Origin of the sequence: Clostridium aromativorans, from assembly GCF_020908015.1 — a bacterium.
In the GTDB taxonomy this organism is placed as follows: Bacteria; Bacillota; Clostridia; order Clostridiales; family Clostridiaceae; genus Clostridium_B; species Clostridium_B aromativorans.
Genome location: NZ_JAJJPB010000009.1, coordinates 1 through 57,671 on the forward strand (window position 1 = coordinate 1; position 57,671 = coordinate 57,671).

At 30.5% G+C, this 57,671-nt stretch carries 53 protein-coding genes, 2 pseudogenes and 3 CRISPR repeat arrays (1 of these 58 running past the window's edge); of the genes and pseudogenes, 50 read left to right on the forward strand and 5 right to left on the reverse strand.

Going from position 1 to position 57,671, the window contains the following annotated elements; translation table 11 throughout:
• The 11 genes from LN736_RS08640 to LN736_RS08690 all read left to right on the forward strand — a co-directional run.
• A partial coding sequence (locus LN736_RS08640) for an integrase core domain-containing protein (RefSeq protein ID WP_229981352.1) occupies positions 1–373 on the forward strand: 373 nt, incomplete at its 5' end.
• An 84-nt stretch (positions 374–457) separates the two neighbouring features.
• Entirely contained in the window at positions 458–2,221 is a 1,764-nt protein-coding gene (locus tag LN736_RS08645) for a hypothetical protein (RefSeq protein WP_229981353.1), read from the forward strand.
• A gap of 22 nt (positions 2,222–2,243) precedes the next feature.
• Positions 2,244–3,518, forward strand: a complete 1,275-nt coding sequence (locus LN736_RS08650) for a hypothetical protein (protein ID WP_229981354.1) — start codon at positions 2,244–2,246, stop codon at positions 3,516–3,518.
• On the forward strand, positions 3,508–4,428 hold the full coding sequence (locus LN736_RS08655) for a hypothetical protein (protein ID WP_229981355.1): 921 nt from the start codon (positions 3,508–3,510) through the stop codon (positions 4,426–4,428). The genes LN736_RS08650 and LN736_RS08655 overlap by 11 nt, the downstream gene beginning before the upstream one ends.
• A complete protein-coding gene (locus LN736_RS08660) occupies positions 4,425–5,939 on the forward strand; it encodes a Cas10/Cmr2 second palm domain-containing protein (RefSeq protein ID WP_229981356.1) in 1,515 nt (504 codons plus the stop codon). The genes LN736_RS08655 and LN736_RS08660 overlap by 4 nt, the downstream gene beginning before the upstream one ends.
• A gap of 12 nt (positions 5,940–5,951) precedes the next feature.
• On the forward strand, positions 5,952–6,596 hold the full coding sequence (locus tag LN736_RS08665; RefSeq protein WP_229981357.1) for an RAMP superfamily CRISPR-associated protein: 645 nt from the start codon (positions 5,952–5,954) through the stop codon (positions 6,594–6,596).
• A gap of 2 nt (positions 6,597–6,598) precedes the next feature.
• Positions 6,599–8,197, forward strand: a complete 1,599-nt coding sequence (locus LN736_RS08670) for an RAMP superfamily CRISPR-associated protein (protein ID WP_229981358.1) — start codon at positions 6,599–6,601, stop codon at positions 8,195–8,197.
• Positions 8,197–9,483, forward strand: a complete 1,287-nt coding sequence (locus tag LN736_RS08675) for an RAMP superfamily CRISPR-associated protein (RefSeq protein ID WP_229981359.1) — start codon at positions 8,197–8,199, stop codon at positions 9,481–9,483. Before LN736_RS08670 ends, LN736_RS08675 begins: the two co-directional genes overlap by 1 nt.
• 3 nt (positions 9,484–9,486) lie before the next feature.
• Positions 9,487–9,951 (forward strand): hypothetical protein, encoded by a 465-nt coding sequence (locus LN736_RS08680; protein ID WP_229981360.1) that lies wholly within the window; start codon positions 9,487–9,489, stop codon positions 9,949–9,951.
• A 2-nt stretch (positions 9,952–9,953) separates the two neighbouring features.
• Positions 9,954–11,966: a TIGR03986 family type III CRISPR-associated RAMP protein gene (locus LN736_RS08685; protein ID WP_229981361.1), complete on the forward strand. Its 2,013-nt coding sequence runs from the start codon at positions 9,954–9,956 to the stop codon at positions 11,964–11,966.
• A gap of 632 nt (positions 11,967–12,598) precedes the next feature.
• Positions 12,599–14,496: a CRISPR direct-repeat array (repeat unit 30 nt; unit sequence GATTTTAGATTACCTATAAGGAATTGAAAC).
• A gap of 317 nt (positions 14,497–14,813) precedes the next feature.
• The gene (locus LN736_RS08690; protein WP_229981362.1) at positions 14,814–15,179 is read left to right on the forward strand and encodes a DUF4180 domain-containing protein; all 366 of its coding nucleotides are present in this window, start codon (positions 14,814–14,816) and stop codon (positions 15,177–15,179) included.
• Positions 15,180–15,682: 503 nt separating this feature from the next.
• Here the strand turns inward: LN736_RS08690 and LN736_RS08695 are convergent.
• Complete coding sequence (locus LN736_RS08695; protein ID WP_229981363.1) at positions 15,683–15,874, reverse strand: hypothetical protein; 192 nt, start codon at positions 15,872–15,874, stop codon at positions 15,683–15,685.
• Between the two features lie 463 nt (positions 15,875–16,337).
• Here LN736_RS08695 and LN736_RS08700 point away from each other — a divergent pair, with 463 nt between their 5' ends.
• From LN736_RS08700 to LN736_RS08840, 29 genes are all read left to right on the forward strand, one after another.
• On the forward strand, positions 16,338–17,207 hold the full coding sequence (locus LN736_RS08700) for a radical SAM protein (protein WP_229981364.1): 870 nt from the start codon (positions 16,338–16,340) through the stop codon (positions 17,205–17,207).
• A 137-nt stretch (positions 17,208–17,344) separates the two neighbouring features.
• Positions 17,345–17,773, forward strand: coding sequence for a type VII toxin-antitoxin system HepT family RNase toxin (gene hepT, locus LN736_RS08705; protein WP_150358998.1), 429 nt, complete (start codon positions 17,345–17,347; stop codon positions 17,771–17,773).
• A gap of 40 nt (positions 17,774–17,813) precedes the next feature.
• Positions 17,814–18,212 (forward strand): type VII toxin-antitoxin system MntA family adenylyltransferase antitoxin, encoded by a 399-nt coding sequence (gene mntA / locus LN736_RS08710; RefSeq protein ID WP_229981365.1) that lies wholly within the window; start codon positions 17,814–17,816, stop codon positions 18,210–18,212.
• 16 nt (positions 18,213–18,228) lie between these two features.
• A complete protein-coding gene (locus LN736_RS08715) occupies positions 18,229–18,621 on the forward strand; it encodes a transporter (protein WP_229981366.1) in 393 nt (130 codons plus the stop codon).
• A 213-nt stretch (positions 18,622–18,834) separates the two neighbouring features.
• The gene (locus LN736_RS08720) at positions 18,835–20,862 is read left to right on the forward strand and encodes a TM1802 family CRISPR-associated protein (protein ID WP_229981367.1); all 2,028 of its coding nucleotides are present in this window, start codon (positions 18,835–18,837) and stop codon (positions 20,860–20,862) included.
• 2 nt (positions 20,863–20,864) lie between these two features.
• Positions 20,865–21,926 (forward strand): CRISPR-associated protein, encoded by a 1,062-nt coding sequence (locus LN736_RS08725; protein ID WP_229981368.1) that lies wholly within the window; start codon positions 20,865–20,867, stop codon positions 21,924–21,926.
• 4 nt (positions 21,927–21,930) lie between these two features.
• The gene (gene cas5 / locus LN736_RS08730) at positions 21,931–22,689 is read left to right on the forward strand and encodes a CRISPR-associated protein Cas5 (RefSeq protein WP_229981369.1); all 759 of its coding nucleotides are present in this window, start codon (positions 21,931–21,933) and stop codon (positions 22,687–22,689) included.
• Complete coding sequence (cas3, locus tag LN736_RS08735) at positions 22,677–25,193, forward strand: CRISPR-associated helicase Cas3' (RefSeq protein WP_229981370.1); 2,517 nt, start codon at positions 22,677–22,679, stop codon at positions 25,191–25,193. The genes cas5 and cas3 (LN736_RS08735) overlap by 13 nt, the downstream gene beginning before the upstream one ends.
• A 30-nt stretch (positions 25,194–25,223) precedes the next feature.
• Complete coding sequence (cas4, locus tag LN736_RS08740; RefSeq protein ID WP_407647131.1) at positions 25,224–25,697, forward strand: CRISPR-associated protein Cas4; 474 nt, start codon at positions 25,224–25,226, stop codon at positions 25,695–25,697.
• Between the two features lie 9 nt (positions 25,698–25,706).
• Positions 25,707–26,699 (forward strand): type I-B CRISPR-associated endonuclease Cas1b, encoded by a 993-nt coding sequence (gene cas1b, locus LN736_RS08745; protein WP_229981372.1) that lies wholly within the window; start codon positions 25,707–25,709, stop codon positions 26,697–26,699.
• A 3-nt stretch (positions 26,700–26,702) separates the two neighbouring features.
• On the forward strand, positions 26,703–26,966 hold the full coding sequence (gene cas2, locus LN736_RS08750; RefSeq protein ID WP_106010409.1) for a CRISPR-associated endonuclease Cas2: 264 nt from the start codon (positions 26,703–26,705) through the stop codon (positions 26,964–26,966).
• A 203-nt stretch (positions 26,967–27,169) separates the two neighbouring features.
• A CRISPR array of direct repeats spans positions 27,170–28,912; the repeat unit is 30 nt; unit sequence GATTTTAGATTACCTATGAGGAATTGAAAC.
• 274 nt (positions 28,913–29,186) lie between these two features.
• Positions 29,187–30,353: an RNA-binding domain-containing protein gene (locus tag LN736_RS08755; RefSeq protein ID WP_229981373.1), complete on the forward strand. Its 1,167-nt coding sequence runs from the start codon at positions 29,187–29,189 to the stop codon at positions 30,351–30,353.
• Between the two features lie 19 nt (positions 30,354–30,372).
• Entirely contained in the window at positions 30,373–31,215 is an 843-nt protein-coding gene (gene modD / locus LN736_RS08760; protein ID WP_229981374.1) for a ModD protein, read from the forward strand.
• A gap of 121 nt (positions 31,216–31,336) precedes the next feature.
• Positions 31,337–31,636 (forward strand): nucleotidyltransferase domain-containing protein, encoded by a 300-nt coding sequence (locus LN736_RS08765; protein ID WP_229981375.1) that lies wholly within the window; start codon positions 31,337–31,339, stop codon positions 31,634–31,636.
• Positions 31,623–32,027: a nucleotidyltransferase substrate binding protein gene (locus tag LN736_RS08770; protein WP_229981376.1), complete on the forward strand. Its 405-nt coding sequence runs from the start codon at positions 31,623–31,625 to the stop codon at positions 32,025–32,027. Before LN736_RS08765 ends, LN736_RS08770 begins: the two co-directional genes overlap by 14 nt.
• Before the next feature lie 130 nt (positions 32,028–32,157).
• Positions 32,158–32,334 carry a hypothetical protein gene (locus tag LN736_RS08775; protein WP_229981377.1) on the forward strand — a complete coding sequence of 59 codons (177 nt, stop codon included), beginning with the start codon at positions 32,158–32,160 and terminating at the stop codon, positions 32,332–32,334.
• Between the two features lie 58 nt (positions 32,335–32,392).
• Positions 32,393–32,632, forward strand: a complete 240-nt coding sequence (locus LN736_RS08780; protein WP_229981378.1) for a Dna2/Cas4 domain-containing protein — start codon at positions 32,393–32,395, stop codon at positions 32,630–32,632.
• Between the two features lie 26 nt (positions 32,633–32,658).
• On the forward strand, positions 32,659–32,934 hold the full coding sequence (locus LN736_RS08785; RefSeq protein ID WP_229981379.1) for a CRISPR-associated endonuclease Cas1: 276 nt from the start codon (positions 32,659–32,661) through the stop codon (positions 32,932–32,934).
• 283 nt (positions 32,935–33,217) lie between these two features.
• On the forward strand, positions 33,218–33,913 hold the full coding sequence (locus LN736_RS08790) for a CRISPR-associated endoribonuclease Cas6 (protein WP_229981419.1): 696 nt from the start codon (positions 33,218–33,220) through the stop codon (positions 33,911–33,913).
• A 15-nt stretch (positions 33,914–33,928) separates the two neighbouring features.
• Positions 33,929–35,773: a hypothetical protein gene (locus LN736_RS08795; protein ID WP_229981380.1), complete on the forward strand. Its 1,845-nt coding sequence runs from the start codon at positions 33,929–33,931 to the stop codon at positions 35,771–35,773.
• Between the two features lie 34 nt (positions 35,774–35,807).
• Positions 35,808–36,761 (forward strand): type I CRISPR-associated protein Cas7, encoded by a 954-nt coding sequence (locus LN736_RS08800; RefSeq protein WP_326839077.1) that lies wholly within the window; start codon positions 35,808–35,810, stop codon positions 36,759–36,761.
• A 40-nt stretch (positions 36,762–36,801) separates the two neighbouring features.
• Complete coding sequence (gene cas5b, locus LN736_RS08805; RefSeq protein WP_229981381.1) at positions 36,802–37,539, forward strand: type I-B CRISPR-associated protein Cas5b; 738 nt, start codon at positions 36,802–36,804, stop codon at positions 37,537–37,539.
• Positions 37,540–37,704: 165 nt separating this feature from the next.
• Complete coding sequence (cas3, locus tag LN736_RS08810; RefSeq protein WP_229981382.1) at positions 37,705–40,311, forward strand: CRISPR-associated helicase Cas3'; 2,607 nt, start codon at positions 37,705–37,707, stop codon at positions 40,309–40,311.
• Positions 40,308–40,802: a CRISPR-associated protein Cas4 gene (gene cas4 / locus LN736_RS08815; protein ID WP_229981383.1), complete on the forward strand. Its 495-nt coding sequence runs from the start codon at positions 40,308–40,310 to the stop codon at positions 40,800–40,802. Before cas3 (LN736_RS08810) ends, cas4 (LN736_RS08815) begins: the two co-directional genes overlap by 4 nt.
• Positions 40,803–40,828: 26 nt before the next feature.
• Positions 40,829–41,833, forward strand: coding sequence for a type I-B CRISPR-associated endonuclease Cas1b (gene cas1b / locus LN736_RS08820; RefSeq protein ID WP_229981384.1), 1,005 nt, complete (start codon positions 40,829–40,831; stop codon positions 41,831–41,833).
• A 19-nt stretch (positions 41,834–41,852) separates the two neighbouring features.
• Complete coding sequence (gene cas2, locus LN736_RS08825) at positions 41,853–42,137, forward strand: CRISPR-associated endonuclease Cas2 (RefSeq protein ID WP_106010966.1); 285 nt, start codon at positions 41,853–41,855, stop codon at positions 42,135–42,137.
• A 177-nt stretch (positions 42,138–42,314) separates the two neighbouring features.
• Positions 42,315–44,115: a CRISPR direct-repeat array (repeat unit 30 nt; unit sequence GCTGAACCTTAACATGAGATGTATTTAAAT).
• A gap of 414 nt (positions 44,116–44,529) precedes the next feature.
• Entirely contained in the window at positions 44,530–44,859 is a 330-nt protein-coding gene (locus LN736_RS08830; RefSeq protein ID WP_229981385.1) for a hypothetical protein, read from the forward strand.
• An 87-nt stretch (positions 44,860–44,946) separates the two neighbouring features.
• Entirely contained in the window at positions 44,947–46,677 is a 1,731-nt protein-coding gene (locus tag LN736_RS08835; RefSeq protein WP_229981386.1) for a cell wall-binding repeat-containing protein, read from the forward strand.
• Positions 46,678–46,895: 218 nt separating this feature from the next.
• Positions 46,896–47,384, forward strand: a complete 489-nt coding sequence (locus tag LN736_RS08840) for a DDE-type integrase/transposase/recombinase (protein ID WP_268253818.1) — start codon at positions 46,896–46,898, stop codon at positions 47,382–47,384.
• A gap of 239 nt (positions 47,385–47,623) precedes the next feature.
• On the opposite strand, the gene LN736_RS08845 is transcribed toward LN736_RS08840, so the two are convergent.
• Positions 47,624–47,983, reverse strand: coding sequence for a cupin domain-containing protein (locus LN736_RS08845; protein WP_150357942.1), 360 nt, complete (start codon positions 47,981–47,983; stop codon positions 47,624–47,626).
• A gap of 153 nt (positions 47,984–48,136) precedes the next feature.
• Between LN736_RS08845 and LN736_RS08850 the strand changes: the two genes are divergently transcribed.
• A complete protein-coding gene (locus tag LN736_RS08850; RefSeq protein ID WP_150357943.1) occupies positions 48,137–48,490 on the forward strand; it encodes a winged helix-turn-helix transcriptional regulator in 354 nt (117 codons plus the stop codon).
• Positions 48,491–48,687: 197 nt separating this feature from the next.
• Here the strand turns inward: LN736_RS08850 and LN736_RS08855 are convergent, their stop codons facing one another.
• The gene (locus LN736_RS08855) at positions 48,688–48,936 is read right to left on the reverse strand and encodes a hypothetical protein (protein WP_229981388.1); all 249 of its coding nucleotides are present in this window, start codon (positions 48,934–48,936) and stop codon (positions 48,688–48,690) included.
• Positions 48,937–49,420: 484 nt separating this feature from the next.
• Here LN736_RS08855 and LN736_RS08860 point away from each other — a divergent pair, with 484 nt between their 5' ends.
• The 4 genes and pseudogenes from LN736_RS08860 to LN736_RS08870 all read left to right on the forward strand — a co-directional run bounded on the left by LN736_RS08860 (position 49,421) and on the right by LN736_RS08870 (position 50,918).
• On the forward strand, positions 49,421–49,744 hold the full coding sequence (locus tag LN736_RS08860; RefSeq protein WP_150357128.1) for a hypothetical protein: 324 nt from the start codon (positions 49,421–49,423) through the stop codon (positions 49,742–49,744).
• Between the two features lie 23 nt (positions 49,745–49,767).
• Entirely contained in the window at positions 49,768–50,112 is a 345-nt protein-coding gene (locus tag LN736_RS08865) for an SdpI family protein (RefSeq protein WP_179978572.1), read from the forward strand.
• 238 nt (positions 50,113–50,350) lie between these two features.
• Positions 50,351–50,652: pseudogene (locus tag LN736_RS19190) on the forward strand (DUF3021 domain-containing protein).
• Positions 50,653–50,762: 110 nt separating this feature from the next.
• The gene (locus tag LN736_RS08870) at positions 50,763–50,918 is read left to right on the forward strand and encodes a hypothetical protein (protein WP_179978571.1); all 156 of its coding nucleotides are present in this window, start codon (positions 50,763–50,765) and stop codon (positions 50,916–50,918) included.
• 152 nt (positions 50,919–51,070) lie between these two features.
• Here LN736_RS08870 and LN736_RS08875 read toward each other — a convergent pair whose 3' ends face one another.
• Together LN736_RS08875 and LN736_RS08880 are read right to left on the reverse strand one after the other, a co-directional pair.
• On the reverse strand, positions 51,071–51,379 hold the full coding sequence (locus LN736_RS08875) for a hypothetical protein (protein ID WP_150357125.1): 309 nt from the start codon (positions 51,377–51,379) through the stop codon (positions 51,071–51,073).
• A gap of 343 nt (positions 51,380–51,722) precedes the next feature.
• Positions 51,723–53,065 (reverse strand): annotated as a pseudogene (locus LN736_RS08880) (amidohydrolase family protein).
• 322 nt (positions 53,066–53,387) lie between these two features.
• On the opposite strand from LN736_RS08880, the gene larA reads away from it, so the two are divergent.
• From larA to deoC, 5 genes are all read left to right on the forward strand, one after another.
• Positions 53,388–54,662 (forward strand): nickel-dependent lactate racemase, encoded by a 1,275-nt coding sequence (gene larA, locus LN736_RS08885; protein WP_229981389.1) that lies wholly within the window; start codon positions 53,388–53,390, stop codon positions 54,660–54,662.
• 148 nt (positions 54,663–54,810) lie between these two features.
• The gene (locus LN736_RS08890; RefSeq protein ID WP_229981390.1) at positions 54,811–56,097 is read left to right on the forward strand and encodes a putative DNA modification/repair radical SAM protein; all 1,287 of its coding nucleotides are present in this window, start codon (positions 54,811–54,813) and stop codon (positions 56,095–56,097) included.
• Between the two features lie 11 nt (positions 56,098–56,108).
• On the forward strand, positions 56,109–56,870 hold the full coding sequence (locus LN736_RS08895) for a TIGR03915 family putative DNA repair protein (RefSeq protein WP_150357121.1): 762 nt from the start codon (positions 56,109–56,111) through the stop codon (positions 56,868–56,870).
• Positions 56,871–56,938: 68 nt separating this feature from the next.
• On the forward strand, positions 56,939–57,334 hold the full coding sequence (locus LN736_RS08900; protein WP_150357129.1) for a cytidine deaminase: 396 nt from the start codon (positions 56,939–56,941) through the stop codon (positions 57,332–57,334).
• A gap of 142 nt (positions 57,335–57,476) precedes the next feature.
• On the forward strand, positions 57,477–57,671 hold the start of the coding sequence (deoC, locus tag LN736_RS08905) for a deoxyribose-phosphate aldolase (RefSeq protein ID WP_150357120.1). It continues 450 nt past the right edge of the window; the window shows 195 of its 645 coding nt (coding positions 1–195); it begins with the start codon at positions 57,477–57,479; its stop codon lies off the right edge, out of view.

Consider the following 57,671-nt stretch of genomic DNA (forward strand, 5'->3'; position numbering starts at 1 on the left):
TGTTGTGGATTGGGAAATAGATGACAATCTTGAAATTTACTTTGTACTTGAAGCATGCAAAAATGCTTTGAAAAAGTCAGCACCCGAAATTATAAATAGTGACCAGGGGAGTCATTTTACAAGCCCAAAATACACAAATTTGTTTCTTGAATCAGATTCAAGGATCAGCATGGACCATCGAGGGCGTGCCTATGACAATATTTTTATTGAAAGATTGTGGCGCAGTGTTAAATATGAAAATATTTATCTGCAGGATTACCAGAATCCACGGGAGGCACGCATTGGAATCAACGGCTACTTGAAATATTATAATTATAAAAGGCCGCATCAAAGTCTTAGCTATAAGACTCCCGCTGAAATATACAACAAATAATTTATTTGCTTTCCTGAGAAAAATTATACCTGCAGATGGAAATTACGTCAAGGATGCTGACGCACCATCTGCGATGGCATGTCCTTGACAGGTGAAGTGTATTTAAGGGAAAGCATTATGATACTGTTTATCAACCTAACTATAAATCTACTAAAAAATTGTCTTGACAAAGGGGTGCACTTTATATTACCGGTAAAAAAACTTTCAGATCGGGAAATAAAAGCTTTTAAGGAACTTTCATATGATATTGTAAATGGTAAAGTGGTTCTTAATTTATCTTCTAATCTTCTTTCCACGTTAAGCTGTGAGATCTCAAGCTGTAGTTTCTTGAAAAATAAGATTTATGTGAAAATAAATGAAAAAAGAATAGATTATGATGGTAAATGTAAAAGGGAAGATGATCTCAATATTTTTTATCAGCTTTCAGATTTTGTGTGCAATAATGCTTATCTTAAAGTTATGAATGATTTAAATGAAATTGTATTTGCATATGATGATATTGATGAGAGCTATAGAAAAATAATGCAATATTACAATGGAAAAAAACTTTATGAATATATAGATCAAAAAGAGAGGTATGATATTGAATTTAAAAATTCTAAATATAAAAGAATATATGATTCCCATATAAAAAATTTAGATAAAAAAAAGCTATATAGTAATGTGTCTATAAAAGATTTTATAATGAAAGAAAGGGAAGAAATAAAATCAAGAGAGTATAATAGGATATTTGTCAAAAGAAAGCTTGATAAGGTTGATAAGTATATAACTTCTTCCACTGTTAAAAATGATTTAAAAACAGCTGCTGAATATTATATATTTAAAATGAGAACATACAACCATCTTGGAGATTTTAAAGATAACAGTAATACATATAAAAATGTTATGAAATTGACTTATAATATAAATTCTATGGACATTATAAGGTTAAGAATGGAAGCTATAAATTTATATGCAGTTACATTGTCGAATAGTTTTATTTTTAAAGAATCGATTACGTATATTGATAAGCTTATTTGGTATCAAAATTTTGTGGAAGATATGTATAAAGAAATAGCTTGTGATATAGATAAAAAGGAAATTGATAAAAATTATGTCGATATAAATATGGGAAAATATTTAAGCTCAAAGGGTCAATATATGTCATTTATTAATAATAAATCTGCAAGAAAATATTTTTTGAAAGCATTGGAATGTTTTAAATATAATGATAAGCAAAAAAATCAAACAATATCTTACCTGATTCACTATTACTCATATTTTGAAATTGTTCCAGAAGATAATATAAAACAGATTATAGATAAATATTTTGGATTTGATAGCTTTCAGGATGGAATAAATTATTTTACAAAGATTAAATATGAAAATTTGCTTTCTCCGAGTGAATCCTTCAAGCTTTTTGCATTTATCAAATATTGGGCTATTTATGAAAAAATGGGACAAGACATTGGTCTAGATCAAATTAAAAAACTTGGTAATAAGCTTGCTAATTTATGCTCATATGTGGAAGAACATTCAAAGTTTTTTGAGCATCCCTATGAGCTTGTATTTTATAATATGGCCCAGAAATTGGAGAATAGTTCTTTAAAAAAAGAATTTAATGACAAGGCCATAAGCATATGTAAAAATCCAAACAGTGAATTTACATTGAGGGCTATTGGGTTCATGATAAAACTCAATTGTTATAAAAATAAGAAAGATTTGAAAAAGTTCATAAATTTTTTGAATGAAAAAGATATTTTAGATGATACGAGAAAATATTTTGAAGTGGATGCTTTATCCAGAGAGGATGATATAAATAGAGCTTTGAATATTATAAATTCTAAATTTACATATATGTACAGATAGAAACAAAGGAGGTATTGAATTTATGCAGACAGTAGAGAAAAAAGCTGATTTTCTAATAACTCTTGTGGGGACAAGTGCTATGCCCAATCTCATAGGTATAGTTACGAGAATAAATCAATGTGGAAAGGTATTTTTGATTCATACCTGTGAGACGAAAGATATTTCAGATAGTCTTGAGAATTTTATAGAACAAAAAAATAAAGCTGATATAGCAGGAAATCTTCATGTAAAAAGTGAATCGGTTAAGCTTGGAAACTATGATAATCCACAAGAAGTGTATAGGGAACTGCTTCCCAAATTTAAATCAATATGTAGAGAAATTAAGAATTCGGGAATAGACAAACCTGTAATTGAGCTCAATTATACAGGAGGTACTAAGGTTATTTCAAGTTTATCATGTAAAATTTTTGACAATGTATTTGAAAATTTTGACGGCAGTCTATATTTCACATATCTTGATGGGGAAAAAAGTGAAATCCATATTTTTAAATCAAGTTTGAATAGAGAAAGCATAGTTGATTATTCAAGCAAAAATGGGACTATCCCTATTACTGTTGGAGATGTTGCTGCTGTGCATATGAAGTCAGTTTTAAATTACAAGGACAGTTCAGATACTTTTAGGCAGAGCAAATTCAGCAAAGATATGTATGATTTCATAGTAAATAATTTGGATAAAAGAAAGGAAATTATCTCATATTTAGAAGGTTTATTTAATGGTCTAACGGTTATAAAAAAAGCAACTCAGATTACAGATTTTTTGAATGCTTTTTCGGATAAAAACAAGCTATTATATGGTTATGACAATTCCAATGATTTTTTAGAAGCATTTTATACAAAAAGTATAAAGAAAGTAAGTGAAAAACTTCGCGGAAAATGGTTTGAAGAAGTGATTCATCAAATATTGATTGAGCTTAAAAGGGAAAATGTAATAGATGATTTTGCAAATAATCTTTCAAGCACAAAGAGCATCAATACAAATTTTGAATCGGATTTTATAGCTATGAAGGATTACAAATTATATTATTTCTCGGTGAGCACTGTTGATACTGAAGAAATGACTAGATTGAAATTATATGAGGCTAAGCAGAGAGTAAAAATTATTTCTGACGCGGAATCAGCAGCGGCAGCTGTTACTTTTGTGGAGGATAAGAATGAAATTCTTAAAGGATATAAGAATATATGGCAGGAAAATCCTAAAAATGTGCTTATAACGACGTGGAATGAACTTCCCAAATTAAAAGAAATAATTAGAAATTGGATAATGAAAAAGGGAGCGGTTGATGAAAATGAGTACTAAAGCAGATTATATAATAACTTTAATAGGTAAAAATCCTTCTCCTAACTACTATACTATTTTAAATTACAGTAAAAGTGGAACAAAAGTGTATGCTTTTTATACGTTGAATGATAGTGAATCGGTGAGTAGTGAAAATGTTTTGAAAAATATAATCCGTTCTGTGAATGAAAAAGATGATTCAATTGTTATAAAATCTGTTCCCTGTGACAAAAGCAGGAAAAAAAGTATTGAAAAATGTGTAAAAAGTGAATTTAGTAATATCATAAAAAACTGCGATTATGATAATCTTGGCAGCAGGACAGTAAATATTATTGTGGATTATACGGGCTCTACAAAATCCATGTCGGCATTTTTCTATTCATTTTATAACAAAATAGTTGAAAAAGATGAATATAGCAAGCTGAATATACACTCTTCTTATGTTTCTTCTGACAAGGGAGAAATCTATGAGTGCAAATTTGAACCGGTGAAAATTGAATCCATATATGAAATTGAAAATGTATTTGAACAATTTGGCATAACAATGGAAAATCTAATAGCACTTCACGGTTATAAACTAGTTGATGGGAATCAAATCAGTGATATTTACCACAATCATAATTTTAATTATAAATTTGATCATATTGATATAAAAAAAGGAAATTTGAGATTTTGTATTACTGTAAAATGTGAAAAAATAAAAGATCTTGTGCACAAGTATTTTGAAATATCAGATGAGGTTGAAAAAGCAGGGGGAAGTGAGGCGTATATTGATTTTCATGTTAAAGGCTATAAATTTAAAGACAAATGTCTAAATTATGGGGATACAAGAAGTAAATTTTATGATTCCCTAAGCAATGTATATTCTCGAGACTTAAAAGAAAAAGTAACTGTTACATTTGAAGAAGAGAACAAGGAGGAAAATGAATGAAGAGTTTGGTATTATGGGAGTTTTCAAGAAAACAAAATTATGTATTTAGAAGCAGCAGACTTAAAGAATGTATCGGGGCATCTATGATCATAAGAAGGCTATCTGAGAACTTCAGAGAATATGATCTTGAAGATAAAAATTTCATAGTGAAGGGTGGTGGAAAAAGCTTATATCTATTCGATGATGAAAAATGTGCAGATAAGTTCATAAAAGATTTCAGTATAAGAGTACTTAAGAATTATCCTGGCCTTGAATTTTTTATAGTTAGGGAAGCGGTTGACATTTCAAAGGATGATATAAAAGTTTCAATTAAAAATATATATAAGAAATTAGAAATAAAAAAAAGCAGTAGAAAAAATTCAGGGAATCAGATTGGCTTTGGAATAGAAAGGGAATGTGATTCTACAGGATATCCTGCTGTTTCTTTTTATTATGATGAAGGGAAAAAATATATTTCAAGTGAGATAAAAGCAAAACGTGAGGAAGAAAAGAGCGCTGTCAAGGAGTATTTTGATGATCTCATTCCGGAAAATTATAAATATAGTAAAGAAATTGATGATTTGGTAAATGAAAAAGGAAAAAGTTATATAGCTGTAGTACATATTGACGGGAATGAAATGGGTAAAAAATTGAGAAATTTGGGAAATAAAGTAGTTAAGAGAAATAACGAGACCATGGAGTTTTATAACAACAGGTATATAAATATACTTAAAAATTTCAGTGAAAAAATAGATGAAAGTTATAAGCGTGCATTTAAAAATATGATAGTGAATATAGTTAACAGCAGAGAAAATCTAGAAGATATTTCGAAAATAGATGATAAAATTATTCCGCTGAGACCGCTTATATTTGCAGGGGACGACGTGACTTATTTGAGTAATGCATATATTGGAATTGAAACTGCGAGATCTCTTCTCCAGGAACTTGATAAAAATTATGTTGATATTGAAGGCGTGAATCTTGGAAAACTTCATGCATGTGCTGGAATTGCAATAATAAAAAAAGGATATCCATTTATAAAAGGATATGATGCTGCACAGCAGCTTTGCGAAAATTCGAAGAAAACTATTCTTGAAAAAAAATATGAAGATACATCAATGCTGGATTTCCATACTTTTCAGGGAGATATAGATAAGTCCATATATGATATAAGAAGAGAAGAGTATACGTTTAATGGTAAAGATGTGAAACTCACAATGAAACCATTGTTAATTGATTCTTCAAAGAGCTGGAAAAATTATCAAAACTTTATAGAAGCATTAGACAATATAAATACAGCTATAAGTAAGAAAAAAATAGGAAGGAGTAAGGTTAAAACTTTAAGGGAAGTGCTTAAAAAAGGTGAACAAGAAACGAAATATTTCTTTAAGTTTTATAATATAAAACCAGGTAGGTATTTTAGAGATCTTCATGGTGCAAGAGGAGACTACTGTTTTAATGAAAGTGATGGCGTATGTATGTATTTCGATGCTATAGAATCCATGGATATGTTTAAAAAACTTGAAAAGTGAGGTGGAATTAAAATGACATATTTTAAAATAAAAATAAAACTGCTTTCTGAAAGTATTTTTGGGAATGGGGAATCAGAATCGAGTGGGGTTGATGTTGACATATTAAAGGATGACATAGGTGTTCCTTATTTTAGAGGGAAGACATTTAAGGGAAAACTAAGAGCAGAAATTTCTGCACTTGGGGAGTATATGTCCTGTTTCAGTAAAAATAAATATGACAAAATTATTGAAGGACTCCTTGGAAGAGAGGGAAGGTTTGACAGCAATACTTTAAAGTTTTCGGATTGTGTTATATCAGAGTGCGTGCATGATGATCTCAAATATGGTATTGAAAATGGTAAGTTTGACAAAAAAGATATACTTAATTCTCTTACAGAAGTCAGGACCTTTACAAGGATTGATGAGAATGGAGTTCCGGAAAAGGGTTCTTTAAGGCAGGCCAGGGTGATAAAAAAAGGTTTGATTTTATACTGCAATGTAGAATGTCAAAGAAATTTAGATGATGTTGAAAAAGGCATACTTTCAGCAGGAGTGGCAGCTTTAAGGAATCTCGGTGCAATGGAGAGCAGGGGAAAAGGGAATGTAAAATGCTCATTTATAGAAAAAGGTGAAGATGTGACAGCTAAATATATTGATGTACTGGAAAAGGAGTCTTGAATATGGCTAAGTATGTTATATTTGATATAGGAAACGTAGAACCTATAAAAATTTCATCTACAGTTATGCAGTCCGATAATGAATATTCCAGAAGTTATATACCGGGAGCGGCTATAAGAGGTGCATATATATCAAACTACATTAATGTAAATGATATAAAAAATCTTAATTCTGGAATACATAGAGAAAAACTGTTAAGAGGTGGAATAAAATTTTTAAATGCCTATCCGGTAATTAATGAAGTAAGGTCACTGCCGTTTCCAAGATGTTTTTATGCTCTGAAAGATGATATAAAAAAATATAGTGTAAGTAAAAAGATGAGGATATCAATGTTTTATGAAGATACCGATAGGGATATTGATAAAGTAAAAGGATTTGAATTTGCAAATTTTAATTTTAGTAAAGAGGCATTGGAAACTCGAGGGATAGATAAAATAAATAATTTGCATATAAAGAAGGAAGCAAAGAATAAGATCTTTAGGTATGAAGCTATAGATTCAGGAGAAAAATTCAGGGGAATAATTAAATGTGAAAATGATGATTATATTGAAGAAATCGAACAAATACTGAAGAAAGGATTATTTTACATAGGTGGTTCAAAAGGTTCTGGATACGGAAAGTGTAAAATAGATAATATAAATGTAAGTGAGAAGAACCCTGAAATTAGGATTTTTGGGGATGAAGTAAATGATTTTGAAGATAGTGAGTCTTTTTCGATTTATGCGTCATCCGATATATTATATAGGGATAAATTTGGAATTTATAAATCCTATATAGATGAAGAATATTTGAGAGAAAAGCTCGGCCTTGAGGAAATTAAATTTGAAAACAGTTTTGTAGATATGGAATATTTTACAGGGTTTAATAACAAGTGGAGATGCAGACTTCCCATAGTAAATGGAATAAAATCAGGCAGCATACTTATTTATAAATTTAAGGGCAATTTGAATCCCGATAATATTAGGAATTTCGAAGAAGAGGGGATAGGAGAAAGAAAGCAGGATGGTTTTGGAAGATTTATAATTTTACCTGACATTGACCAGACTCTTTCTTTTGACCAGGTTATCCTTTCAGATAGCCATAATGAGAAAACTGAGGAAATTGAAGTTAAAGACGAAGAAGATAAAAATCAGCTTGGTATGATCCTTGATAGAATTTATCTCAATAAGATCAATAAAAAACTCTCTGAAAATGTATTGGGAATGGACTCCCAGATGAATTTGAGTTTAAATAAAAATCAATTTGGAAAACTTACAGAGTTAATGGACATTCTTCTTAGAATGAAATATGAAGATGGAATAATAAGACTTAAGGATTATTTTCAGCATGTTATTTCAGATAAAAAAATAAATAGAGAACTTGCAAATAAAATTGAAATGCCTTTTATGGATGGAAAACCATTAAAAGACTATATGTTAAGTGAACTTGAAAACAATGATAAATTTGATTTTGAAAATAAGTATGGACAACCTTTTAAAATAGGAGGAGTTGAGTCAAAATTCCATAATAAAGCTCAAGCCATGTATAATTACAAATTAAGGATTTTCAAAGAGCTTTTTAGAATGCAGCTTAAAGACAATTCAGAGGGAGGGGAAAATTAATGCCACTTAAAAACGGAAAATATCTGAAAAGAATAGAATCTGAAATTGAAAATATTTCTCCTTTGAATATAGGCGGAAACGATGGAGAACTTTTAGTAGATATTGAAGAAAATAGTGTGTATTTGCACGGAACAATGCTTGCAGGGGCAATTAGAAGTTACCTCTCTTCGATTGGTGCTGAAGATGTAGAAGATATGTTTGGAAAGAGTAAAGAATCAGGTGATAATAGTCTGAGTAAAATATTTATCTATGATTCCTGTGCAAATTTATTGGGCATAGAAGTGAGATCAGGTGTATGTATTGATAGATTTTCAGGTGCATCAAAAAATAAGGCAAAATTTGAAAGAGAATATATATGTGAGGGCCATAAATTCAAATTGTGTATGGAAATCTATGGCGACAACAAGGATCAAGCTGAAAGATATGGCAAAAATATATATATTGCACTGTCGGCAATAAATAAGGGATATATAGCATTGGGCTCTTATAAAACAGGTGGATCCGGGATATTTAAAATAAATTTTGTAAAAGAAGTTAATTATGATTTTACAAATAAAGAAGATCTATTTATGTATCTTAAAAATTCTAAGGAATATGTATCGGCTGATATTGGAAAACTGCCTTCTGAAAATTTGAAGAGCAGCGTATTTGTAAAATATGAACTTGAAGGAGAAATTGAAACTCCCCTGCTTGTAAAGGAAAATTCGTCACTTGACTATACTAGGCCGGATGATGAACAATTTAAAAATAAAAAAGGGGAATGTGTTATTCCAGGGACTTCACTTAAGGGAATCATAAGAAGTCAGGGTGAAAAAATATTGAAATTTTATGGAAAAGAAAATGATATAGAAAAGATATTTGGTTCTGAAGGTGGCTCAGAAAAAAAACTTCCATCGAGATTTACAGCTTATGATTCTAAAATAGAGGATGTAAAAAAATCAACTTATAGCAAGATAAAAATGGACAGATTTACTGGAGGAGTCCTTAAGGGATCAAAGATGAGTGAGGAGCCTGTAATGGGGAAAGTGAGAATTTCTGGAAAACTAAAACTTGATAAGAAATGTGAAAAAGATGAGGCAGTTGGGCTTATTGCCCTCGTGTTTAGAGATATTGCCAGGGGAGAATTAGGTATTGGAAGCGGCCAAAGCACAGGTAGAGGTAGAATTAAAGGCCAGCAGCTTAATATATTTAATGAAAATAATCTGCTGTTTAAATGGAATATGAAAGATAAGAAAGCAGAGATAAATAAAATTGATGACTATATATCTGTACTTGGGGAGGAGTAAAAAATGGAAGCCAATGTAACTTTAAAAGAGCTCACGAGAGAGAACATTAAAAAATTTGTAACTATAAATAATAAAAATTACAATGCAGATGCAGGAATTGAAGCTGTTTTATCCGATAAGAAATTTTATAATATTCTTGAGATTAAATATGGAATAATATATAATTTTGATTCCGTAAAATATGATACTGTTGATAAATTAAATATTGATTTTGACAATATTATTGAGGCAAGATTTTTTAACAAAAATACTGAGGTTGATGTAAGAATGATGGATAATAAAATTAGCGGGAATATATTTATTGATAATGGAGAAAAAGAACTTTTTATTGATGAAAATTTTTACTTAAGACAAAATATAGAAAATAATTACAATAAGTTAAAAGTTAAAAAATATATTAATTTTGATGAAGATGGACAAGCTTATGTTTTCTACTTAAAGCCATGTGAATTATTGAAGGAGGCGTAATTATGGGGAATAGAAATTATAGCATTATAAGAGATCATAGTGTAGCTCCATATAATTTTGTATCACTTCCTAATAAGTGTGTGTTTCCTTATAAAACTTATAAAGATCTACCAGGTCATGATATTTTAAATGAGTCTTACTTAAATGGTTATATAGAATATGAAATAGTTAATGAAACTCCATTGATTGTGGGTTCCAGTGAAAGAAATCAAGGAAAAGTCATAACTCCCTTCAAGAATCCTCAGAACAAATATGTAATACCTGGAAATACAATCAGAGGAATATTGAGGAACAATACTGCATTTTTGAGCTTGAGCAGCCTTGAAGATTTTATAGAAAATGACAGGTTTTATTTCAGATCTTTTGGAAAGGGAAAAGACAGAGAAAATTATAAAAATAGACTTTCTATAGGTGCAAAAGTAGTTAATGGAGAAAGCACGTCTATGCCTAGAAAAATAAATGGTGGATATATCTATAAAGATTCAAGAGACAAATATGTGCTTGTACCATCCAAAAAAGTAGGCAATAATGATCTTTCCTATTTTGTAATAAGCGAACAGTATTTGAGAAGTATACATCCTGATGTGGGTGAAGACTATATGTATAATTCTGAAATTCTCGATCTTATAAGAAACAAGGCCAAATATAAATCTCAGGGATATAGACCCAACCAAAATAAAAAACAGCTTTTGAAAAATAGAAATGATGAATATAAACCTTATTATGTGAAAATATCTTTTGAAATAAAAGGTGTCCGCACTGTATCTAAGATAGGTAAACCGGGGGAATATAAAAATCAAGGCTATTTGATGAGTTCAGAGTTTATCCAGGGGAAACTGGCCCACTATGTAATTCCTGAGCCTGATTTTGATAGCCCGGATAAGATTGGAATATCCAGAGATAATGGGGGGTTTAAATTTATAGATTTTTATAAAAATGATTTACTGAGAACTAAAAAGCAGAGAGATCCCGGTAAAATAGACAAGAAAAAAGATAAAACATATTTCTTTTTACCTGATAAAGAAGGCAGAAATTCAGGTAAACCAATATTTTATTATGGAAAATTTAATAAAGATAATAATAAATTTGATAAATTATATTTTGGATTCAGTCCCTATCTTAGAATACCTTATGATTATTCGATAAAGGATTTAATGCCTGAAGGGTATAAAGATAAAAGCGGTTTTAGCTATGTAGATGCACTTTTTGGTTTTACTGAAAGGGGCAAAGAGAAACGTAATTACAAAGGAAGGTTGAGCTTTGAAGATGTAGTTTGCGCGAGTGAATCACCTAAACTTTGTGGAGAATATAGACTTGTTGCAGGTGAGCCCCATGCAAGTTCTTATCCATCATATTTGAAACAGGATATTATAAGCGGGAAAGAACCTATGAAAATTAAAAATTACAATGATTCCGATTCGCAGATACGTGGAATAAAAGAATATTTAAATAGAGATAATGATACTATCGATGATACTGTTGCGAATGCAAATGAAAATGTAAATGGGAAGGTTAGTGAAAATGTTTCTGTATACATTAGACCTCTTTCTCCCAAAACGGTATTTAAAGGAAAAATATATTTTAACAACCTTACCAGAGAAGAGCTGGGACTTATCTCATGGGCACTCAAAGTTAAAGGTGGTGCGTATGAAACTATAGGCTATGGAAAACCCTATGGATTTGGAAGGGTAAAAGTTGAAAATATAAATATAAAAACGGAAGATATACATAAAAAATATTCCTCAATGACTGCTGACTATTATAGAAAAGAGAATAGAGAAGTTCTTATAGATGAATATAAGAAAAGTTTTAAAGAAAGATTTAATATTGATATAGATTTGCAGGCAGCAGTTAAAGACTTTATAATTTTAAAGACTCTGGTTGTAGATAAAAATCATGAAAATGAAGCCAGATATATGAAGATTAAATTTTATCCTGATAGATCTAAAAGTAATGAATTCAATATGCTTAAACCCCTTCCAGATCCTGAAAAACTTCGAGATATACTGAAATAGTAAATTTACTCCAAATAAAAATATTGGTTTGGATAGAGTTGATGTAGATCATGATAGAAAAATTCAATGGGATAATGAGAAGAAACATATATGTAACAAAAATAATAATCTTGAACATCATGATAGAAATAAGTTTGATAGTAGTTCATGCTTGAATAATTCTTTAGAAGATCAATTAAAAAAATAGAAGAATAAAAATAGCAAAAAAGGTATATAAATATGAAAAATAAGTTCATAATTATTTTATGAACAAGCAAATATAATAAGTGCATACATGAGTTTCAAGGTGATCTGGTTGAAATACGATTTATTTAAGAAGCCATTATAAATATTGTATGCAGGTTTTGAAACTGGAATAGAGATATTTGCAAGTGCATTTATCATAAAAAAGCTGAGGGTGCAAATTGGTTTAATGCAGATGTGTTTTACATTTTTAAGATATCCGTGGAGTGATTTAGTGATTTATTATTTGATACTTTAATGTCGACCCTGAATAGAGCAAAAATTACCGGGGGTCGACAATTTTTATGTTCCCAGTTAATTGGCGGTCTGAGATTGGATTTTGAAATTCCTCCAGAGATTTTGCTGTATATTGCAATTTTGGATAAGCTGATGTATTCTATACTCGATGGGATTTTAGATTACCTATAAGGAATTGAAACGTGAATAAGATGATGAAGGATTAATTCGCAAAACAAAGATTTTAGATTACCTATAAGGAATTGAAACTAGAGAATTTAGTATGCCTAGTTGCTGGGCAGATGGATTTTAGATTACCTATAAGGAATTGAAACTACGGAAAAAGAAATCCAGGAAAAACTTAATATTTCGATTTTAGATTACCTATAAGGAATTGAAACCTTTCCATTGTATTTCTATAGGAAAATCATCCCTGCGATTTTAGATTACCTATAAGGAATTGAAACTGAAGATGGCACAGGGCTTCCAAGGACTTGCGAATAGATTTTAGATTACCTATAAGGAATTGAAACATTTTTGACGTATTTTTGCCGTCAAAAAATACTGGCAGATTTTAGATTACCTATAAGGAATTGAAACTTTTCTATATAAAATCTCATATTCCTTCTTAAATATTCGATTTTAGATTACCTATAAGGAATTGAAACATGCCTTGGCTAGTTAAGAAGTCCTCTACGCCTTTTGATTTTAGATTACCTATAAGGAATTGAAACTAACAAAGGCATGTTACAAAAAGATATCGGTAATTTATGATTTTAGATTACCTATAAGGAATTGAAACAATTATGGCAGCTAATATATATGAAACTGTAGAGGGTGATTTTAGATTACCTATAAGGAATTGAAACCCCCTTGTTCTATTAGGAAGCTCCTTACCATTTTATTGATTTTAGATTACCTATAAGGAATTGAAACTAAGAAATGCACTATACATATCTCTCTGTATATCGATTTTAGATTACCTATAAGGAATTGAAACCGGTATCTGTCACGGTAAGCGACTAAAAAAGGAGATGATTTTAGATTACCTATAAGGAATTGAAACTACAATGGCAATGCCAGATGGTACGATTAAAAATGGAGATTTTAGATTACCTATAAGGAATTGAAACTTTTTTTACATATCTCTGTATGATATTAAGTTGATTTGATTTTAGATTACCTATAAGGAATTGAAACAGGGTATTAACTAAATTTTTTATTTGCTCACATAGATGATTTTAGATTACCTATAAGGAATTGAAACCTTTATTGTGCCCCAAACCATTTTTTAAAGATCTGGGATTTTAGATTACCTATAAGGAATTGAAACCCCATCTCCAACGGTACTTGTCTTCTTTGGAATTGCAGATTTTAGATTACCTATAAGGAATTGAAACCTACAGGTAATATAGTTTTAGTTGCCTTCTGGCAAGAAGATTTTAGATTACCTATAAGGAATTGAAACAATATAGGGATGTATTCTAGGAGGTGGTAATTTGAAGATTTTAGATTACCTATAAGGAATTGAAACCATAGAATAAAGCCTGCAAAACATTATCTGTAATTGTGATTTTAGATTACCTATAAGGAATTGAAACCAGAGATGCCAGTAACCATACCCGGTATAACATCTGTGATTTTAGATTACCTATAAGGAATTGAAACTACATTTGTCTGGCAATTTCAAATCTCTTATATAATAGATTTTAGATTACCTATAAGGAATTGAAACTTGTTAGAGGGCTTTCAGATGTTACGATACCAATTGTGATTTTAGATTACCTATAAGGAATTGAAACCAGGAAATGTTCCTACAGGTTCTCAATCAAAGACACAGATTTTAGATTACCTATAAGGAATTGAAACATACTGTGTAAAGTAGAGGAGCTGTAAAAATGGGACTAGATTTTAGATTACCTATAAGGAATTGAAACTAAAATAGACTTTAAAAGTTTCATTAATGTATATATAGATTTTAGATTACCTATAAGGAATTGAAATTAGATGATGTTTACAGCAATGGGAGTAAAGCAGATGGGATTTTAGATTACCTATGAGGAATTGAAATTAAGCAAGTAAATGGTTGACTTGGTATTCCAGTTTTTATAGCCTTTCAAATGTTTTAGAGCCTGGAAAAACGAATGATAATAGCCCAGCAAGCATAAATGAATTTATTACTACTACGTTATCTAGAACTTTTTATATAAATAAAAATCCAATTAGTCCTAATACGAATTATAATTACAGATATGCGAAGATGATAAATTTGAGATTGGGATGATGGTACTAAAGAATTAGAGATAGTTTTTTTATTTTGCCTTTATTTTATTGTACTGATATGTTAATATGTTTTCCAAAAGGTACTATTGAAAGGTAGATGAAGTTATGGATACTAAAATAGTTCAGAAAAATGGTAAATCAATTGCAATTATTCATAGTAATGATATATTAATAAAAGATATTCAATCAACTTTGGATTTTATAGCAACTGTTTCATATGAATCAGAATGTTATAGAATTGCTTTAAATAAAGAAGCTATTACGGAAGATTTTTTTAAATTGAGTACCCACCTTGCTGGAGAAATATTGCAAAAGTTTGTTAATTACCATATAAAATTCGCTATTATTGGTGATTTTACCTGCTATTCAAGTAAATCATTAAAAGATTTTATATATGAAAGTAATAAAGGGAATCATATATTTTTTGTTTCCAATGAAAATGAAGCAGTAAAAAAATTATCTATTAATTAATAGAAGTTAAATTATTAAGAGTTTTGAACAAATCCAGGGTTCTTTTTTAAAATGGAAAAATTCAAGTTACATATGTAACCGATATTCTAGCCATAGGTGGTACTCTAGTGGGTGTTACTAACTCTATTTTTGAATTGGTGCCATTTTTAAAGAAGATGGGTTTGAATATATTATCTTATTATGATAATTTAATATATTCGAACAATGCATACCACATCAAATTAAAGAAAAAAAGAAATGTAAATAATGGAGTAAATTGATTTTTACCATGAATTATGCATAGAAATATAAATATGACATTTAACAAGAGTACAGTATTACAAAGAATAGGTATATATTTTTCTAACATTTTAATTCTCTTTTCGTGCATAAACCAATACCTTCTTAGTTTTAATTTTTATGTTTAACTTTTAGTACAATGTGTTATAATATATGTAAGAAGCCGTTATGGTTTTTAGTTGATTGTATCTTTAGTATTTAATTAAGATGTGCTTTGTGAGAGTTCATCTTAATTTTTTAGAATCTGAATTTTTATCATTATTTATATTGATAAAAAATTCTTTATTACTGTTTTTAGAGCTATTCTTGTATTTTAGAATAGCTTTTTCTTTTGAATGTGCAAGTACAGCAAAAATTCCGAATATAATTATTGCCGTACCACATACTATGCCAGTAATTAAAACTTCAGCATTCATATATGTCACCCCCTCTGCTGTCAGATTAACCGCAACGACTTCAATGGTTGGAGAGATAAAATCTGGAGGGTGACTAACTAAAAACACTTCTATTCTCTTAATAATCATTATAACATAAATTTTAACCATGAATATATATTGATATATTGGATTTTCATAACATATGTACATTCTATGACAAATAGAAAACTATTGGGTTAAATGTACTTAGAGATGAAGAATTGCTGGATTCAGCTTTGAGCTTTCCATTTCAGTATTTTGGAAAATGAAACTTGTATCTGTACTGAATTTTTTAACCATCTAATGATAGTAGGTGCTTTTATTTTTGTGGATTTACTCAAGCTATTGAAAATACTGAGCGTATAGCTTGATATTTTTAATTTTTCCGAAGTACTGAAAAATATAATTCTGAGTGTTACAATATAACTGATAATTTAGTATTTTATAGACAGGAGGGGCTACCGTGGAATATGAAGGTATTGTATATAGACCTCCTAGTGAGGCCGGAAGTTTTATAATTCAAGTTACTATAGGCTGTGCACACAATAAGTGCACCTTTTGTAATATGTACAAAGGGAAGAAGTTCAGGATAAGGAATATGAAGGAAATATACAGGGAGCTGGAAGAGGCTAAAGAAGTATATGGACATGTAGATAGAATATTTTTGGCTGATGGAGATGCACTTGTACTTCCAATGAAAAATTTAAGAGATATATTGCTTAAGATAAAATTGATTTTCCCGGAATGTAATAGGGTTTCAACCTATGCTGCTCCTGGGGATGTATTGGCAAAATCTCAGGATGAAATGACAGAGCTGAAAGATTTGGGACTTAAAATGATATATATGGGTGTAGAAAGCGGAAATGATGAAATATTAAGGAAAATAAAAAAGGGAGTTGATTCCAGGCAGATAATAGAGGCGGGCAAAAAAATTAAAAACAGCGGCATAAAACTTTCAGCTACTTTTATCTCTGGAATAGGTGGAAAGAAATATTGGAAGGAAAACGCAGTGGAATCGGCAAAAGTTATAAATTCAATGCAGCCTGACTATGTGGGGCTGTTGACTCTTATGGTTGAGGATGAAACAGAACTGTGCAGAGACATGAGAAGTGGAAAATTTGAACTTTTAAACCCCAGAGAAGTTATGCTTGAAACCAGAGAACTTATTAAAGACATTGATATAAGCAATTGTGTCTTTAGAAGCAACCATGCTTCCAATTATGTCGCTCTTAGGGGAACTCTTTCTCAAGACAAACAAAAATTGATTGATGAAATTGACGGAGTTTTAAAAGGAGATCAGGGATATAAACCTGAAGAATTCAGGCTGCTATAGTTATGGATTTATTTTTTCCTACAGATATTTTTTATAGATATACAGCTGTATTTGATAAGTTTTTATATGGTATAATATAGTTAAAAATATTCTGATTTGTATAATTGTTCAATTGAGATGAATTAAGGGGATAATTTATGATTAATAATATCGATTTACCTAAAGTAAAACAAAGGATAATGTTTATGCAGGATAACCTGGAAAAATTAAATAGACTGCGAAAAATTGATAGAGATATATTTGTAAAAGATTTTAGGAATGTAGATAGTGCCAAATATTTATTACAGGTGACAATTGAGGCAATGATTGATATAAGTAATCATATAATAGCTAGAAACAGGTGGGGAAGGCCGGAAACTAATAAGGAAAGTTTTAAAATACTTGCAGAGCGGGGTATTATTGAAAGAAAATATATAAATACTTATTTTGCTATGGCAAAGTTTAGGAATAGAATTGTTCATATGTATTTTGATATTAACAATGGGATGATCTATGAGATAATTCAAAATAATTTAAGGGATCTTGAAGCTTTTATTAAAACGATAGTTAAAAATATCAGCCTTTAATTTAATTCAAAAAAATATATTGAGAATTGGAGGTGTTAATTTGCTGAATATAGAAGACAAAATAAAAAACTTAAAAAAGTATTTTATTAAGCAGCCTGATATTTTAGGAGTATGGATAGTAGGCTCTTACGGAACTAAATATCAAAGAGAAGATAGTGACATTGATTTTGCTATACTTTTTGATAAAGATATAGATGATATGGAGGAAATGAAATTTGCCTGTGATATTACAGATATACTTAAAGTAGAGAATATTGACACTATAAATTTGAAGAAAGCACCAATTACTCTTCAGTTCAAGACTATAAAAGAAGGAAGAAATTTATATGAGGCAGATTATATTAAAGTGTGTGATTATATAGAATATGTGATAAATAATTATGGGGATAAAAAATATTATTTAGATAAATTTGAGAGGGATTATTTTGCTGCTTTTTAGAAAAGTGGGGTAGCTAATGAATAGAAATTTTTTGATTGAACAGTGTAGAAGACTTGAAATTATACATAAAGAGGAAAGCAAAGAAGCAAATCAGGAAAATTATTCAGATTGTAAATGGTTGTTAGTTCATAATGAAGGTCATCAATATTTAATTGATAAGTTTAAAAAATTTCTTGAAGATACGGATTGCACTGATAGAAAAGTTGCTAGAAAGTGGTTGAAGAAGAATATTAAAAAATCTGATGATATTATAAAGGATTTAGATGAAAAATATAATGAATTTGCTAATGATGAAGTTATGAGCGAGACTAATGAAAGAACTTATAGTTTTAATGATGGAATTTGGTGTATTGGCCTCACCTTGATTGAAGTTATTAATAAGGAAAGATATATAAGTAAGTTGAAATAATTCCTTTGCAAAAAAACTTCTGAGAAAATATTTTCCCAGAAGTTTTTTTGATTGGGAAAACATTTTAAATAATTTGTAATATTAGATATATTTATGAAGGATTTTGAATAATAGGATAGAATAATTAATATAGGAAAATAAATTTAGTTAATATCACTAAATATTTTGTTTATAACGTATTTTTATAAAAATTAAGTGTTGTAGGTGAGATCAATGAATATACCTTTTTTAACAGCTTATATAGGTTCAAGTTGTGAAGATGGAAATCAAAATGAATATTCTTCTATAGTTAAAAAGATTAGTATAAAAGATGGTGATAATCCCTTTGTAGTTTATCTAATATTTGACATTAATGATAACGATATATATTTTGACGTTAAAGAGCCATATACTGAAGAATCATGCTATAAATATTATTACTTTAAAAATAATTCTGCAGCTGCTGCACAATTTTATATGACCAGGGATATAAAAAGTTTAAATTATCTTTTAGGAAGTAGTTTTAGTGATTTATATGGCTGTCTTAATAAATATGATATGGGAAAATGTGAACTAGCTGAATTATTAAAACTTCTTGAGAAAAGAAATTTGATTAAAATTGAAAATAAAAAGGGCTATGGAAGTGTAAACTTAAATAAGATTAAAGGGTATGAGGATAAAGATATTGTTTTAGAGCAGAAAAATTTATTTATTGATAAAAAGAAGATAAGTTTTGATAATTTCGTTAGAGAATTTATAGACAATAATAATAAAAAAAATAAATTTGCTATGATTGTTCCTATTATTGTTAAAGATAAAAATGAAATAATTATTTCACAGCATAAAGATTATTTAAAACTTGTTAAAATTGCTTTAAATCTTGGAGATTGTGATTCCAGTAAAAAAAATAGTAAAAGTAAAATTTGTTATATTTGTGGTAAGAATGAAGCAAATGTAAATTCTGAATATTCAGGAAAATTTACAAGGGTGAACATAAACAAAGTATTTACTATAACCACTAAAAATTATTCTCAGATAAATAAAAATTTCAACCATGATGATAATTATTCATTTTGTCAGAGTTGTTATAAAAAATTGATGTCTGGTGCTAATATTATAAATCAAAAATTTGTTGGAAAACTTGCAGGTGAATCTGCATTTATTTTGCCTGAGGGGATAGATAACAATTTTGATTATGAAAAGATTTATACACTAAAAAATAAGGTGGATTTACTGTTTAATGGTACAGAAGCTGAGGATTTCATTAAGACTACTGATGATTCAAGTGTATTTGATGATGTTAAATTTTACAGCGTTAATTTTATAGTATATAGGACAGATGGAAATTCAATTGATGTAATTGAAACTATAGAAGATGTACCAACACTCAGAATTGAAAAGATAATTCAATCGTTAGGTGATAATTCACTCAGATATGGAGAAAAAACTAATATTATGCATATAAGTGATGTATATAGAATAATTCCTGTACGTGAAGATAAAAAGCATAATCAGATAAATATTGGACGAGTTTTGGACTTGTATAAATCAATCTTGTGCGGTGAGATAATAGACAGCGAAAATATATATTCATATGCAAATGAAGCTATGGAAAAGGGCTGTAAGCAGCTAGATAAGAAATTAATGGATAATTATAGGAATATGAAATTACAGTATTATAAACGAATTGATTCAAAAGATTATTTTATTCAAAATATCACTATGAAGTATATTGCATTTTTTAAATCATTACAGGAATTGAAATTATTAAATAGAGAAGTTTTTAACGGAGAGGAGAGGGATGAAATGGGTACTATAAATACCATGTCAGATGATGTTAATAAATCGATAAATGAAATTGAAGAATTCTTGTCTTCACGAAAGTTTTCAAATGAGGCGAAAGCATTATTTTATTTAGGTATATTGATTAATAAAGTAGCCTATGAGCAGTGGAAACGTGGGCATAAGACCAAACCCATACTTAAGAAAATACAATTTCAGGGCATGAAGTGCCCAGAGATTTACAGATTATATAATGATGTTGTTGAAAGATTAAACCAGTATAATGCATTAGACATATTTAATGAAGCATATATGAATAGATTTCATTTATATTCCGGGGTGTTGGATTTAGATAAAAAAAATTGGGCATTGAGCGATCAGGCCAATGTGTTTTATATTATGGCGGGATATTCTTACATGGTAGGTAATATAAAAAAACAAAATAAAGAATTAAAGGATAATGAAAGTGAGGGAAAATAATTATGGTTATTAAGTGTAACAGTGATTTTTTATTTGGATTTGAGGGAATATTTTCCAATTGTAACGGAGATCCTGATCAGGAGAATAAGCCAAGGATGGATTATGAAACAAATACGCTGCTTGTGAGTGATGCAAGAAGGAAAAGGGATATTAGAGATTTCCTTAAAAATAAAGGATTTTCTATATTTATTGATTTGATCGATAATAAAAATGTTGATATGGATACGATGTTTGAACATATTAGGAATAAATGGTTTGGTGATGATGATAAAATTCAGAGGCTTTTCATGGAGAATGATGAAATAAAAAAGACATGGAATGCATTAGAGTATCCTGATGAAAATTTTAAAGAAAATTATGAAAAAGCAGCGGATGATAAAAAGAAAAAAAAGGAATTATCCAAGTTTAATGATATTTTTTTAACAGAAATAGTTAAAAGAGAATTGATTGATATAAGACTTTTTGGAAGTGCTATGGCAGTTAAAAATGTAAATAAAACGTATACAGGACCTATACAGATGAATTGGGGATACTCGCTTCATCCCGTGGAACTTGTTAAATCTAATAGTATAACTTCAATAATGAATAATGATAATTCTACATTTGGAAATAAATATAAGATATATTATGCCCTTGTAGCTCATTATGGTACAGTAAATAAATACAGTGCAAAGAAGACAGGTATGACAGTTGAAGATCTGGACATATTCAGAAAAGCAATTGTTCAGAGCATCATGGCCAATAAAACGGATAGTAAACAGGGCCAATTTCCATTATTTTATTTTGAAGTAGTATACAAACCTGAATTTGATGGGTATCTTGGAGATTTAAGAAGGTTTATAAAGACAACTTATGATGAAAAAAATAGGCCTATAAGATCATTGAATGATTTAAAAGTAGATTTTGGTGGGCTTTCCAATGTAATTGATCTTTTAAAAAGCAGGGGATATATAAAGAATGTGGTAGGTTGGATTAACCCAATTGCAGATAAAAGTAATTTTATAAATGTTCCCAAATTTGAAGATGTAGATTTATTATCCCCTATAAAGAACGTGGGTGAGTGATGTTATGAAAATATTTTCTTTTTACTTAAAGGGAAAAATGGCTCATTTCAGAAAATATTATTCAAATTCAACTGCTTTATCCTACTGTATACCTCCGAGAACAACTGTAACAGGAATTATAGCAGGTTTGCTTGGCTATGAAAGGGATACTTATTATCAGGATTTTTCTTTAGATAAATGTGATATTGCAATTGCTATTTGCAGCCCGTTGAAAAAAGTTATGCAGAAATTAAATTATCTTATGATTAAAGGAAAAAACGATTTTAATGGAAGTCAAGAGAATCACAGTCAGACAAATCTTGAGTTTATTGTACCTCAAAATATAAGAGATAATTGCTTATGCTATCAAATATGGGTTCATCATAAAGATGATTTCATAATGAAAAAAATAGTAGACATATGCAGATGCAATGAGCCTATATATTTGAGCAAGGGAATATCCTTGGGATTGGGAACTGCTTTTAATCTTGGATGGATAGAGCCCTGTGGCATTTTTGAGGGGGAGCAGCATGGAGAAGGAATAAAAATGATGAATTCAATTATTCCGATGAATAGAAAACTGGAGTTAATAATTGATGATGAAATAGATGAGCCATTGCAGCTGATTAAGGAAAAAATTCCTGCTGAATTTGATAATAACAGGGAGATAACTCAAAATGGGTTGAACGATGTTTTAGTAAATTTAAATGGTACAGCTGTGAAAGTAAAAATAAACCAGTCTATAGAATTAAACAATGGTACTTCAATTGTATGGATAAATTGATTGGAAGTGATAAAGTGGAATACTATGCTCATTATGATAAAAATAAAGATACAAAACAGTTATTAAATGAACATTTGAAATCTGTTGCTGAATTATCGAAATATCAGATACCTCCAACAGTAAATTTTGATGTCATTTCCAATAACAAAATGAAAGATCTGTGCTATTGGATAGGATATTTGCATGATATGGGAAAGTATACAAACTATTTTCAGGATTATCTTATTAAGGGTGAAGATTCCAGGTTTAGGAGTCATGCACCTGTTTCCGCGTGTATAATTTATCTTTTTTTAAAAGATAAAGTTTTAGGTAGCAATAATAATTCAACTGAGGAAGAAATTTTAAAATTTTTATGCTATGTTGTGGTCAGACTTCATCATGAAGCTTTAAAAGTTGACCATAGTTTATTTAGCATCAGTCGTGAAAATAGTGTATGGGATAATTTACTGACTGAAAGAGATAATTTGTTTAAAAATAAAATTCAAATATTAAAAGATAGTAATTTGGAGAACGAAATAAAAGATAAACATTTTGAAATTGAAAAATTAAAGAAAGACAGACTGTTTACCAGAATACCTACTCTTGTAAATCAAGGAAGATTTGAGAAAGATTATTTGTTCTTCTTTATAATATATATTTTTTCTGTATTGATTGATAATGACAAAATAAATTCCTCGCAGATTAATATTGATAAAGTTAAGAGGGTTTCTCCTGATAAAGTTGAAAAATATATAAATTCAAAGCCTGCTAATAGAGGTAAAATTGATTTAAATGATAAAAGAAACAAATCAAGAAAAACGATGATTAATGTAATAAATAATCTTTCAGATACTCAAATAGTCAATACAGGATTTTTCTTTATTACCGCACCAACTGGAATAGGCAAAACCTTGTCATCACTTGAATGTGCACTTATACTTCAGAAAAGAATAAATAAGATCATGAATTATAATCCAAGAATTATATCTGCAATTCCGTTTATAAACATTATTGAGCAAAATAAAATAGAATATAAGAATGTTTTTAATAACGAACTCAAATTGATTATTCATCATAGACTTTCGGATTTTTCAAATATCAAAAGCGTAAATAATAAAAATATGTCCCTTGATAGAGCGTTGCTTGATGTAGAAGCATGGGATGGAGACGTTATACTTACAACATTTGTTCAATTTTTTCAATCCATATTTACAGGTAAAAATAAACCGCTTAAGAAGTTAAATAAAATGTCAGGAAGTATTATAATACTTGATGAAATTCAGGCAGTTCCGGAAAAATATATGCCGCTGATTGGGGCAGTTCTTAAAAAGATGAATCAATACTATGGTACAAAATTTATACTGATGACTGCAACTCAGCCTAAAATTCTTGAATTCAGCAAATTAATTTTAAAGGATGAATCTACAATTGACAATTCGATTCAATTACTCCATGACTATAAGGATTATTTCCATAATTTGCATAGAACTAAACTTATTCCTTTATTGAGCAAAAAATTGACTAATGATGAATTTGTATCTTTGATGTTTGAAAAATGGGATAATAAAAAATCAGTTTTGATTGTTGTGAATACAATAAAAAGAAGTATAGAAGTATATAACAAATTGAAAGGAAAAATTAAGGATCTTGGAATAAACACAGAAGTATATTATTTGTCCACCAATATTATTCCACAACAAAGAAAAAAAGTTATTGGTTTACTAAAGAAAAAATTAAAAAGTAAAGTTCCTCTTATTTTGGTATCAACGCAAACTATAGAAGCAGGTGTCAATTTGGATTTTGATATGGGGTTTAGAGATTTTGCCCCTATATGTTCAATAATACAAACTGCAGGCAGAATAAATAGGGAAGATGAAAAAACAGAATATTGCCCTTTATATATTGTACAGCTTGAGAATGATAATGACTATGTATACCAATTAATGAATTTGAAATTAACAAAAGGTATTTTAAAAAAATATCCTGAAATTCATGAAGATAAGTATGGTGAATTAACAGAAGAATATTATGATATGGAATTGAAGGAGGATGGATTTTATAAGGAATCAAAAACTATATGGGATAAAGGAATATTGAGATTAAATTTTGATGTTATTGAAGAATTTAGACTGATAGATAAACTAGAAGATGTAGTGGATGTATTTGTTGAGAATGATGCAAAAGCTTCTAAGGTTGCAGATGCTTATGAGGCAGTTTTGAATTCCAATGATAAAATTGATTATGATTTAAGAAATATTGATATAGATGAAAATTTAGCAGATAGATACAGAAAACATATAAGTTTTTATGAAAAAAAAGCGCTCCTTAAATTGATTAATAGTAAATTGAGCGATTATATTATACAGGTTAGATTAACAAGGATTAAGGATAATAGACCTATTGAATTTAAGGCAAGAGGTGGAGCTGAATCCAATTTATTTTGGATTCCTAGAGATCAAATTGATCAATACTATGATAAAAATACAGGATATAAAAGTGAAAATAATAATGCATATATTTTTTAAAAGAGGTGTTTTTGTATGGTCAATGGAACCATGCTTTGGTACTACAATGTGTGCAAGCGGGAGGTATGGCTTATGTCAAGGGCCATAGTGCCTGATCAGCAGGATGAAAATATAGACATAGGCCGTTTTATACATGAACGTACATATAAGAGAAACAGCAAGGAAATCAGCTTTGGGAACGTTAAATTCGATGTGCTTTTCAGATCCAAAAATCAGATAACAATTGGGGAGACAAAGAAAACTTCTAAATATGCTGAGGCCTCAAAATGGCAGCTTATGTATTATCTAAATCAGTTAAAAGAAGCCGGAATAGAGGCAAAAGGGGTTTTGCTATATCCTGAGGAGAAAAAGAGGACAGAAGTAAACCTTACTGATGAATCCCGGGAACGCCTTCAAAAAATGTGCCTGGATATAGAAAAGATATGTGCACTTGAACATCCTCCTTCTGCTGAGAAGATACGGTTTTGCAGGAATTGTGCTTATAGGGAATATTGTTATTCATAGGAGGCAGAGATGAAAAAGGATATTTATATTTTTAATGATGGGGATTTAAAGAGAAAAGACAATACCGTGTTTTTTGAAACAGGTGGAAAGAAAAAATATTTGCCCGTGGAGGAACTAAATAATATCTGGGTGTTTGGTGAAATCAATTTAAATAAGAAATTTCTTGATTTTGCATCCCAAAAAGAAATATGTATACATTTTTTTAATTATTATGGATATTATACTGGAACTTTCTACCCAAGAGAGCATTTAAACTCCGGATATGTAATATTGAAGCAGGCTGAAAATTACCTTGATTATGAAAAGAGGCTTAAAATAGCCAGGATGATAATAGAGACTGCAGCGGAAAACATAATTGTAATTTTGAAGTATTATAACAGCAGGGGTGTGGATGTTGAACCAGAACTCAAGGATATAGCAGAAAAGAAAAAGTTTATGGAAAATTGCCGGACTATAGAAGAACTCATGGCAGTTGAGGGCAACATGAGGCAGGAATATTATGGATGTTTTTCTAAAATAATAAAGAATCCGGAATTTGCCTTTAAAGTCAGAAGCAAGCGTCCTCCAAGGGACAAGATAAATGCACTGATAAGCTTTGGAAACTCCATAATGTACACTACTGTTTTAGGTGAAATATACCAAACCCAGCTGGATCCAAGGATAGGATACCTTCACTCAACAAATATGAGGCGTTTTTCACTTAATCTTGATATATCTGAAATATTCAAGCCCATAATAGTGGATAGAACTATCTTCACCATTCTCAACAGGAATGAGCTGACGGAAAAAGATTTTGAATCTGATTTTAATGGTATAATGTTGAATGATAAAGGAAGAAAAAAATTTATAGAGGAGTACAACAATAAACTTTTAACAACAATAAAGCACCCTAAAATAGGAACTACTGTCAGCTACAAACGTATAATAAGGCTTGAATTGTATAAACTTCAAAAATATATAACTGAAGATGAGCCATATAGTGGTTTTGTTGCGAGGTGGTAATTGGTGTTTGTAATACTTGTCTATGATTTTGGAGAAAAGCGCGTAGGCCGTGCTCTTAAAACATGCAGAAAATATTTAACCTGGGTTCAAAATTCCGTTTTTGAAGGAGACATAAGCATGGCTAATTTAAAGAAATTAAAGTGTCAGCTTTCTGACATCATGGTAAGCAGTGAGGATTCAGTGATAATATATACTTTTAAAAGCACTAAATATTCTAATAGAGAGGTTCTTGGAGTGTCGAAAAATCAACAGGATATATTTTTATAAAATAACTTGCTTAATTTTCAAAAACATTTTAGGATTACCTTGAATTTTACGTCGTCGACCCTGAATAGAGTAAAAATTACCGGGGGTCGACAATTTTTATGCCTGCAGTTAATTGGCGGCTTGAGATTGGTTTTTGAAATTCTTCCAGAGATTTTCCTGGATATTGCAATTTTGGACAAGCTGATGTATGCTTTATTTGATAGGATTTTAGATTACCTATGAGGAATTGAAACTATCCAACTCATGCCCATTCTTTTGGTGTACTGCAGATTTTAGATTACCTATGAGGAATTGAAACATGCAACAGCTTTGCTCAGATTAAAGGATTATATAGGATTTTAGATTACCTATGAGGAATTGAAACTTGCTCCTATAATCAATACTATAGGATTCGCTGCAGATTTTAGATTACCTATGAGGAATTGAAACCAAGCAGTGGAAAAAAGACAAGAATGGCGTATATGGATTTTAGATTACCTATGAGGAATTGAAACTGAAATGTGTAGAAAACGTGGATAGGCTAAGAAAAAGATTTTAGATTACCTATGAGGAATTGAAACTCGTAAGGCTAAAGATAAGATGCTTACCAATATAAAGATTTTAGATTACCTATGAGGAATTGAAACATTAAAGATGCTATAGAGTTAAATAGAAATATAAGCGATTTTAGATTACCTATGAGGAATTGAAACAGTGAGATAAAAAAGCAAATTGACAATCTGCTAAATGGATTTTAGATTACCTATGAGGAATTGAAACTATTAAATTTGTTCTCTGCTTCTTCTCCCATTTTAGGATTTTAGATTACCTATGAGGAATTGAAACTCTGCTATAATAACAGGTCTACATGGATGCATTTTTGATTTTAGATTACCTATGAGGAATTGAAACTTTTCATACTCACTGTTTAGAAATGCCTTTGGACATGATTTTAGATTACCTATGAGGAATTGAAACCATTCCTCCTATTTAAATAGACATTTCCAGAAACTTGGATTTTAGATTACCTATGAGGAATTGAAACACAGATGGTACATCGGGCACAAACAACCATGATGCATCGATTTTAGATTACCTATGAGGAATTGAAACTTTCGTCTAAACTTGAATCCTGCCCACTTACTCTTGGATTTTAGATTACCTATGAGGAATTGAAACGTTAATGATCCGGCATCAGAGGCAAGAAGCAACAGATTTTAGATTACCTATGAGGAATTGAAACTGGCTTCAGGTCCTTGGAGTATATTGCCAGAAAGGGTGATTTTAGATTACCTATGAGGAATTGAAACTAGTTAGCTATATAGCTATATTATATATAAAACTATATGATTTTAGATTACCTATGAGGAATTGAAACATTAATGGTAATACTAAAAGTTGCGGATGCTACAACGATTTTAGATTACCTATAAGGAATTGAAACTTAAAATTCTTGTCATAGTTGTCATAACCTCTCTTAATTTTAGATTACCTATAAGGAATTGAAACAATGTATATACGCAGGAATTCATCAAGGTAAAAAGAATTTTAGATTACCTATAAGGAATTGAAACTCTCAAATAGTGTTCCATTCGATTTTAGCGAGATTAAATTTTAGATTACCTATAAGGAATTGAAACTAATGTCATCTATCACAAAAGCTTTACCTGTCTTTAATTTTAGATTACCTATAAGGAATTGAAACTCATACATTGAACCGTTTGAAATTTGGGGTGCTGATATTTTAGATTACCTATAAGGAATTGAAACCAGAAAAATCCATTGATGTTGATGCGCTTGCAAAAGAATTTTAGATTACCTATAAGGAATTGAAACCAGGGTAAAGGAGGTGTTAGTTCAGCAGATAAACAAATTTTATATTACCTATAAGGAATTGAAACTTTAATGCAGATCCTGCTTCAGGTGAGAGGCTGTTAAATTTTAGAGTACCTATAAGGAATTGAAACTTAATTAGCATATACATTTTATGCCAAAGAGGATATTGATTTTAGAGTACCTGTGAGGAATGTTTAAAATTAAAAGAAAGTTTGACCAAATTACCATGAAAATAATTAACAAATTATGAATAAAAATGACTGTTTTACATTGGCTGAACATTAACATGAGATGTATAATAAATCATGCTATTTCTAATATTATGAATAAATGTAAAAATAAATATGATATAATTAATTCATAGCTAATGTCTAAAATATGTTTTGAGTAAGGATGGATTTTGTCATGAATAGAGTTGAATTGTTAAATATAATTGAAAATGGAGAAAATTCATATATAGAATTTAAAGAGGAAGGCATAAAGGCGAAAGAATTGGCGGAAGAAATTGTAGCTTTTGCTAATAGTGAAGGCGGGACAATATTAATAGGTGTATCTGATGACGGTAAAATAAAGGGAATAACTGATAAAAACATAGAAGAGAAAGTTATGAATGTGTGCAGAAATAATTGCATACCTAATATAATTCCTGTTTATGAGAGTGTGGAATTAGATGGATTAAGGATATCAGTAGTTAATATTCCTAAAGGATTGAATAAACCTTATTATACAGTTGATCATAAATATTATATAAGAGTGGGAACTACAAAACGAATAGCATCAAGAGAGGAACTAATGCGATTGTTTGAAGCTAATGGAAGTATTCATTTTGATATATCACCAGTTTATGATACTTCTGTAAAAGATTTAAATCTGGACATAGTAAGAGATTATTTTTTAAAGTACAATACTTTTGATTTATATGAAGAAGACAAAAAAAGTTTAGAGAGAATATTGATCAATGCAGATATATTGAAAGAAGTAGAGGGGAAAGCTATGTGTTCTGTAGGTGGCTTGCTGATATTTGGAAAGAATGCAGATAATATTATGCCTCAAAATGGCATTAGCTTTGCACATTTCCGTGGAAATGAAATAACAGATGAGCTTATAGATAAAAAGATTGTTTGCGGCAGGTTACAGGATATAGCAGAGCAGATGTTGGTTATATTAAAAAACAATATGAAGAATCCTTCAACTATTAATCAGTTGAGAAGGCAAGAAAGAGAAGAATATCCCGTACTGGTACTTCGAGAAGCTATTGTAAATGCTCTTGTACATAGAAATTACAGCATTTTAGGCTCCAAGATAAGAATTTTTATGTTTGATGATCGTATTGAGTTTCATAGCCCGGGAAAACTGCCTAATACTGTTACCATTGAAAAAATGAAGATAGGGGTATCTTATGCCCGAAACCCATTTTTAGTAAAATATATGGAAAATATGAGATATATAGATCAATTGGGAAGAGGAATTCCCATGATAATTAAAACAATGAAGGATAAAGGTGCAAGAGAACCGCTTTTGCAGGAGTCAGGAGAAGAATTTATTCTTAGCATATATAAAAATGAATTGTAAATAAGGGGAGATTTTATGAATGTATGTTTCAGAAGAACTTATTGATAGATTTATAAAAGAAGATGTTCCTTATATTGATTTGACAACTTTAGCTTTAGGAATTAACGGTCAGAAGGGTAGAATACAATTTTTCTCAAGAGAAAGTGCTGTTGCCTGCGGTATGGAAGAAGTTGTAAAAATATTGAATGGGTTAAATATAGATGTAATCAAAACCTGTAGTTCAGGCAGTATAATAGAGAAAGATCAAATTTTTCTTGAAGGTGAGGGGAACTCTGAAGATTTACATATGGCGTGGAAAGTTTCTCAAAATATTCTTGAGTACAGTTCAGGTATTGCTACAAAAACAAAAAAATTAGTGGAGAAGGTTTCTCGTGTAAATCCCAATGTACAGGTTACTGCTACAAGAAAGGTTATTCCTGGGACAAAGGAATTGTCTGTAAAGGCGGTTATTGCAGGGGGCGGATTTCCACATAGACTGGGATTGTCAGAAACCATATTGATTTTTAAGCAGCACTTGAATTTTTTAGGCGGTGTTGAAGGACTAATTAAAATATTAAAAAATGTTAAGGCCAGAGCCTGTGAGAAAAAGATAATAGTAGAGGTGGAAAATTTAAATCAGGCTGTTCAACTTTGTAGGAATGGCATCGATGGTATTCAATTTGATAAAATTTCCTGGAATGAACTAAAGTCACATGTACATATTATTAGAGACATCGACCCTTCTATCACAATTTTGGCTGCTGGAGGAATTAATGAAAGTAATATTGTGGAATATGCAAAAACCGGAGTTGATGCCATTGTGACCAGTTCAATGTATTATGCAGGACCTATAGACATTGGGTGCAGGATAGTGCCTATTTAGTAGATTGCGAAAAAAATATATTGCAGGTAGATATGATATTATTGAATAAATATCAGTAAAATGGACAACTTTTTTATTATGTACTATTTATAGTAAAGAAAACTAACAGGAGTGTATTTGCATGGTGATTAATTTGGATATGAATATAATAAAAGCAATTTCAAAAATTGGCATGAAGTATAAAGTTAATAAAATTGTCCTATTTGGTTCCAGGGCTAGAGGTGATAATAAAAAAACCAGTGATATAGATTTGGCTGTATATTGTGATGAAAATTTTCAGGATGAGGGCAAAATGTATTTTGAGCTGGATGACATGGATACATTGTTAAAATTGGATATTGTGTTTGTAAACAGCAATACGGACAAAAAATTGATTGAAAATATTGAAAGAGATGGTGTTGTAATATATGAAGCCCTATGATAATAAATTAAATAACTTTATTAAGGCATTGCACAAATTGGAGGAGGGACTGCTGCAATATGATGGGAAAAATGAACTCTTAAGGGATGGATTAATTCAGAGATTTGAGTTTACATTTGAATTGGCCTGGAAAACCTTGAAAGAGGTTTTTGAAGATGAGGGACTAATAGGATTAAACTCTCCTAAATCTGTACTGAGAGAAGCATTTTCGTCAGGATTAATTAAAAATGAAAAATTATGGATAAATATGCTTAAGGACAGAAATTCTACATCACATATGTATAGTGAAAGTAATGCCGTAGAAATTAGTGAAAATATAAAAGACAAATATGTAGATGCCTTGAATGAACTTAAAGATAGAATAGTTGAGAGAGGGAAGAAGTATTTATAATATTGATATTATCTTTTATATAAGATAGGTAATTAAAACAATCAGTAGAAGTAATTCTGGTGAAGAACCTAAGACTGTTTAGTAATAGAAAAATGTCTAAATTATTTTTGAAAACAGAGAAGCTTTGAAAATGATACCTATGCCAAAAGAACTTATAGGAGCAACTACTTTTGATGAAAAAGGAAATAGAATATTGAAATATGGGACAACAGAAGAACAGAAAATAATATTTGAGCAGTTTTATAATGATTTGAAATCAGGTAATTTGACTGATACAATAATTGAATATGAAGAAGTTAACTCTTAATTATATATTTGACTGGATTTAAAGAAGAACCTAAAATAACTGAACCAAATGGCAGGTGTTGTTTTATCTCAGCCTGTTGAAAAACAAGGGAATTGATAGAGAGAAAAAAATCGAATTCCAGGAGAAAAACAAGCAGGATAAAAAGATAATATATGTGAGCCTTACAGAAGAAAATGAAATGAAGCTAAAAGAGCTAAGCTCAAATATAGAAAAATTGTTTAAAGAGGACATGCCTCCTAAAGTCAAAAAAGTAAAGGAATGCAGGAAGTATGCTTATTATGAATACTGTTATATTTAGAATAGATTGTAGAAGGGTAAAATTTCATGGCCAGCCGCACTAAGTATTTGAGGAGTATGGGTGAACTCAAGAGAAAAAACAATTCTGTTTTATTTCACAATAAAAAGGAAAATTTTTATATTCCTATAGAATCCACAAGGGAAATATACTGCATGAATGAAATCACGGTAAACAGCAAATTCCTTGATTTTGCTGCTAAGGCCGGAATAGTAATTCATTTTTTTAATTACTATGGATACTACAGCGGCAGTTTTTATCATAAACAAACCCTGATAAGAGGCAAAGTCACTATAAAACGTTGAATCCTAATATGAGATGTATTTAAATTAGTCGGATTTTGTTTTTATCTGTTCAGCTTTCTCCGGTGAACCTTAACATGAGATGCATCTAAATTTTTATCATTTTTTTGTATTTTTCTAAAAAATCCTTGATATTTGAAGGAATTGCTATAAATTAATCGAATAATAACATATATGGAAATTAAATTCTTGTAATATGTAATAATATATAAATGAATGAGGGCGATTATGGAAATAGATGAGATAAATATGCCTAGTAATTTACAGGGGAGGGTTGACTTTGATCATGAATTTTTTCCAATTAACTATTACGACATTTTTAAATAAAGACATACCTTTTAATGAAAGTGGAGAATTTATAGGAAATATTATAAGCAGTACTATGCTTTTAAAAGATACCTTAAAAGAAATACATGAGAAAAAAGAGTTTAAATATGTATATGATAATTTTTATCCCTTGGAAAAATCAAAAGTTTATGAAAAAGGAAGAATTTATGTCTTTAATATAAGAAGTTTCAACAGTGGCTTTATTAGAGACATAAAGAGGTTTTTATCCTTAACTAAAAATAACGATTTTAAAATTGTTGCAGTTGAGGAAAGAAGAATAAAACAAAGATTTATTACAGAACTATATACAAAGACTGCTGCTATTGTAACTGTAGACAGTAAACCTTGGCTTTTAAAGGATGGGGATTTAATGCTTTTACAAAAACGTTTTCAGGATAATTTAGAAAAAAAATTTAAAGATATTTATGGAGAGGCTATTGGAATAAAACAAAGTTTTATTCAGAGAGTAGATGTAATTAATAAAAAACCTATAAGCTTTAAATACAAAAATATTCATTTGTTAGGGAATAAATTCAAAATAACAATAAATGAAGATGAAAAATCTCAGCAGTTAGCCTTTATAGCTTTAGGTATGGGTCTTGGCGAGAAAGGAAGTTCTGTTGGAGCTGGCTTTTGTCATGCTAATTACTTATAAAAGGAGATGAAACTAATGCTTAAAGATATGACAAAGGAGCTTAAGACTGCTATTTTAGATAATGATAAGCTGGTTTTAGAAAATTACACCATGAAAGATGGAGTATATATAAAATTAGATATAAATAATCCTATTTCAATATGTGAAGAAAATTATATTATTATTGATAATAAAAAACAGCAGGATGTAATAAAGAAGAAAGATTTATACGATTGGTTTAATTCAAGGGACTACTGTAGTTATATGATTGATACTAATAAAGTTATAGGAGCTGCTAAAACGGGCAGAACTATACATTCAACTAACTATATGACCTTATTTGTGAAAAGAGAGTATTTTCCTGGACTATCTGGAAAGTGTGAAGTATCAACAGATATTTTTAAAAATTATTTGAAAGCGTATTATAAAGATTTAAGTATACCTGAAGGCAGATTTACTGAAATGATTCCAGAAAAACCAAAGAAAAATAGTAAAGAAGATTTAGTTAAAAAACATTTTCCTTTTCTTGTTGATTATATGAGAAGTAATGAAAGAAAAAATTCTATTAAAGCTCACTTTGAATATATTTTAGGTAATTTAGATGTGCTCATTAAATTATTAAAAGAATTTAGTAAAAGTAATGAATTTACTGGATATGTAAAATTATTTTTTAATACAGATATAGATATTTACAAAAAAGAAAGTGATATTTACACTATTCCAAGAATATTCAATGTTAATAAGTATAATACACTTATAAATGACCAGATATATGGCTTACCTTCAATAAATATGACAACTAATGATAATAAACCATATCTAATTTTAAAAAGTATGAAATGTAAAATTCCCATGATAAGTACTGTAGAAGATATTAAAGTTACTCAAACTTTGTTCAATTGGCTTAGGCTTCAAGGATTGAATAAAGAAATAAAAATAAATTATGATTATAAATTTAATGGGGACAAGGTATATACAGAAGATAGATCATATTTTAGTGTTTATTTAACACTTGTCAAAAATAAAATGACCATAGATGATTTTGATTATATTCCTTTCAAACAGCCTAGAATAAATTTTCAGTTTGATAATATATTACAGCTTAATGAGTATGTAGATTACAAGGACAAGAGTAAGGGTAAAATTAAGATTAATTATGATTCTATAAATAGTCTATTTTTACTTAAAAAGTTGCTATGTGAGTATCTATTTAATAATAAAAAATTAGCTGATAAGTACTTAAAAGATTATGAGCCAGACATAAGTACAAATGAATTTACACCAACTATGAAGGTCTTATTTATGTACAGTAGAGATGCAATGCACGATTACTTTTCTAAAGGTGTGGATTTATCCTTTAAGAAGATTATTAATAAATTAACTATGGATTTAATTGAGGCTCAGCTAAAAAAGACAGTAAAGGGAACTGATATTGCTAAAATTGCAAAGACTTATAATTTAAGGTTATCACTGCTTAAATATTTTAAATCTGGGGAGGTTGAAAAATTGAGTGACAATATTAAAAGGCTTTTGGATAAAAGTAAAAGTAAGTTAGAAAGCAAGGAATTAGTAGTTTGCGAGAGTGATGAGGAGTTTTACTTTGTGGCAGGCCAGTTAGCTTATTATATAATAGATAAATCTGAAGCTAGTGATAAAAATTTTGGTATATTTGAACCTATTTTACTTTGTAAAAATTCCAAACAATTAAAAAGAAGATTAGAAGAAGCTTTTGAAACGTATAAGCATGCAATTTTAACTATTAATGTAAAGTTTAAAAATGCAATGTCTATGGTTATGGGATATGATACACAAGCAAAAATTGAAGGAGATATGAAGGATATTCTTTTAGCAGGGCTTTTATCAAATAATTTTATCAAATAATATTTTTCATACAAAAAAGGAGGAGGCGGTTTAAATGAAAATGAGAAGTAGGGTTTATGGAGTTATAGGCATATCCAGTGTAATGGCTAATTGGAATGCGGATTTTACAGGAAGGCCCAAATCAACCAGTGATGGAGATATTTTTGGTAGTGATAAGGCTGTAAAATACTCTATTAGGAGGTATATGAATAACATAGGCAAAAAGGTATTGTTTTTCAAGTCATACAAAATTGACGAAAAAGCTAAAGATGAAAAAAAAGGAAAAATGCAGCCTAAAGATTTAAACGAAAGGTATGCAGAATTATTTGGAAGTGTTGTTGGCAAGAAAACATCATCTAAAGAAGTATTAAAAAATTTATTTTCTGCTGAAGATGTAATGAATTTTGGAGCAACCTTTGCTGTAGCTGATCAAAATGTAAGTTTAATGGGAGTAGTTCAAATAGCACAAGGGTTCAATAAATATGAAGGAACCAATACAGAAGTACAGGACATACTATCTCCTTTTAGAAATTCTAAAAAAGATAATGCAGGTGCTTCAAGTTTAGGAAAACAAATTTTAAGTAATGAGGCTCATTATTACTATTCTTTTTCTGTAAATCCTAAAAATTATGATGATTACATAGGTATGGTAGATGGATTTGAAGGATATACAAAAGAAGCTTATGACATTTTTAAAGAAGGTGCCTTAGTAGGTGCTACTGCATTGAATACTTGCAGTAAAGCAGGCTGTGAAAATGAATTTGCTTTATTTATAGAGTTAAATGAGGAGTCTAATGCTTATTTACCTAATTTAGATAGATATATTGATTTTTATAATGGAGATAAGAATGTAATAGATTTAAGTAGATTAGAATTATTAAAAGATGAGGCTATATTAAAAGAAATTAAAAATGTAGAAATATACTATAATCCATATACTTCAGAAGTTAAGCCAGATATAAAAATTGCCAAAAAGTTTAATATATTTTCAAAAAATGAAATAAAATAAAAAGTATTTTAAAATGTGGTGTTATAGGTGAGGTGAGATAGTGAAAGCGGTAGCATTTACTTTAAAAGGAAGAACAGCTTTTTTCAAAAAACCAGATGTTAATGTAAATACTTATTTTACTTATAATAATGTTCATAAAATAGCGTTATTTGGCATACTAGGTGCTATTATAGGACTTGGCGGATATATTCAACAAAAACAGGAAATGAAGTATCCTGAGTTCTATGAAAAACTTAATAACTTAAAAGTATCTATAGTTCCTAAAGGATACAGAGGGTATTTTGTAAAGAAAATTCAAGTATTTAATAATAGTGTTGGATATGCATCCAAAGAAGATGGTGGTAATTTAGTTGTAAGAGAACAGTGGCTTGAAAATCCAAGCTGGGACATATATATTCTTGATGATAATTCTATTGATGATAAAATTTTTAAAAAGTTTAAGGATTATATTCTAAATAGAAAATGTGAATACATACCGTACTTAGGCAAAAATGATCATTCAGCACAAATAGAAAATGGTAGGGTAGTTACACTATCTGAAGCTTTAAAGGTGAATTATATAGATTCTTTATTTAGCTCTAGTGATATAGAACTTGGGAGAGGTACCTGTGATGGTGAGGAACCATATTTTTTTAGAGAATTTATTCCTTATGCTTTAAGTGAAAATAAAAACTTTTATGAGTTTAAAGAAGTAGTTTTAACCAATCACAAGCTTAAGAGTTATAATAATTCTCAGATTATATATAGGTCACAGGATAAAATTTTAGCTTTTATTTAGGAAATATATACTGCAATGAAATTTGTTAAAAACAAATAATTATTGTTTTAGTTAAATTCAGTATAGAATATATTGCAGTTTATTAAAGGTACTATGTTTTCATGGTGCCTTTAATAAAACAAAATTGGATTTAATAAAATTTCTGAAAGAAATGGAGGGAGAATTATGATTAATGCGTCAGATGTTATAGAAAACTTAGAAAAGCTATATGCTCATAGAGATGAAGATAATGTAAAAATACCAGAACTTTTAGTGCAACATTTAGATAGAACATTATATTTTTTTAATAAGTTATGTGATGAAAAAAATGTAGATAATGTAATTTATAATATACTTGTAAATGTAGAGTTTGATGGACAAAAGCTTAATGAAAAGTGCTGTGATTTTATAAAAGAATTATTTGTAGATGCCCTGTATTTTCATGACATAGGTAAAATAAATCCAGCCTTCCAATATGTAAAAATGAATAATAAATTAGAATTTGATGATAAGGAAGATGGTTTAGATACAAAACATTCACAATTAGGAGCTTTATTATTTGTACATATGTATATAAATAAAATAAACGAAATAGATGAGGATGGAATAGATGGTGTTCAAGGATTCTTAAGACATATATTGTTTTCTTTTGCCTATGTAATATCAAGGCATCATACCTATTTAGATGATTTAGAAAAGGTTGATTTTTATGATACCTTGGAAAATGTATATAATAGAGTAAAGGATAAAGTGAGTTATATAAGATATTATAAAAATTCAAAGGATTTAATTGAAAATTTTAATATGAAATTACTTAACAATAGTAATAGATATGGAGATGGGCATTCACCTTATGAAATATACATTTTAGTTAAATTGCTTTATTCCGCTATTGTTACTTGTGACTTTTATGCTACTAGTTATTATGAAACTAGTAAAGAACCAAATTTTAATTATATAAACAACGTAGAAGAGATATTTGAAATTTATAAAAACACAAATATATATAAGGGGATAGAGAAATATAAAAAGGATAAAAATTATTTCAATGATATACCTATAAATGCATTAAGAACAGATATGTTTTTAGAAGCAGAGAAAAGTTTATTAAAAGAGCAGGTTGTAAATAATAATAATATATTTTATTTAGAAGCACCAACAGGAAGCGGAAAGACAAACACATCTATTAATTTAGCTTTAAATATTATAAAGTCAGAGCCTAATATTAATAAAATATTTTATATTTTTCCTTTCAATACATTAGTTGAGCAAACTAAAATAACTCTATATAACATATTTAGTGAAAAGTTTAAAATAGCAGTTATAAACTCTATAACACCAATAATAACTACCCAAAATGATGAAGATGGTATGAAAGATTATAAAGAAGATTTACTTAATAGACAGATGCTGCAGTATCCTGTTATCCTAACTACTCATGTAAATTTTTTTAATTATTTATTTGGATTAGGAAGGGAGAGCAACTTGCCTTTAGTGCACTTATGTAATAGTGTAATTATTTTAGATGAAATTCAAAGCTATAGAAATAGTATTTGGCCAGAAATTATAAAGCTTATGGATACCTATGGAAAATATCTTAACATGAAAATAATAATAATGTCTGCAACTTTACCTAAACTGGATAACCTTATAAAAGATGTAAAATCAAATTTTTATGAGCTTATAACATGTAAAGATAAATATTATAACAATAAGTTATTTAAAAATAGAGTACTTTTAAATTTTGAATTATTAGATTGTGGATTAAAAGACAGAAATGAAATAAAAGAAAATATATTAAATAAAATTAACGAAGTAGTAACAGAAAGGAAGCAATCTAGAATTCTTATAGAATTTATTAAAAAAACTACTGCTAGAGATTTTTATAATACATTAAGAGAAGCATATATTGAAAAAAGAATAGTTGAAATAACTGGTGATGACAGTAATTATTATAGGAAGAAAATATTAGCTGAAATAAACGCAAAATATAGTGATGATTGTAAATTGGGTAAAAAGGGAGAGCTCGTTTTAAAGGATGTTATTGTTGTGGCTACGCAGGTAATAGAAGCAGGAGTGGATATAGACATGGATGTAGGGTTTAAAGATATATCTTTATTAGATGGTGAAGAACAGTTTTTAGGCAGAATAAATAGATCATGTCAAAGAAAAAATTGCATAGCATATTTCTTTAATTATGATAAATCAGAAACAATATATAGAGAAGATTACAGGCTGGAAAAGGATTTAATGAATATTGAATATAGAGAGTTTTTAATAAATAAAGATTTTCAAGCATTTTACAATTTATGCTTTCAAAGGTTAAATGAAAAGAAAAATAAGAATAATGAAGAAAGTATGAAATCTTTGGATAAAGAGGTTCAGAGTCTAAATTTTAAAACTGTAAATGAAAGATTAAAGCTTATTACTGAAAGTAACTATCAATTATTTTTGGCTTATACATTAGAAATAGAGGAAGATGGAGAAAGTATCACAATAGATGGAAAAGAACTTTGGCAGGAATACAAAAAACTATATAAAAATGATGAAATAGGTTATGCAGAAAGAACTATAAAACTTTCAGAATTTGCGCAGAAGATATCTTATTTTACATATAGCTATGTAGATTATTCAAATAAGTATGATAATAAGCCTAAAAAATATGAGGATAGAATGGGTAATTTGTTTTATGTAGAAAATGGAGAAGATTACATGATAGAAGATGAAGCTACTGGTTGTAAAAAATTTGATATTGGTAAGTATCAACAAGACACAGGAGGTCCATTTCTATGAAAATAAATGGTACGCTTATAAATTATTATTTTCACTGCAAGAGGCAGTGCTGGCTTCATGGAAGCAGGATCAACATGGAGGACAATAGTGAGGATGTTCACATAGGAAAGATAATTCATGAATTAAAATCCGAAGGAAAAAAGAATGCAGAAATATCCATAGACAATGTGAAAATAGATAAAATCACAAAAGATTATCTGGTAGAGATAAAAAAATCTGATGCAGATATAGAAGCGGTGAAGTGGCAGGTGTTATTCTATCTCAGTCTGTTGAAAAGTAAGGGAATTAATAGAGAGGGAAAAATTGAATTCCAGGAAAAAAATAAGCAGGATAAAAAGATAATATATGTAAGTCTTACAGAGGAAAATGAAATGAAGCTAAAAGGGCTGAGTTCAAATATGGAAAAATTGTTTGAAGAGGACATGCCTCCTAAAGTTAAAAAAGTAAAAGGATGCAGGAAGTGTGCCTATTATGAATACTGTTATATTTAGAATAGATTGTAGGAGGGTGAAATTTCATGGCCAGCGGCACTAAGTATTTGATGAGTATGGGTGAACTCAAGAGAAAAGATAATTCTGTTTTATTTCATAATGAAAAAGGAAATTTTTATTTGCCTATAGAATCCACAAGGGAAATATACTGCATGAATGAAATCACGGTAAACAGTAAGTTCTTTGATTTTGCTGCAAAGGCAGGGATAGTAATTCACTTTTTCAATTATTATGGATACTACAGTGGCAGCTTTTATCCTAAAGAAACCCTGGTAAGCGGCAAAGTTACCATAAAACAAGTAGAAGCATTTTTAAATAACAGAAACAAAATAGCAAAAACTTTTGTCCAGGGAATAGCTGACAATATATGTGAAGTGCTTTATCATTACTACAGACATGATAAAAAGGAAGTGTATGATACCGTTGAATGGATGAGAGAAAGGGTTCCCGAATATATGGAAGATGATAATCTCGGCATAAAACAGATATTGAGAATTGAAGGTGAAATATGGCAGAGATTTTATGAGAATTTCAAATATATTCTTCCTGAGGATTTTATACTCAATAAAAGAGTGAAAAGGCCGCCGGATAACCCTATAAATGCGCTTATATCCTTTGGAAATTCCATCTTATATTCAAAGACCGTATCTCAGATTTACAATACCCATTTGAATCAGACCATAAGCTATCTGCATGAGCCTTCCGAAGGTAGATTTTCCTTAAGCCTTGATTTGTCTGAAGTTTTCAAACCTGCTATAGTTTACAGGACAATTTTTGAACTTGTAAATACGAAACAGATTCAGGTGGGAAGGCATTTTGATAAAAAGTACAATTACTGTCTTTTAAATGAAGAAGGAAAGAAAATGTTTGTACAAGCTATTGAACAGAGATTTGAAAGTGTTTTTGATCATAAAAAACTCAAGAGAAAGATAAGCTACAAGACAGCTATAAGATTGGATGGATACAAGCTTATAAAATATTTGGCGGAAGGCGAGAATTTTAGACCTTTCAGCTTAAAGCATATGATGTAAGAATTGGGGGCAGTGCTTTATGGCGAAAAATTTTAATTTCAATTACGCCTTTGTATTTTATGATGTAAATGAAAAAAGGGTGAACAAGATATTTAAAATATGTAAGAAATATTTTCATCACCATCAAAATTCTGTTTTCAGGGGAGCTATAACTCCTTCGAAATTGATAAAATTGAAAAGTGAATTGAACAAAATCGTGGAGGGAACAGATTTTGTAACAATAATAAAACTTATAAATGACAGCTGTTTTGATGAAGAAACTTTAGGAGTAAATGTAAATAATACCGAAAATCTGATACTCTGATTTTTCCAACCAAGTTGAATTTTAAAAGTGTTTCAATGTGTTGAATTGAAATGGATTGAGGCACTTTTTTTATTTTCTTTTAAAAAAATAAAAATGACTGGAAAACTTTTAAGAAAATGCTTTATTTATGCGGTTTTAAGGCATATAATAAAAATAGAGAATGGCTATTTTACATTAGCTGAACCTTAACATGAGATGTATTTAAATGTGACGACTAGGAGGTAGGGCAATGGATACAGGAAGGCTGAACCTTAACATGAGATGTATTTAAATTGAGTAATTGCATTTGATTATCCATAAAATCTTCCCGCTGAACCTTAACATGAGATGTATTTAAATTAAAGAAACTTTTTTCTGTCTAATAACCTATACTTGCTGAACCTTAACATGAGATGTATTTAAATTCCTCATAAGGATATACTTCTGTACTGCAAAAATTAGCTGAACCTTAACATGAGATGTATTTAAATAATTATCCCCTCCTTAAAGGAGAGAGAATAAAATCTCGCTGAACCTTAACATGAGATGTATTTAAATAAAAAATGTATGGTTTAGAGAAAAGGTAAATGCTGTGCTGAACCTTAACATGAGATGTATTTAAATTTATTTCTTTTGTGCCTGGCTAGGAATAATTTACCTGCTGAACCTTAACATGAGATGTATTTAAATGCGCCACCTCCATCAAACATGCCCATCTGGGAATTCGCTGAACCTTAACATGAGATGTATTTAAATAGGGTGCGCTGGAGAAGGTAGAAAATTTCCTTAAGGCTGAACCTTAACATGAGATGTATTTAAATTATGGAAGCCGTTCCTTCTCTGTACCACCTCTGTGCTGAACCTTAACATGAGATGTATTTAAATCAGGGTCGGTTTTGTAGTTCTCATATTCCTTTTTCAGCTGAACCTTAACATGAGATGTATTTAAATAATTCCTCCCTAAGTTCCCCTTCCATTTCAATTAAGCTGAACCTTAACATGAGATGTATTTAAATTAGTCATATACAATATTTTTTTCATCTGCACCACCGCTGAACCTTAACATGAGATGTATTTAAATTAGTTTAAAGAGTGTGAATATAGTTATTCACACTCTGCTGAACCTTAACATGAGATGTATTTAAATTATTCATACTTTGTTTTGACCGACCCATCTAAATCCGCTGAACCTTAACATGAGATGTATTTAAATTATATCCACAGAATAAAAACAATCCTTTTATAAGGCTGAACCTTAACATGAGATGTATTTAAATGTGAATTTACCCATTATATCTATGCGGATAAGGCTAGCTGAACCTTAACATGAGATGTATTTAAATATATTGGCATCATCTTTAATTTTACTGTTATCAAGCTGAACCTTAACATGAGATGTATTTAAATATTTCATCTAAAATAGAGTTTATTTCAGCTTTATAGCTGAACCTTAACATGAGATGTATTTAAATAAAAGATAAGACCATTACAGACTTTAAGAGTATGATTGCTGAACCTTAACATGAGATGTATTTAAATCCTAGAAAATATTCGTTTTGCGATCTGAACCACAAAGCTGAACCTTAACATGAGATGTATTTAAATTTATATGTGCTATTATACCCAAAAAATGAATCTAAGCTGAACCTTAACATGAGATGTATTTAAATTGCCTAAAAAGAGATTGCAGGAACATATACAGACAGCTGAACCTTAACATGAGATGTATTTAAATGCAAGTAATGATGCCGCACTGTATTTTTCTGTTCCAGCTGAACCTTAACATGAGATGTATTTAAATGTTAATACAGAGTTGCTTATTCCTTTTACATTTTCTTGCTGAACCTTAACATGAGATGTATTTAAATATAGCTTGTATTACTTTAAATAAATTATGAGGTATAGCTGAACCTTAACATGAGATGTATTTAAATCCTTTAGATTTTTAACTTCAGATAATAGATTACTCGTTGAACCTTAACATGAGATGTATTAAATAATAATTGATAGTACAGAAAATTCGGGATTACCAATCCATTTATACGACCCTTGTTTAGGATAACTGTAGTAGTATTTGTCACAGTTATAGCATCAAAATTGAATATGAATTGTACTGTAGTTTCAGTTGTGGGGATATCGTTAGTAATATTATATAATCTAGTAAGGTTTTGTTGTAAATGGAAAGAAAATCAAGTCGGAATAATGTACTAAAATAATTAGCTAAGAAATATTAGTAATCCATAACTGGTTGGCATACCATCAAAAAATAGTAACCCATTGCATTTAAGCATACTAGTAGAATAAAGTAAACCAGAATTAATGAGTGTGTTATGGATGGAAAGTAATCAAAGCTGTATAGTATTACTTGGCAGAATAATAATCTAAACTTCTAGTATCAAGTAAAGGATTTGTTGTGAATGGCAATCGGAGAAATAAGTTTATTAAGATGACATCAGAAGAGTTTAATACTTGCGTGGGGTTTGCCCTGCACAATGGAGATAGTCGAGTAAGCCTATTGCTTAAATGGTGGTATGACAATACAACACTAAAGGATGCTCATCAGCGATGTAAAAAACTATATGAGAAGGATTATAAGGGAAGTCTGTGTATTAAAGATTACGTTGGAGATTGTGTACTTCTGTATGAGCATCATAGTGTACTGTTGGATTTGGGATATACAACAGAGAAAGAATGCTCTAAGTATATAGATAATTACATAGATAGTTTGACATCAGATGATTAAATAGATATATTTATAAACAGACGCTTAATATCCAACATAGGCAAGTTTGGTTCAGCGTAATGATAAAAATAGATGGGGGAGATTATAATGAATAGGAAAAAAATTATGAGTATGTTACTGTCGGTTGGAATATTATGGAGTATGCTGTTTGGTGCTGGAAATGGTTTTATGCTAGGTGGAAATACTGTGAAGGCATTTACTCTTTCAAATGGAGATGTTGATGCGCAGATAGCACCTAAAAAGACAAACACAGGATGGATAACATCGGACATAACAGAGCCAGATAACGTATTACCAGGTCTTGGAACTGAACCAACAAATTATATCGAGGTGCCTGATGACAGTGATTTATTGACCGATAAGGTTAATTGGCAATATACAGATAGTTATTCAGATAATATAATTGCCAGTGTTAGGCACAAGTTTATAGATGTGTCAAAGTTAAACCTTGATGGTAAAGTTTATAGATATAAATTTACTGCAAATGGAAAGGTTTATGATACGTACTATGAGGTACGAAGGATGTATGCAACTTATGTAGATTTTCTTCAGCATAACAGTGATGTGCAGTGTGTGAGAGTTGTTTCATATGCAATTTTTGTCGATGGAGAAGTAGCTGAAGGATTTAGCAACCGCTCGTTTGTCTATGAGTCAGACACTGGTGAGCTTCCGTATTTGAGGTTTATGATATATAACTCTGATGATGAATTGAATCCTATACTATCACATAGTAGAAAACCTACAAAAGACAACTACTCAGATTCATCAGAGGAAGGATTTATACCAGGAAGTATTGCAGGAGAAGGGGAATATCCAGTGTATAGTCCTTATGAAGATAGTACGCCAGGTGGCAATTCAGATACAGGGGAAAGTGGAGATGTGCCAGTCGGCGGTACAATAAACTTTACCAGATTAGCAGGTGATAATAGGTATAAAACAGCTGTAAGTATTGCAGAGGAATACTCTGGAACAAATAGTGTAGATAATATAATAGTTGCCAGCGGTAAGAATTTTCCAGACAGTCTTGCTGGTGCAACTTTAGCGAAGAAGCTAGATGCACCGATACTGCTTTTGGGAGACAGTGAGGAAGATTTGGTGGAGATAACTAAGTATATAACTAGGTGTCTTAATTCAGACGGAAATTTATATGTACTTGGTGGTGATGGTGTAATTTCTCAGGAATTTCTGGACAGGTTTAGTTATAGGTATAATATCATAAGATTAGCTGGTACTAATAGAGAGGAAACTGCAAGTAAGATAGTTGATACAATACAACCTGCTGTTGGGACACCAATAGTTATAGCAAATGAGGATAACTACCCAGATGCACTGTCAATATCGCCTGTTGCAGCAGAAAATGGATATCCTATAATGATAACTAAACAAGATAAACTGGCAGATTATATTAAGAAATATATAGGGGATAAGAAGCCAGAAAAGATTTATTTTGTTGGTGGCACTGGCTCTGTAAGTGAAAATGTTAGAAACGAGGTTAAGCAACTTACCGGTCTATCTGATGAAAATACTGCAAGAATAGCTGGTAAAGATAGATATGGTACTTCTTTAGCAATTGCAAAGGCTTTTGACTTTGGAAATGCTGTTTTCACTGTAGTAAATGGATTAGATTTTCCAGATGCCATAACAGGAAGTGTGTTATCTGCTAGCAAAGATTCGCCAATACTTCTCGCAGATGTATCAGGCAGCTCTAATATGGGGGATTTGAAGGATTATATTAAATCTAGTGGATTTAAAAATGCATATGTATTGGGCGGTACGGGGGTATTCCCGAAAGAAGTCATGGATAAGTTAGAAGACTAAGGTATAATGCAAGTTTATATACATATAATAAATGTATTAAAACATGGGGTGATAGTGTGGATTATAGTATTTATACAAATAACCGGATTAGAACCCCTTAGTTTGGAATTAAGGCTCAATATGTAAAGCCTTACTATTACTACAAAGAATTCTGATTTCAGCAGTAAGCTGGAAAACATTTTAAATGGGCAGTTTAACCCTATTGCACCAAATGCAGTATGGTGTACAGATATTACAATCTTTGGACTAATGCAGGTTTTGTATACCTTGCAAGTATTATGGATTTATACTCACAAAAAATTATAGCCTGGACACTTTCAAAAACTCTGGAGGTTTCTTGTGTTATTGATACAATTAATAAAGCTAAGAAAAACAAAAAGCTTGTAAATCCAGTCATCATACACAGCGACAGGGTCAGACAGTATGTGTCAAAAGAATATAGAAAAGCTGCTTCAATTAGTTATTCTAAAAAAGCATATCCACGGGATAATGCCTGTATTGAATCCTTCCACGCAATTATAAAACATGAGTGGATAAATTGTTTTAAAATTAAAAATTACCGCCATGCATATATTCTTGTGTTTGAATACATTGAAACATTTTATAATACTGTAAGGATTCACAGCCACTGCAATTATATGTCATCAAACGAGTTTGAAAAAGTATATAGAAAGACTGCAAAATTTAATGAACCAATTGCAAGTTAAAGTTTATAGGCTTATTTAGAATTTTCCCATTTTAATTTGTGCTTTTTCTTGACATAGTACCAAACAAAATTATAACAAGAGAATGAAGAATTAAAAAAGAAGGTTGCTGATATGCAGAGTATTGCGGCTTCTGCGCAAGAGGCGACTAATACGGCACAGCCAACGTAATAGTTTTAGCCCCAGACCATTAATTGGGTCTGGGGCAACTCTTTTAGGTCATAAAACGAAAATTGATTGCATTAAATTCTATCAAGTTCCTCAACTGTTCTTTCATTTTTTACGTCTCCAGTATTTAATGTGGTTTTTGCTTCAATTAGCATTACATGAACCTCTTCTTTAGCAACAGGCATATGTTCATTTCCTCTGGGAATAATGAGAAATTCTCCTTCATTTAAAGTAACATCCTTATCCTTAAACTTAATAATCAATGATCCTTTTAGAACATAAAACATTTCATCTTCGTTTTCATGAGTATGCCATAAAAACTCACCCTTAAATTTAGCAACCTTCACATAGGAATCGTTAATTTCGCCTAGAATTTTGGGACTCCAGTATTCATTAAAAAGATTTAATTTTTCATAAACGTTGACTTTATCCATTAAAACATCCCCTTTAAACTTTTTATAAAGCATTTTATAAGTTATAATATATATAAGGTATTGTTACGAAGTAAATTATAATTTTATTAGACAGTATGTACAAGTACTCACTTTTTTATCATATACTTACTATTTAGAAAGAAGAATAAAAAAATGGATAAAACTAAAATTGAAGAATTTAAAGATCAGGAAAAAAGACAAAAAGACTTCAAATGTTCTCTAGGATTTTCTATGACCGTTATTGGCAGTAAGTGGAGAGCAATAATATTATGGTATATATTAAAGAGACAACCAATAAGGTATGGGCAATTAAAAAAGTCTATTCCAAATATAAGCCATAAAATATTATCACAGGAATTAAAAAAACTCGAGATGGATAACCTTATTGAAAGAATCCCCTATACAACAATTCCGCCTAAAGTGGAATACATACCTACTGATAGGGGAAGGTCATTAGAAAATATATTAACTGAATTATGCATCTGGGGCAAAAAATATATGCTATAGGTTTATTGACATAAAATTTAAACATAGAAATAATTATTGCCCCAGAAACGGGGCTTTATTTTTTTTGAATTAGAGTATCATAGGTGGCATATCAAATTCTAAACTTCCTATCTTCACTATTCTATTGAAAAAGAATTCACTAATTATTGTTTGAGGAAGATCTTTCAGTTTATGATATTTTGTTAAATCCCATTTATTTAGCAATGCTTTCTCCACATATCTTTGACAACCACCAATAACTGAATTTGCTGCCTGTTTTTTGAGATATCACTTCCTTGACAAAATTTAGTGGCGTTAGTTATAGCTTTATAAATTATTCCATAAATTTGTGAAACCGAAAAATTATCAAGCAAGTCATTAAATACAGCTATTGTTTTTTTACCGGGGTTAAAATCAAATCTTACACTATCCATTTGAAAATTAAGATATTCCAAACACTCGGACAATGCAATGTCTCTCCAAATTTTGAATGCTTCTTCACTGTTATTTTTAGTAAATTCAGATGGATTTATTATATCACTGATAATTTTCTCTTTACTATTATTTGAAAAATCTATATTAAGAAAATAATTAACATAGTATATGTAATAAATTATAGGAAAAGGATCTTCCTCTAATTCAGGGAAAGCCTCTATTGGTGAATTAGGATTAACTATAATAATTTTCTTATGAGATAAAATAGTTATAATTTCTTTTTCTAAATCATCTGTGGGTGCTAATTCCTTATCAATGTTAATTCTTTTACAATCAAGAGAATAATGTAGACAATATGATATTTGAAAGCATGGATACCAAAAGATACAGGTATAAGTTCAAGAAGAAATAGTATTCATATTGATGGAAAATCTGCGCCACATAAATTTTTACTGTGACCCTTAAATATGCTAAAATTAAATTGTAACAATATTTTAAATATAAAAGGAGATTAAAATGAATTTTTTAAAAAAAGAGATTACAACAATAGCCATTTTGATAATCATTGGAGTATTTATCTTGATTCATTCTTCCCCTTTTTTATCTGTTAGAACTCATGTATTTGTAACAGGGCATCCAATTAGAGCATTTAAGGGAACTGTACACATTAATAAGGGACAATATAATATGGATAAAAGTAAGCTAGATAAAGAAAATGCTATGATCTATACTATTACTGGTAATAACTTATATGATATAGAAACAGGAAATGTAATAATCAATTATAAAGTTACAAAAATAGGATTTTTATATTTTGTTAAAGATTATGGAGAAGCATAGATATTTTGATTGGAGGCAGGTATATGATTTCTTTGGGAGTATGTATATTTTCTATCCTATTTGGTTTTATTTTATTTAAGTATCCGCCGGAAAATATAAATAGTACTTATGGTTATAGAACACCTTTTGCAATGAAAAATCAGGATACCTGGAATGTGTCCCAAAAATGCGGTGGAATTAGTATGATGTTATTTGGGTGTATTAATGGCATTTTAGGAATCTGGGCGATTATTCAACCGCTGGGTATTAACAACGGAAAGGTACAGCTATTATTTTTATTGACAGGTGCTGTAGTCATGATAGTTATTGATGAAATATATTTAAGAAAATTATTTAATAAAGATGGAAGCAAAAGGAACCGATATTAATCTATAAAAATATTTTCAATATATAAGGAGATGATTATATCAAAAAGGAAAGGTTACTTGGAGTAATGAATTTTATTGTTATATTTGTGGTACTTTTTATAGGGTTTCAAATCATTAAATTAAAGGGTAATATGATTAATTGTATTATAGTTTCTGTAATAATTGGATGTATATTGTACATATATCCTAAATTATTTGATAAGAACTAATCTTTAAGAGTTTTGAAGAATGTATTCAGATAAATGCAGTCATCCTGCAGTTTACCCTGTCAGGCCTTTTAAGTGCTGTTATGGGTGCAGGTTCTGTAATATGGGAAAATGATGATTGGAGTTTTCTCAAACAATCAATTATGCATTTTATTATAACTTCCATTACAATGTTTCCATTGCCTACTTTTCACACTGGCTGGAACACACATTTGCTGGAATTGTAGGTTGCTTCATCATATTTTTAGCAATGTACGTTGCAATATGGATAATACAGTATAGTGTATGGAAACACAGAATCAAACAGATAAATGATAAATTAGAAAATAAATAAAATATATTAAAAAAGTATTGACTAATTGGTAAGTTGTGCTATAATAATAATTAGTTGATAAAGATTATTAGTAGATGTTAATTCTTATTAAATAAATGGAGGTATGAATTATGAAAAATGAAAGAGATTTTAAAGCTGAAGAAAGATTATATGAGGATGTTATAGATAAAAAGGTTATATTTGCAGGAGAATATGACGATGTAGCTTTAAATTGTGATGGTGAACCGTGCAACTTCTCTTATAATAAGGACATATTTGATAATTAGTACAGCAAAATATACTCCTATAAAGATCAAAGCAATTTAGATAATTGATCTGAAACAAAAAACTTCCTATTACTAAGCATAGATTTTTAAGGCAGCTGAAAAAGCTGCCTGTTCCATTAGGGATGCATTTATGAAAATGGAGGGTATTTCCTTCAGGCTGTAATACCTTTAAGTCCGAATTTTGGTCTCATGAAAAGAACCTTTGGCTTTTGATAAATGTCTATGTCACCTGTGATGTTTAAAGTTTTTAATACAAATAATTTTATGCCTTTATATTCATAAATATTATACAGCTCTTTATCTGCTACTTCGGTTTCGAATAGAACTTTAATTTTAACAGTTTTAACATTATTATGGACATTTCCGCAATCACAGTCTATTGATGTATTTTTAACAGATGTTACAAAACACAGATTTCTGTCCCCAGCATAATTTAAAGCTTTATCTTCAATTTTTAACATGATTCATTATCCCTCACTTATACATAATTAATTTTTCCAATTATTTGGTATATTATAAATTTGATAATTATTTTCTATTTAATAATACATAATTAATATGTAGATTCTATGAAGATGCGCTTTATCTGGAGATTCTTAGAAGAATTTATCCGATAGGCTGATAAACAAATCACTGTGAACCTAAGAATGGCCTTATTTAGGTGTGCAGCAGTGCCTATCTTCCACTTTGGGAGTAGGGAGTATTAACAAAATGGCAGAATCCGGATAAATAAAAAATGAGCAAAGCTTCGATATAAGCTCTACTCATTTTACTTTAGGCACTTAAAATAGCTGATTTTTATAACTACATTTCCTTATCCAGTCCTTTTATCATATTTTCGACTTCAGGTATGATATATTTATCTGTTTTATCCAAAACTTGTCCATTTTTAACTATCATGTATGGATTGCCTAAGTAATTCAAATCTTCAACAGGATTTCCGTCAACTGCTATAAAATCTGCAAATTTTCCAGGTTCCAGAGTGCCAACTTCTTTATCTATACCTAAAACTTCAGCGTTGGATTTAGTTGCATACATTATGGCCTGTTTATTTGTAGCTCCATATTTGACATCAAGCTTTAATTCTTTCCATGTACCGTAATGAGTTACGTAAGGCATAGCAGCATCAGTACCCAGTGCCAGTTTGATTCCCTCTTTGAGTGCTGTCTGGAAGCCTGAGATCATACGTTTTTCTATAATTTTTCCATTGGCAAGTTGTACGTCAGTTAGCTTGGTATATTCTGTACTGAGATTTGCTATATAATATATAGTGAGGAATGTAGGGGTAAGAGAACTATATCCTCTTAAAGAATTGGGATTGTGCTTGAATAGGGATATTACCTCGTCATCCATTTCAGCACCATGCTCTATGGTATCTACTCCGCCTCTTAGAGCCTCTTTTAATCCTTTGGTACTTTGACAGTGACTTGCTACAAGAAGGCCTGCTCTGTGTGCTTCATCGCTATGGCTGCAATTTCATCATAGGTCATTTCTGCCCTTCCAGCTTCACCTATTTTTTTGGAATCAGTTACTCCACCCGTATTGGCTATTTTTATCAGGTCAGTTCCATTGTATACATGGGTTCTCACCTTTTTTCTTCCTTCCCAAGGTGAATCTATGGCTTCAGATACAAATTTATATCCGTGACCTCCAGTTATGCATATCATAGGTCCTGCACATAACATTGTAGGTCCCACTTCATTGCTGCTTTTTATTTCATCCCTTACTTCTAAGTCGTAATAGAAGGGATCTCCTACACTTCGAAAAGTGGTTACTCCGGCGTGAAGTGCTGCCATTGCATTTTTTTTCATGGTTTCTTTAATTAAATGTTTTCCAAGAGAAGATTTCATGTATTCCAAATTTTCATCAGGAGTTCTCTTAACTTGTTCCGGTGAATTCGGATTTCCATCTCCAAAAAGATGTACATGGGCGTTTATAATCCCTGGAAGTACATATTTACCTTTTAAATCTACAATTTTGCAATCCTTGGGGATACTTACTTCATCTTTATTTCCAAGAGATTTTATTTTACCTGCACCATCAGAAGTTTCTACTAATATTACACCTTCTTTTACAATGTCTTTCTCAAATTTTCCATCGATTATATTGCAGTTGATAAAAGCACAAATATTATTTTGCTTGTCCATAACAATCGCCCTTTCTTAATTCTCTCTTTTGAATTAATAAATGTTATTAAGAAATTATTATGATAATCTCCTTATGTGTTATTTTAGCACATTAGATTATAAAAGTTAATATTTTATTTCAAATGAACTAAATATTAATGCTTGTCCAAATAGTATTTGAAAATGATGTGAAGGTTATAAAATATCAGGGATAGAAAAATTTAAGTACATATGATAAAATTAACTTATAAGTGGTAGTACCATAGTACCAATATTTTAGTATTGAAGGATGTATTACTTTAAATATATGATTTTATTAAATTATAGAGAGGAAGATTTATTGATGCCGATAATAAAATTGCCTTATAGTAAAAGAACTGTTGAAGTTGAAATCGATGACAGGAATCTTGCTGCAGTACTTGAACCAAAGCCAGTTGATTTTAAAGTGAAACTTACAGAGGATGAAATAGTTGAAAAAGCCCTTGATAACCCAATAGGTTCTCCAAAACTGGAGGAGCTGGTAAAAGGCAAAAATAATATGGTTATAATAAGCAGTGATCATACAAGGCCCCTTCCCAGTAAGATCATAATGCCAATACTTTTAGGGAGAATAAGAAAGGTAAATCCCAATATTGACATTAAAATTTTAATTGCCACGGGATTTCACAGAGCTACAACCAGGGAGGAACTCGTAGACAAGTTTGGTAAAGAAATAGTTGAGAATGAAAATATAATAGTGCATGACTCACGGTACAAAAGCAAATTGGTTAAAATAGCTGCCTTTCCATCGGGATGGGATCTTGAGATAAATAAGACAGCAGCTGAAACCGAGCTTTTGATAGCGGAAGGACTTATAAAATCTCATTTCTTTGCAGGTTTTTCAGGAGGAAGAAAGAGTATACTTCCCGGAATATCCTCTGCAAAAACCATTATGTCCAATCATTGTTCTGAATTTATAGCAAGTCCTTATGCCAGAACAGGTAACCTTCGAAATAATCCAACTCATATGGATATGTTAGCTGCTGCCAAAAAGGCAAAATTGGCTTTTATAATAAATGTAGTTACGGATAAAAACAAGAAAATAATAAACGCCTTTGCAGGTGACAGCAGGCTGGCTCATGAAGAAGGCTGTGAGTTTTTCAGAAAGCTTTCCAGGGTTAAAAGGGTGGAGGCCGACATAGTTATTTCCACTAATGGAGGATATCCTCTGGATCAAAATATATATCAGTCTGTCAAAGGTATGGTGGCTGCTGAAGCCACTTGCAGAAAGGGCGGTGTGATCATAATGGTGGCTGCTTGTAATGACGGCCATGGCGGACAGGCATTTTATGACAATTTGGCAAATGTGAAATCACCTCAAGAGTTTCTGAAAAAAGTCTCCAGGCTTTCTAGAAGAGATACCACGCCGGATCAATGGGGGTCACAGATGCTGGCCAGGATACTGAGTGAATTTACTGTGATTCTGGTTACGGATATGTGTGATTCAGAGCTTGTAAAAAATATTCACATGCTTCATGCCTATACTGTGAAAGAGGCCTTGAACAAAGCCTATGATATTCTGGGGAAAAATGCAAAAGTTACTGTTATACCGGACGGGGCAGCAGTAATTGTAGAATAAAGACAATTGTGGATCCCATTTTATTTCCAGGGAAATGGGATTTCTGGCAATGGCAGCTGTTAAAGCAAATATGATGGGAAAGTGGAAAAAATTACTTTACAGAACATATGTTCTATGATAATATGGAGAAAAGAATGGAAGTGGTTCTGTGGATGTTTTTGATAAATTGAAAATTCTCACCGATGCGGCGAAATATGATGTGGCCTGTACTTCCAGTGGAGTAAATAGAAGGGCAGGTACTGGTGGAATTGGAAGTTCTGTGGCCTGTGGAATATGTCACAGCTTTTCGGCAGATGGAAGATGTATTTCACTTTTAAAGGTTTTGATGACAAATGTCTGTGTTTATGATTGCAAATACTGCGTAAATAGACGTTCAAATGATGTGCCCAGAGCTTCATTTACGCCGCGTGAACTGGCGGATTTGACCATGAATTTTTACCGCCGTAATTATATAGAGGGACTTTTTTTGAGTTCCGGAGTGTTTAAAAATCCTGATTACACCTGTGAGCGGATGATTCGGGTGCTTGAGCTCTTGAGAAATGAATACAAATTTTTTGGATATATACATGTAAAAGCTATTCCAGGGGCTGACAGCAGGCTTATACATAAGCTTGGCATTTTGGGAGACAGAATGAGTGTGAACATTGAGCTTCCGTCACAGAACAGCTTGAAGCTGCTGGCACCGGACAAGTCAAAAGGTTCCATTTTAACACCTATGGGCTATATTAAAGATTGTATAGTACAAAATTCCAGAGATGCTGCAAGATACCGACATGCATATAAATTTGCACCGGCAGGTCAGAGCACCCAGATGATTATAGGTGCTACCCCCGATACTGACTTTCACATTTTGAACCTGGCGGAAGGACTTTACAGGAAATACAAACTTAAAAGGGTGTTTTTTTCTGCATACATACCGGTAGCTGAGAATTCACTGCTTCCCCGGGTGAATACCAGGCCTCCACTTTTACGTGAACATCGTCTCTATCAGGCTGACTGGCTTTTGAGATACTATGGCTTCAGGGCAAATGAAATTTTGGATAGGAGGCATCAGAGCTTCAATCCATATATAGATCCTAAATGCAACTGGGCACTGAATCACGGAGAGTATTTTCCGATAGATGTAAACAGGGCGTCTTATGAAGAACTGATAAGAGTACCCGGAATTGGCATAAGAAGTGCAAAGAGAATCGTAGCTGCCAGGCGGAATTTTTTACTGAATTTTGAAGCACTCAAAAAAATAGGAGTTGTACTCAAAAGAGCCCAATATTTCATTTTGTGTTCCGGAAATACAATAGAGGGGCTGAATACGGAAAGGGATGCAGTTATAAGGGCGCTTATGTCCAGAGGATCTGTAGATAGATATTATAGAGATTTTACTTTAGGAAAAAAGCATGAACAGATGTCTTTTTTTGATAAGCTTCCATTGGCATAGGGGGAATGCAGATGATCAAAAGATCAAATATTATATATAAATATGATGGAACTTTTGAAGGGTTCATGTGCTGTGTGTTTGAAAGCTATTATAAAAAAGAAATACCTATGGATATCATATCTTCTGCTCAATTTCAGACTACCTTTTTCCCGGTAAGGGAAATTGTTACGGATTTTAAGGAATCCACAAGGGTCATAAATTCAATACCCAGAAAAATGGGAAAATCTGCCCTTGAATTTTTAAGATGTGCTTTTTTGACATGTATGTCTCAGAAAGAAATGTATATGCTCTTGTTTTTGAGGAGAGGATATCATTACGGGTCCTCAGTTATGAGTATGTTTGGGGATGAGGTGGTGGATAAATTGTTTAAAGCTGTAAAATACTTAAAAAGTGAAAGCCATCTTCTAAAGGGATTTTTGAGATTTTCCATCTTCAGTGATATACTGGTATCACAAATTGAACCCCGGAATTATGTACTTCCTCTTATTGCCGGGCATTTTTGCCAGAGGTATGCTGAAGAACATTTTTTAATTTACGATAAAACGCATGATATGGCACTTGTGTACAGACCACATGAATACAAAATTATTCCCATGGTCAATTTACAGATGGCAAAAGCGGATGACCAGGAGAAATATTTTAGAAGGTTGTGGAGAATGTTTTACAATACAGTTGAAATAAAAAACAGGAGAAACCTTAAATGCCGCAGCAGTAATATGCCAAAGCATTACTGGAAATATATGACGGAATTTCAGGGCAGTGATCTGCATTGATTTGTCGCAGCTCAAGTGATTCTAAGGTATTAAAAAAACTAAATGGTACTGGAGGGGATAATATGGAGATCGATTATGGAAAGCTCATTTCAAAAGCTTTTCAGGGAAGAAAAAATGCCTATGCACCTTATTCTGGTTTTAAGGTGGGAGCGTCGGTATTGACTGAAGATGGGGATATATACACTGGCTGTAATATAGAGAATGCTTCCTATGGAGCCACCAATTGTGCAGAAAGGACTGCCATATTCAAGGCTGTGTCTGAAGGACATGAAGCTGTGAGGGCAATTGCCATAGCTGGAGCAGAAAATAATTATACCTGGCCCTGCGGTATCTGCAGGCAGGTAATGGCTGAATTTGCTTTACCGGATATGAAAATAATTCTTGCTAAAAATGAAAAAGAATATATTGTTAAAACTTTAAATGAAATTTTACCTGGAGCTTTTACCAAAAAGGATTTATCATAGAGTTATGACATCAGAGTTCAATCCTTATAGATTTTAGACTGATGATGAAAAGCATCATTGATTGTACACTGTGAATTGGGAAAGAGGTGAGTTTTAGTGAAAGCGAGGTACTTAGAATGTACGACTTTCACTATGAGATCATATGGATATTGCTAAAATAATTGATCATACGGCACTAAAACCGGACACTACAAAAAAGCAGATCATTCAGCTGACAAAAGAAGCTAAACAGTATGGATTTGCATCTGTGTGTGTAAATCCAAAATGGGTTAAACTTGCAGGTGAGGAATTGAAAGGCAGTGGAATAAAGGTATGTACTGTCATAGGCTTCCCCCTC

Bases quoted from the DNA above. Each gene is read 5' to 3' on its own strand.
- hepT (WP_150358998.1), top strand. From the start codon at position 17,345: ATGATTAATAATATCGATTTACCTAAAGTAAAACAAAGGATAATGTTT.
- LN736_RS08650 (WP_229981354.1), top strand. From the start codon at position 2,244: ATGCAGACAGTAGAGAAAAAAGCTGATTTTCTAATAACTCTTGTGGGG.
- LN736_RS08860 (WP_150357128.1), top strand. From the start codon at position 49,421: ATGAATTTTTTAAAAAAAGAGATTACAACAATAGCCATTTTGATAATC.
- LN736_RS08695 (WP_229981363.1), bottom strand. From the start codon at position 15,874: ATGAATGCTGAAGTTTTAATTACTGGCATAGTATGTGGTACGGCAATA.
- LN736_RS08845 (WP_150357942.1), bottom strand. From the start codon at position 47,983: ATGGATAAAGTCAACGTTTATGAAAAATTAAATCTTTTTAATGAATAC.
- LN736_RS08775 (WP_229981377.1), top strand. From the start codon at position 32,158: ATGATACCTATGCCAAAAGAACTTATAGGAGCAACTACTTTTGATGAA.
- LN736_RS08725 (WP_229981368.1), top strand. From the start codon at position 20,865: ATGGTTATTAAGTGTAACAGTGATTTTTTATTTGGATTTGAGGGAATA.
- modD (WP_229981374.1), top strand. From the start codon at position 30,373: ATGTATGTTTCAGAAGAACTTATTGATAGATTTATAAAAGAAGATGTT.
- LN736_RS08685 (WP_229981361.1), top strand. From the start codon at position 9,954: ATGGGGAATAGAAATTATAGCATTATAAGAGATCATAGTGTAGCTCCA.
- LN736_RS08660 (WP_229981356.1), top strand. From the start codon at position 4,425: ATGAAGAGTTTGGTATTATGGGAGTTTTCAAGAAAACAAAATTATGTA.
- LN736_RS08785 (WP_229981379.1), top strand. From the start codon at position 32,659: ATGGCCAGCCGCACTAAGTATTTGAGGAGTATGGGTGAACTCAAGAGA.
- LN736_RS08840 (WP_268253818.1), top strand. From the start codon at position 46,896: ATGGTGTACAGATATTACAATCTTTGGACTAATGCAGGTTTTGTATAC.
- LN736_RS08870 (WP_179978571.1), top strand. From the start codon at position 50,763: ATGAAAAATGAAAGAGATTTTAAAGCTGAAGAAAGATTATATGAGGAT.
- cas3 (WP_229981382.1), top strand. From the start codon at position 37,705: ATGATTAATGCGTCAGATGTTATAGAAAACTTAGAAAAGCTATATGCT.
- cas4 (WP_229981383.1), top strand. From the start codon at position 40,308: ATGAAAATAAATGGTACGCTTATAAATTATTATTTTCACTGCAAGAGG.
- LN736_RS08655 (WP_229981355.1), top strand. From the start codon at position 3,508: ATGAGTACTAAAGCAGATTATATAATAACTTTAATAGGTAAAAATCCT.
- cas2 (WP_106010966.1), top strand. From the start codon at position 41,853: ATGGCGAAAAATTTTAATTTCAATTACGCCTTTGTATTTTATGATGTA.
- cas4 (WP_407647131.1), top strand. From the start codon at position 25,224: ATGCTTTGGTACTACAATGTGTGCAAGCGGGAGGTATGGCTTATGTCA.
- LN736_RS08770 (WP_229981376.1), top strand. From the start codon at position 31,623: ATGAAGCCCTATGATAATAAATTAAATAACTTTATTAAGGCATTGCAC.
- cas3 (WP_229981370.1), top strand. From the start codon at position 22,677: ATGGATAAATTGATTGGAAGTGATAAAGTGGAATACTATGCTCATTAT.
- LN736_RS08835 (WP_229981386.1), top strand. From the start codon at position 44,947: ATGAATAGGAAAAAAATTATGAGTATGTTACTGTCGGTTGGAATATTA.
- LN736_RS08690 (WP_229981362.1), top strand. From the start codon at position 14,814: ATGGATACTAAAATAGTTCAGAAAAATGGTAAATCAATTGCAATTATT.
- LN736_RS08675 (WP_229981359.1), top strand. From the start codon at position 8,197: ATGCCACTTAAAAACGGAAAATATCTGAAAAGAATAGAATCTGAAATT.
- LN736_RS08875 (WP_150357125.1), bottom strand. From the start codon at position 51,379: ATGTTAAAAATTGAAGATAAAGCTTTAAATTATGCTGGGGACAGAAAT.
- LN736_RS08715 (WP_229981366.1), top strand. From the start codon at position 18,229: ATGAATAGAAATTTTTTGATTGAACAGTGTAGAAGACTTGAAATTATA.
- LN736_RS08790 (WP_229981419.1), top strand. From the start codon at position 33,218: ATGAATTTTTTCCAATTAACTATTACGACATTTTTAAATAAAGACATA.
- LN736_RS08895 (WP_150357121.1), top strand. From the start codon at position 56,109: ATGATCAAAAGATCAAATATTATATATAAATATGATGGAACTTTTGAA.
- LN736_RS08765 (WP_229981375.1), top strand. From the start codon at position 31,337: ATGGTGATTAATTTGGATATGAATATAATAAAAGCAATTTCAAAAATT.
- LN736_RS08665 (WP_229981357.1), top strand. From the start codon at position 5,952: ATGACATATTTTAAAATAAAAATAAAACTGCTTTCTGAAAGTATTTTT.
- cas5 (WP_229981369.1), top strand. From the start codon at position 21,931: ATGAAAATATTTTCTTTTTACTTAAAGGGAAAAATGGCTCATTTCAGA.
- LN736_RS08795 (WP_229981380.1), top strand. From the start codon at position 33,929: ATGCTTAAAGATATGACAAAGGAGCTTAAGACTGCTATTTTAGATAAT.
- larA (WP_229981389.1), top strand. From the start codon at position 53,388: ATGCCGATAATAAAATTGCCTTATAGTAAAAGAACTGTTGAAGTTGAA.
- LN736_RS08720 (WP_229981367.1), top strand. From the start codon at position 18,835: ATGAATATACCTTTTTTAACAGCTTATATAGGTTCAAGTTGTGAAGAT.
- LN736_RS08755 (WP_229981373.1), top strand. From the start codon at position 29,187: ATGAATAGAGTTGAATTGTTAAATATAATTGAAAATGGAGAAAATTCA.
- LN736_RS08850 (WP_150357943.1), top strand. From the start codon at position 48,137: ATGGATAAAACTAAAATTGAAGAATTTAAAGATCAGGAAAAAAGACAA.
- LN736_RS08865 (WP_179978572.1), top strand. From the start codon at position 49,768: ATGATTTCTTTGGGAGTATGTATATTTTCTATCCTATTTGGTTTTATT.
- cas1b (WP_229981384.1), top strand. From the start codon at position 40,829: ATGGCCAGCGGCACTAAGTATTTGATGAGTATGGGTGAACTCAAGAGA.
- LN736_RS08680 (WP_229981360.1), top strand. From the start codon at position 9,487: ATGGAAGCCAATGTAACTTTAAAAGAGCTCACGAGAGAGAACATTAAA.
- LN736_RS08670 (WP_229981358.1), top strand. From the start codon at position 6,599: ATGGCTAAGTATGTTATATTTGATATAGGAAACGTAGAACCTATAAAA.
- cas1b (WP_229981372.1), top strand. From the start codon at position 25,707: ATGAAAAAGGATATTTATATTTTTAATGATGGGGATTTAAAGAGAAAA.
- LN736_RS08800 (WP_326839077.1), top strand. From the start codon at position 35,808: ATGAAAATGAGAAGTAGGGTTTATGGAGTTATAGGCATATCCAGTGTA.